General features: G+C 62.0%; 52 protein-coding genes, 4 pseudogenes and 1 riboswitch (2 of these 57 running past the window's edge). Of the genes and pseudogenes, 34 read left to right on the forward strand and 22 right to left on the reverse strand.

Annotation, left to right across the window (positions count from 1 at the left end; all coding sequences use genetic code 11):
• Together LOY22_RS03835 and LOY22_RS03840 are read left to right on the forward strand one after the other, a co-directional pair.
• Window positions 1–413, forward strand: partial view of a hypothetical protein gene (locus tag LOY22_RS03835; RefSeq protein ID WP_045196008.1) — the 3' portion only. 55 nt of this gene lie to the left of the window's left edge; only the last 413 of its 468 coding nucleotides appear in the window; its start codon lies off the left edge, out of view; the stop codon is at window positions 411–413.
• Between the two features lie 70 nt (window positions 414–483).
• Window positions 484–774 carry a PA4642 family protein gene (locus LOY22_RS03840; protein WP_045196010.1) on the forward strand — a complete coding sequence of 97 codons (291 nt, stop codon included), beginning with the start codon at window positions 484–486 and terminating at the stop codon, window positions 772–774.
• A 52-nt stretch (window positions 775–826) separates the two neighbouring features.
• Here the strand turns inward: LOY22_RS03840 and mqo are convergent, their stop codons facing one another.
• Together mqo and LOY22_RS03850 are read right to left on the reverse strand one after the other, a co-directional pair.
• The gene (gene mqo, locus LOY22_RS03845; protein ID WP_045196012.1) at window positions 827–2,332 is read right to left on the reverse strand and encodes a malate dehydrogenase (quinone); all 1,506 of its coding nucleotides are present in this window, start codon (window positions 2,330–2,332) and stop codon (window positions 827–829) included.
• Window positions 2,333–2,937: 605 nt separating this feature from the next.
• The gene (locus tag LOY22_RS03850) at window positions 2,938–3,171 is read right to left on the reverse strand and encodes a hypothetical protein (protein ID WP_045196014.1); all 234 of its coding nucleotides are present in this window, start codon (window positions 3,169–3,171) and stop codon (window positions 2,938–2,940) included.
• A 174-nt stretch (window positions 3,172–3,345) separates the two neighbouring features.
• Here LOY22_RS03850 and LOY22_RS03855 point away from each other — a divergent pair, with 174 nt between their 5' ends.
• Entirely contained in the window at window positions 3,346–3,930 is a 585-nt protein-coding gene (locus tag LOY22_RS03855; RefSeq protein WP_038997150.1) for a YajG family lipoprotein, read from the forward strand.
• 63 nt (window positions 3,931–3,993) lie between these two features.
• Here the strand turns inward: LOY22_RS03855 and LOY22_RS03860 are convergent, their stop codons facing one another.
• Window positions 3,994–4,200, reverse strand: a complete 207-nt coding sequence (locus LOY22_RS03860; protein WP_045196016.1) for a hypothetical protein — start codon at window positions 4,198–4,200, stop codon at window positions 3,994–3,996.
• Between the two features lie 168 nt (window positions 4,201–4,368).
• Between LOY22_RS03860 and LOY22_RS03865 the strand changes: the two genes are divergently transcribed.
• Window positions 4,369–4,629 carry a hypothetical protein gene (locus LOY22_RS03865; RefSeq protein WP_045196018.1) on the forward strand — a complete coding sequence of 87 codons (261 nt, stop codon included), beginning with the start codon at window positions 4,369–4,371 and terminating at the stop codon, window positions 4,627–4,629.
• Window positions 4,630–4,677: 48 nt separating this feature from the next.
• On the opposite strand, the gene LOY22_RS03870 is transcribed toward LOY22_RS03865, so the two are convergent.
• Entirely contained in the window at window positions 4,678–5,841 is a 1,164-nt protein-coding gene (locus LOY22_RS03870; protein ID WP_045196020.1) for a 1-acyl-sn-glycerol-3-phosphate acyltransferase, read from the reverse strand.
• A 124-nt stretch (window positions 5,842–5,965) separates the two neighbouring features.
• On the opposite strand from LOY22_RS03870, the gene LOY22_RS03875 reads away from it, so the two are divergent.
• The 3 genes from LOY22_RS03875 to LOY22_RS03885 are packed head-to-tail and all read left to right on the forward strand — an operon-like array spanning window position 5,966 to window position 7,044.
• Entirely contained in the window at window positions 5,966–6,148 is a 183-nt protein-coding gene (locus LOY22_RS03875; protein WP_045196022.1) for a CPXCG motif-containing cysteine-rich protein, read from the forward strand.
• Window positions 6,148–6,408, forward strand: coding sequence for a putative signal transducing protein (locus LOY22_RS03880; RefSeq protein ID WP_038997143.1), 261 nt, complete (start codon window positions 6,148–6,150; stop codon window positions 6,406–6,408). Before LOY22_RS03875 ends, LOY22_RS03880 begins: the two co-directional genes overlap by 1 nt.
• Window positions 6,409–6,420: 12 nt before the next feature.
• Window positions 6,421–7,044: an SOS response-associated peptidase gene (locus tag LOY22_RS03885; RefSeq protein ID WP_045196024.1), complete on the forward strand. Its 624-nt coding sequence runs from the start codon at window positions 6,421–6,423 to the stop codon at window positions 7,042–7,044.
• Window positions 7,045–7,101: 57 nt separating this feature from the next.
• Here the strand turns inward: LOY22_RS03885 and LOY22_RS26985 are convergent, their stop codons facing one another.
• Together LOY22_RS26985 and LOY22_RS26990 are read right to left on the reverse strand one after the other, a co-directional pair.
• Window positions 7,102–7,944 (reverse strand): methyl-accepting chemotaxis protein, encoded by an 843-nt coding sequence (locus tag LOY22_RS26985; RefSeq protein ID WP_371128693.1) that lies wholly within the window; start codon window positions 7,942–7,944, stop codon window positions 7,102–7,104.
• Window positions 7,945–7,956: 12 nt separating this feature from the next.
• Window positions 7,957–9,243 (reverse strand): annotated as a pseudogene (locus LOY22_RS26990) (HAMP domain-containing protein); the annotation flags it as partial.
• A 155-nt stretch (window positions 9,244–9,398) separates the two neighbouring features.
• Between LOY22_RS26990 and LOY22_RS03895 the strand changes: the two are divergent.
• On the forward strand, window positions 9,399–10,214 hold the full coding sequence (locus tag LOY22_RS03895) for a M48 family metallopeptidase (RefSeq protein ID WP_045196578.1): 816 nt from the start codon (window positions 9,399–9,401) through the stop codon (window positions 10,212–10,214).
• Window positions 10,215–10,277: 63 nt separating this feature from the next.
• Here the strand turns inward: LOY22_RS03895 and LOY22_RS03900 are convergent, their stop codons facing one another.
• The 5 genes from LOY22_RS03900 to LOY22_RS03920 form a co-directional block, all read right to left on the reverse strand.
• Window positions 10,278–10,865: a TMEM165/GDT1 family protein gene (locus LOY22_RS03900; protein WP_045196027.1), complete on the reverse strand. Its 588-nt coding sequence runs from the start codon at window positions 10,863–10,865 to the stop codon at window positions 10,278–10,280.
• A gap of 88 nt (window positions 10,866–10,953) precedes the next feature.
• A riboswitch (yybP-ykoY riboswitch) is annotated at window positions 10,954–11,073 on the reverse strand.
• Between the two features lie 39 nt (window positions 11,074–11,112).
• Window positions 11,113–12,111 carry a class I SAM-dependent methyltransferase gene (locus tag LOY22_RS03905; RefSeq protein ID WP_045196029.1) on the reverse strand — a complete coding sequence of 333 codons (999 nt, stop codon included), beginning with the start codon at window positions 12,109–12,111 and terminating at the stop codon, window positions 11,113–11,115.
• Window positions 12,112–12,162: 51 nt separating this feature from the next.
• On the reverse strand, window positions 12,163–13,125 hold the full coding sequence (locus LOY22_RS03910; RefSeq protein ID WP_045196031.1) for a 2-hydroxyacid dehydrogenase: 963 nt from the start codon (window positions 13,123–13,125) through the stop codon (window positions 12,163–12,165).
• A gap of 20 nt (window positions 13,126–13,145) precedes the next feature.
• Window positions 13,146–13,514, reverse strand: a complete 369-nt coding sequence (locus LOY22_RS03915; protein WP_045196033.1) for a MerR family transcriptional regulator — start codon at window positions 13,512–13,514, stop codon at window positions 13,146–13,148.
• A gap of 12 nt (window positions 13,515–13,526) precedes the next feature.
• A complete protein-coding gene (locus LOY22_RS03920) occupies window positions 13,527–14,105 on the reverse strand; it encodes an NAD(P)H-dependent oxidoreductase (protein ID WP_045196035.1) in 579 nt (192 codons plus the stop codon).
• Between the two features lie 147 nt (window positions 14,106–14,252).
• On the opposite strand from LOY22_RS03920, the gene LOY22_RS03925 reads away from it, so the two are divergent.
• From LOY22_RS03925 to LOY22_RS03955, 7 genes are all read left to right on the forward strand, one after another.
• The gene (locus tag LOY22_RS03925; RefSeq protein WP_045196037.1) at window positions 14,253–14,882 is read left to right on the forward strand and encodes a LysE family translocator; all 630 of its coding nucleotides are present in this window, start codon (window positions 14,253–14,255) and stop codon (window positions 14,880–14,882) included.
• Window positions 14,883–15,011: 129 nt separating this feature from the next.
• Window positions 15,012–16,694, forward strand: coding sequence for a fatty acid--CoA ligase (locus LOY22_RS03930; protein ID WP_045196039.1), 1,683 nt, complete (start codon window positions 15,012–15,014; stop codon window positions 16,692–16,694).
• A 334-nt stretch (window positions 16,695–17,028) separates the two neighbouring features.
• On the forward strand, window positions 17,029–18,927 hold the full coding sequence (locus tag LOY22_RS03935) for a DUF1302 domain-containing protein (protein ID WP_045196041.1): 1,899 nt from the start codon (window positions 17,029–17,031) through the stop codon (window positions 18,925–18,927).
• Window positions 18,928–18,954: 27 nt separating this feature from the next.
• Complete coding sequence (locus LOY22_RS03940) at window positions 18,955–20,319, forward strand: DUF1329 domain-containing protein (RefSeq protein WP_093388214.1); 1,365 nt, start codon at window positions 18,955–18,957, stop codon at window positions 20,317–20,319.
• Between the two features lie 205 nt (window positions 20,320–20,524).
• A complete protein-coding gene (locus tag LOY22_RS03945; RefSeq protein WP_213602428.1) occupies window positions 20,525–23,245 on the forward strand; it encodes a LuxR C-terminal-related transcriptional regulator in 2,721 nt (906 codons plus the stop codon).
• 235 nt (window positions 23,246–23,480) lie between these two features.
• Window positions 23,481–25,088 (forward strand): tetratricopeptide repeat-containing response regulator, encoded by a 1,608-nt coding sequence (locus tag LOY22_RS03950; RefSeq protein WP_093387961.1) that lies wholly within the window; start codon window positions 23,481–23,483, stop codon window positions 25,086–25,088.
• Window positions 25,085–25,777: a sensor histidine kinase KdpD gene (locus tag LOY22_RS03955; RefSeq protein ID WP_045196047.1), complete on the forward strand. Its 693-nt coding sequence runs from the start codon at window positions 25,085–25,087 to the stop codon at window positions 25,775–25,777. Before LOY22_RS03950 ends, LOY22_RS03955 begins: the two co-directional genes overlap by 4 nt.
• Window positions 25,778–25,845: 68 nt before the next feature.
• Here LOY22_RS03955 and dctM read toward each other — a convergent pair whose 3' ends face one another.
• The 3 genes from dctM to dctP all read right to left on the reverse strand — a co-directional run bounded on the left by dctM (window position 25,846) and on the right by dctP (window position 28,813).
• The gene (gene dctM, locus LOY22_RS03960) at window positions 25,846–27,126 is read right to left on the reverse strand and encodes a C4-dicarboxylate TRAP transporter large permease protein DctM (protein WP_093387964.1); all 1,281 of its coding nucleotides are present in this window, start codon (window positions 27,124–27,126) and stop codon (window positions 25,846–25,848) included.
• Entirely contained in the window at window positions 27,123–27,755 is a 633-nt protein-coding gene (locus LOY22_RS03965) for a TRAP transporter small permease (RefSeq protein ID WP_093387966.1), read from the reverse strand. Before LOY22_RS03965 ends, dctM begins: the two co-directional genes overlap by 4 nt.
• 62 nt (window positions 27,756–27,817) lie before the next feature.
• Window positions 27,818–28,813 carry a C4-dicarboxylate TRAP substrate-binding protein DctP gene (gene dctP, locus LOY22_RS03970; protein ID WP_258596416.1) on the reverse strand — a complete coding sequence of 332 codons (996 nt, stop codon included), beginning with the start codon at window positions 28,811–28,813 and terminating at the stop codon, window positions 27,818–27,820.
• Window positions 28,814–29,046: 233 nt separating this feature from the next.
• Between dctP and LOY22_RS03975 the strand changes: the two genes are divergently transcribed.
• Together LOY22_RS03975 and LOY22_RS03980 are read left to right on the forward strand one after the other, a co-directional pair.
• Complete coding sequence (locus tag LOY22_RS03975) at window positions 29,047–29,691, forward strand: MBL fold metallo-hydrolase (protein WP_093387972.1); 645 nt, start codon at window positions 29,047–29,049, stop codon at window positions 29,689–29,691.
• A gap of 95 nt (window positions 29,692–29,786) precedes the next feature.
• Window positions 29,787–30,482, forward strand: a complete 696-nt coding sequence (locus tag LOY22_RS03980) for an OmpA family protein (RefSeq protein ID WP_045196051.1) — start codon at window positions 29,787–29,789, stop codon at window positions 30,480–30,482.
• Window positions 30,483–30,538: 56 nt separating this feature from the next.
• On the opposite strand, the gene LOY22_RS03985 is transcribed toward LOY22_RS03980, so the two are convergent.
• The 4 genes from LOY22_RS03985 to LOY22_RS04000 form a co-directional block, all read right to left on the reverse strand.
• Complete coding sequence (locus LOY22_RS03985; protein WP_258596418.1) at window positions 30,539–31,123, reverse strand: hypothetical protein; 585 nt, start codon at window positions 31,121–31,123, stop codon at window positions 30,539–30,541.
• A gap of 68 nt (window positions 31,124–31,191) precedes the next feature.
• Window positions 31,192–32,094, reverse strand: a complete 903-nt coding sequence (locus LOY22_RS03990; protein ID WP_045196055.1) for an acyltransferase — start codon at window positions 32,092–32,094, stop codon at window positions 31,192–31,194.
• Window positions 32,095–32,096: 2 nt separating this feature from the next.
• Entirely contained in the window at window positions 32,097–34,193 is a 2,097-nt protein-coding gene (gene pta, locus LOY22_RS03995) for a phosphate acetyltransferase (RefSeq protein ID WP_045196057.1), read from the reverse strand.
• A gap of 31 nt (window positions 34,194–34,224) precedes the next feature.
• Window positions 34,225–34,563 (reverse strand): DUF3565 domain-containing protein, encoded by a 339-nt coding sequence (locus LOY22_RS04000; RefSeq protein ID WP_082075423.1) that lies wholly within the window; start codon window positions 34,561–34,563, stop codon window positions 34,225–34,227.
• On the opposite strand from LOY22_RS04000, the gene LOY22_RS04005 reads away from it, so the two are divergent.
• The 3 genes from LOY22_RS04005 to LOY22_RS04015 all read left to right on the forward strand — a co-directional run bounded on the left by LOY22_RS04005 (window position 34,532) and on the right by LOY22_RS04015 (window position 36,876).
• Window positions 34,532–35,017 (forward strand): peptidylprolyl isomerase, encoded by a 486-nt coding sequence (locus LOY22_RS04005; RefSeq protein ID WP_045196060.1) that lies wholly within the window; start codon window positions 34,532–34,534, stop codon window positions 35,015–35,017. The genes LOY22_RS04000 and LOY22_RS04005 overlap by 32 nt on opposite strands.
• 155 nt (window positions 35,018–35,172) lie before the next feature.
• Window positions 35,173–35,655, forward strand: coding sequence for a glutathione peroxidase (locus LOY22_RS04010; protein WP_045196062.1), 483 nt, complete (start codon window positions 35,173–35,175; stop codon window positions 35,653–35,655).
• Between the two features lie 117 nt (window positions 35,656–35,772).
• Window positions 35,773–36,876 carry an NADH:flavin oxidoreductase gene (locus tag LOY22_RS04015; RefSeq protein ID WP_258596420.1) on the forward strand — a complete coding sequence of 368 codons (1,104 nt, stop codon included), beginning with the start codon at window positions 35,773–35,775 and terminating at the stop codon, window positions 36,874–36,876.
• Here the strand turns inward: LOY22_RS04015 and LOY22_RS04020 are convergent.
• Window positions 36,845–38,062: a glycosyltransferase family 1 protein gene (locus LOY22_RS04020; RefSeq protein WP_258596422.1), complete on the reverse strand. Its 1,218-nt coding sequence runs from the start codon at window positions 38,060–38,062 to the stop codon at window positions 36,845–36,847. The two genes, LOY22_RS04015 and LOY22_RS04020, sit on opposite strands and share 32 nt — an antisense overlap.
• Window positions 38,063–38,329: 267 nt before the next feature.
• Between LOY22_RS04020 and LOY22_RS26995 the strand changes: the two are divergent.
• Window positions 38,330–38,965, forward strand: a pseudogene (locus LOY22_RS26995) (PAS domain-containing protein); the annotation flags it as partial.
• Window positions 38,966–39,196: 231 nt separating this feature from the next.
• Window positions 39,197–39,556, forward strand: a pseudogene (locus tag LOY22_RS27000) (methyl-accepting chemotaxis protein); the annotation flags it as partial.
• 39 nt (window positions 39,557–39,595) lie between these two features.
• On the opposite strand, the gene LOY22_RS04030 reads toward LOY22_RS27000, so the two are convergent.
• Entirely contained in the window at window positions 39,596–39,835 is a 240-nt protein-coding gene (locus LOY22_RS04030) for an EI24 domain-containing protein (RefSeq protein WP_408980945.1), read from the reverse strand.
• Window positions 39,836–40,172: 337 nt separating this feature from the next.
• Here LOY22_RS04030 and LOY22_RS04035 point away from each other — a divergent pair, with 337 nt between their 5' ends.
• Together LOY22_RS04035 and LOY22_RS04040 are read left to right on the forward strand one after the other, a co-directional pair.
• On the forward strand, window positions 40,173–40,544 hold the full coding sequence (locus LOY22_RS04035; RefSeq protein ID WP_258596424.1) for a hypothetical protein: 372 nt from the start codon (window positions 40,173–40,175) through the stop codon (window positions 40,542–40,544).
• Window positions 40,545–40,579: 35 nt separating this feature from the next.
• Window positions 40,580–42,529 (forward strand): hypothetical protein, encoded by a 1,950-nt coding sequence (locus tag LOY22_RS04040; RefSeq protein ID WP_258596426.1) that lies wholly within the window; start codon window positions 40,580–40,582, stop codon window positions 42,527–42,529.
• A gap of 703 nt (window positions 42,530–43,232) precedes the next feature.
• Here LOY22_RS04040 and cysZ read toward each other — a convergent pair.
• On the reverse strand, window positions 43,233–44,000 hold the full coding sequence (gene cysZ / locus LOY22_RS04045) for a sulfate transporter CysZ (protein ID WP_258596428.1): 768 nt from the start codon (window positions 43,998–44,000) through the stop codon (window positions 43,233–43,235).
• 271 nt (window positions 44,001–44,271) lie between these two features.
• Between cysZ and LOY22_RS04050 the strand changes: the two genes are divergently transcribed.
• Together LOY22_RS04050 and trxB are read left to right on the forward strand one after the other, a co-directional pair.
• Complete coding sequence (locus tag LOY22_RS04050) at window positions 44,272–44,871, forward strand: peroxiredoxin (protein ID WP_038993853.1); 600 nt, start codon at window positions 44,272–44,274, stop codon at window positions 44,869–44,871.
• A 135-nt stretch (window positions 44,872–45,006) separates the two neighbouring features.
• The gene (gene trxB, locus LOY22_RS04055) at window positions 45,007–45,969 is read left to right on the forward strand and encodes a thioredoxin-disulfide reductase (RefSeq protein ID WP_045196073.1); all 963 of its coding nucleotides are present in this window, start codon (window positions 45,007–45,009) and stop codon (window positions 45,967–45,969) included.
• A gap of 63 nt (window positions 45,970–46,032) precedes the next feature.
• Here trxB and nadC read toward each other — a convergent pair whose 3' ends face one another.
• Window positions 46,033–46,881 carry a carboxylating nicotinate-nucleotide diphosphorylase gene (nadC, locus tag LOY22_RS04060; RefSeq protein WP_045196075.1) on the reverse strand — a complete coding sequence of 283 codons (849 nt, stop codon included), beginning with the start codon at window positions 46,879–46,881 and terminating at the stop codon, window positions 46,033–46,035.
• A gap of 253 nt (window positions 46,882–47,134) precedes the next feature.
• Here nadC and LOY22_RS04065 point away from each other — a divergent pair, with 253 nt between their 5' ends.
• The 8 genes and pseudogenes from LOY22_RS04065 to LOY22_RS04095 all read left to right on the forward strand — a co-directional run.
• Window positions 47,135–49,333 (forward strand): DUF1631 domain-containing protein, encoded by a 2,199-nt coding sequence (locus LOY22_RS04065; RefSeq protein WP_213602414.1) that lies wholly within the window; start codon window positions 47,135–47,137, stop codon window positions 49,331–49,333.
• Between the two features lie 79 nt (window positions 49,334–49,412).
• Window positions 49,413–49,979 (forward strand): 1,6-anhydro-N-acetylmuramyl-L-alanine amidase AmpD, encoded by a 567-nt coding sequence (gene ampD / locus LOY22_RS04070; RefSeq protein ID WP_093387983.1) that lies wholly within the window; start codon window positions 49,413–49,415, stop codon window positions 49,977–49,979.
• On the forward strand, window positions 49,976–50,809 hold the full coding sequence (gene ampE, locus LOY22_RS04075) for a regulatory signaling modulator protein AmpE (protein ID WP_045196081.1): 834 nt from the start codon (window positions 49,976–49,978) through the stop codon (window positions 50,807–50,809). Before ampD ends, ampE begins: the two co-directional genes overlap by 4 nt.
• Window positions 50,810–51,931: 1,122 nt before the next feature.
• A pseudogene (locus LOY22_RS27005) lies at window positions 51,932–52,138 on the forward strand (HAMP domain-containing protein); the annotation flags it as partial.
• A 150-nt stretch (window positions 52,139–52,288) separates the two neighbouring features.
• Window positions 52,289–52,993 carry a methyl-accepting chemotaxis protein gene (locus LOY22_RS27010; protein ID WP_371128694.1) on the forward strand — a complete coding sequence of 235 codons (705 nt, stop codon included), beginning with the start codon at window positions 52,289–52,291 and terminating at the stop codon, window positions 52,991–52,993.
• Between the two features lie 171 nt (window positions 52,994–53,164).
• Entirely contained in the window at window positions 53,165–54,379 is a 1,215-nt protein-coding gene (gene fabV / locus LOY22_RS04085) for an enoyl-ACP reductase FabV (protein WP_123564434.1), read from the forward strand.
• A gap of 181 nt (window positions 54,380–54,560) precedes the next feature.
• Window positions 54,561–55,247, forward strand: coding sequence for a GNAT family N-acetyltransferase (locus LOY22_RS04090; RefSeq protein ID WP_045196087.1), 687 nt, complete (start codon window positions 54,561–54,563; stop codon window positions 55,245–55,247).
• 9 nt (window positions 55,248–55,256) lie between these two features.
• Window positions 55,257–55,540, forward strand: partial view of an alpha/beta fold hydrolase gene (locus tag LOY22_RS04095; protein ID WP_258596441.1) — the beginning only. It continues 661 nt past the right edge of the window; 284 of the gene's 945 nt are visible here — the first part of the coding sequence; its start codon is at window positions 55,257–55,259; its stop codon lies beyond the right edge, outside the window.

Genomic DNA, 55,540 nt, shown 5'->3' on the forward strand with positions numbered 1-55,540 from the left:
CCCTGCACAGCCAGTTCCTGCCGCCCGACGACCTCGGGCTGCGTAAGGAAGTTGCCGATTCGCAGCAGTTGCTGCAGGTCACCAGCTATTCGGTGGTAGTGGGCAACCAGCGCCAGTCCAACCAGCAACCGATTCCGGTCACCTCACCGTTGATTCTGCGCCTCAAGGGCAAGCCGCTGAGCAAGGGCGCGACCATCAGCCAGGTACTGGTCAGCTTCGATGCCGAAAGCAAAAGCCTGAAAAAGCCGGTGTTCGACGACAAAAGCAAAACCCTCACACTCAACTACCCGCTGGCCCAGTACCGGGTGATGCTCGACCTGCTGCGCAACGATACCGTCTATGTGCAGTTCCTCAGCTACCCCAACGGTCACATCTGGGCCGATCTGCATACCGGAAGCGTACGCGCGCGTTGAGTGCCGGCGTTGCCCGGGGGTAAACTGCCGGCCCGTGAAAATGTCCGTGATGGTTCAGTTGGAGTCGGCAATGCGTAAAGACAAGAAGCAAGTGATTGGTGATGAGATCAGTGATGACTACATTAAGTCGTTCCTGCAATACGAGCCGGCCGATGGCGTAACTTCGCCTTCGCATCACAAGCTGATCAAGGGCTACCGCGGCCTGCGCGTCGATGACTTCGAGCGCTATGTCGGCTTCTTCGTCGAGGCTGGTTATGACCTGGACGGCAAGGACGAGCACGGTAAGACCTTCGTCGAAGCCATCGCGGATCAGCGCAATGCGCCCGAGTACACCGAGATCATCGACAAGGCTCGCGGCTGATACCAGCGCCCATAAAAAAACGCCCCGAAGGGCGTTTTTTTATGCCGGCAGATTATGCGTAGCTCTGCGCCGGGCTGCTTTCGACCAGGCCCAGGGCCTCGTCGTTGTACGCACTGATCTTGTGGTACAGGGCAGCGTCGGTGGCCAGGACCTTTTCCCGGGCCGGGAAAATTTCCTTGAGCTTGGCCGCCCAGGCGCCCTTGGCTTGCTCGGGGAAGCAGCGCTCGATCAGATCCAGCATGATCGACACGGTTACCGAAGCACCAGGGGAAGCACCGAGCAGGGCGGCCAGGGAGCCGTCCTTGGCTGCAACCAGTTCGGTACCGAACTGCAGGATGCCGCCTTTTTTCGGGTCTTTCTTGATGATCTGCACGCGCTGGCCAGCCACTTCCAGACGCCAGTCCTCGGCCTTGGCCTCGGGGTAGAAGCGGCGCAGTGAATCCAGGCGCTGCTCCATCGACTGCATCACTTCGCTGACCAGGTACTTGGTCAGGTCCATGTTGTCGCGGGCCACGGCCAGCATCGGGCCGATGTTGCCCATGCGTACCGACAGCGGCAGGTCGAGGAACGAGCCGTGCTTGAGGAACTTGGTGGTGAAGCCTGCGTACGGGCCGAACAGCAGCGAGGTCTTGCCGTCGACCACGCGGGTATCCAGGTGCGGCACCGACATCGGTGGCGAACCTACCGCGGCCTGGCTGTAGACCTTGGCCTGGTGGCGCTTGACCACTTCCGGGTTGTCGCAACGCAGCCACTGGCCGCTGACCGGGAAGCCGCCAAAGCCCTTGCTCTCTTCGATACCCGACAGTTGCAGCAGCGGCAGGGCCGCGCCACCGGCGCCGAGGAACACGAAGCGGGCATCGACTTCACGGCTGCTGCCGCTGTTGACGTCCTTGATGCTGACGGTCCAGCCGCTGCCGTTACGGCGCAGGCCGGTGACTTTCTTGCAGTACTTGACCTGTGCTTCGGGGGCGTTGGCCAGGTGCTTGAGCAGCTTGTTGGTCAGCGCGCCGAAGTTGACGTCGGTGCCTTTCATGACGCGGGTGGCGGCGATCTGCTGGTCGGCAGGGCGACCCGGCATCATCAGCGGCATCCACTCGTTCATCACCGCCTTGTCTTCGGTGTACTCCATTTCGCTGAAGGCGTGGTGCTGCTTGAGCATCTCGAAACGCTTCTTGAGGAAGCTGATGCCCTTCTCGCCCTCGACGTAGCTCAGGTGCGGCACGGGGTTGATGAACGCCCGCGGCGAGCTGAACGCACCCTTTTTGCTCAGGTAGGCCCAGAACTGCCGGGACACCTCGAACTGGGTATTGATATGCACCGCTTTCTTGATATCGATGCTGCCGTCGGCGGCCTGTGGCGTGTAGTTCAGTTCACACAGCCCGGCATGGCCGGTCCCGGCGTTGTTCCACGGGTTGGAACTTTCCGCGGCACCCGAATCCATCAACTCGACGACTTCCAGCTTGATTGCCGGGTCGAGTTCCTTGAGCAGTACGGCCAGGGTGGCACTCATGATGCCTGCCCCTACCAGTACTACATCGACTGCTTCGTTCTGCGCCATTAACGCGTCTCCAAAATCTTCAGCACCAAATTGACAGCATAGGATCCCTGGCTTGCCAGGATCGCCATGTCCGATTATTCGCAGTTTTTGCAACTTCAGCGGACACCACCAACCGGGCTTTGCGTTGCCTATGAACGCATTTTACAGCCGGTGCGGCAATTCGACTTATGGTCAAGGTATCCGTCGTGCGTTATGGACCGGTTTCAGGCACCCATTGCAAATGAGCGCTGTTGCCAGCTGTTCAGGGCTGTTCGGGACACTTTAGGTGCTTTTGCACATGCCAGACTGTTCATTGCTCGCCACACTCTCGTGAAGTTGTGAAAACCCGTTTTTTCACGCTCTTTTGGAGACGTGAACCTCAAAATGGGCTGCGCGATGGCAGACCCGGCAGGTTCAGGCAGAGCAGATGGCCGGATGACGCAGGCACACTGGCTGGTGCAAGACCTGTGTGGAAGGCTCTCTGTGGGCGGTGCGGGGGATGCGCAATGCTGGGCATTGGCGGTACTGCGAGGCCCGATCAGGAGACGTCCTTATAATCGGGGGGAGATTATAGCGATGTCGCGGGCAGAAAAGCTCTTTATTAGCGACTTTTATTGAGGCAAAACTCAGGCGGCGAGGCTGCGTTGCAGCCAGTTTCCACTGACACGCTTTGAAACACGGGCGCTGGCGGGCAGCGGACGGTTGAGCCAGGCCAGGCGAATTTCGCTGATTTCCACCCAGCCACTGGTCGCCGGGGCCTGCGCGCACTGCTTGAAGGCCTGGCAAAGGCCGTGGGCGTCGAGGCGGGCGAAGCAGCGTTGCGGGTTGCGTTTGAACAGCAGGGCCAGGAGCGAGGACATGGCGGGTATCCCTGTGAAGAACTGAGCCTAGGATAACCGGGCAGTGATGAAACGATTGTGACAGCGAACCGGGCCCGGGGATGCCTGTCTTATTCACTAATGGCACGCCGATAGCTGGGCTGCCCCGTGCTGGTTATACTGGCGGCCTTTGCTGCCTATTCTGGAGAGATGAGCATGTTGCAACGTTTGTTGTTCGGTTTGATCGCGGTGACCAGTCTGACCCTGGCCGGTTGTGCCCACAGCCCGCAACAACTCAGCCCGCAACCGAAACTCAACGCCCAGCTGGCGCCGGTCGGTCATGGCCAGCCAGTGGTGGTCAAGGTGGTCGATGGTCGCGCTTCGCAAACCCTCGGCACCCGTGGCGGCCTGTACCCTGAAACCAGCGCCATCACCGTGACCGGCAACGACATCCTGCCAAAACTGCAGGCCCAGGCCGAAGCAGCTGTGCGCCTGCTGGGCTTTACCCCGACGCCGAACGCCTACAACGCGCCGCAGCTGACCGTGACCCTGGCCGAACTCAAGTACCAGTCGCCCAAAGAAGGCATGTACGTGACCGAAGCCACCATCGGCGCAACCTTCAAGGCTGACGTGGCCAACGCCAACCGTCGCTACAGCGGCCGCTACGGCGCGTCGCTGGACCAGCGCTTCGGCATGGCGCCGAACCAGGAAACCAACACCAAGCTGGTGGGTGATGTGCTCAGCGATGCGCTGACCCGCCTGTTCAAGGACCAGGCCATCGGCCAGATCCTCGGCGAATAAGCCTCACCAGCAAAAAGCCCGATGTCTGCATGGCAGGCATCGGGCTTTTGTGTTTTTGCAGGTTCAGGCGGCTTCGACGTAGAAGTCCAGCACGCTGATGCCGGTAGGGCCGTCGACCTCGGGCAGGTCTTCATGGGCATGCCCGCCCAGGGCGCAGTACACCAGCCATTGGCGGTCCTGGACGTTGAACGCCAGGCCGTCGATCAACGCCTGCTGCTCATCGCTCTGGGCGATCAGGTAGAGGCGGTCCTGGTTTTCGGCATGCAGCATGACAAGCTCCGGTGAGTGGCGACGGCCAACAGAGTGGCGTGTCTTGATGACGAGCGTGTGACGCCGGAATTAATCGTCATTTGTCGCAAAGCACAGGCAAGGGCACGGCGCTTGGGTAGAATGCCCGCCGTGTCGAAAGTATCGATGTACTTCTTTTGAGGTTTTGCGATGTCGTTGCAAGTGATCTGGGGGCTGTTCGCCGCCCATCCGGCCAAGCTGATCAATCTGCTGGCCCTGCTGCTGACCTGCCCGGGCGGCCTGCTGCTGCACAGTGCCCGCCGCCGCGCGGCGCAAACCCTGGCGGGCCTGGCTGGCGATGAAGCGGTGATCGATGGCATGAGCCTGCGCATCAACCGCTTCTACTACATTCTTGGCTTTGCCTTCCTGGCGCTGGCCTTGCTGTTGTCCTGGTTCAGCACCTGGGTGTGAAGCCTGCTCCCAAGTTAATTGTGGGAGCGGGCTTGACCCGCGATAAATTTACAACGCCAACCCCGCCTTGACCCGGTACTGATTGCGTACCGGCATCGCATACTGCTGCACCAGGTACGGCCGCTGTTCGGCCGGGCAGGCGTCCAGGCGGCGCTGCCATTCGGCCTGGGCGCGGGCCAGTTCATCGGCCGCAAACACCTTGGCCGCTGCTGGCACCTCCAGCGCCGGGTCGGCATCGGCCCACTGCGCATAGGCCAGGTAATGCACCGGGAACAACCGGTAGCCGGCCAGAATCTGCCGGTCAATCTCTGCTGCCAGTTGCTTGGTGTCCTCGACGAACTCCGTCACCGGCGGGGCAAAGTTGATGTGCACGCGGCCTTTGTAGCCGGTGATGCCCTGGGCGATGCTGATGTCGTCTTCACCCGGCGCCTTGCTGTAGGTGCCGGTGGTGGCGCGGATATACAGCTCGCGGGCCTTGGCCTGGTCGCAGGGGTCGTACTCGTAGCTGATCGACACCGGGCTCAGGTTCAGCGACTGGATCACGGCGCCAAACGGCTCGTCCTTGCGGCTCATGTGGAACATTTTCAGGATTGCCGAATCGGTACGGTCATCACCATCCTTGGCCCGGCCTTCGGCCTGGGCGATCCAGATCGACTGGCCGTCGTTACGGATCGAATGGTTGATGTAGGCCGACAGCAGCTGGTAAGCCGCGAGCTTTTCCCGCCGGCCGGTGATCGAGCGGTGCACGATGAAGCTCTTGTTCAGGCGCATCATGTCGCTGACGAACGGTTTTTGCAGCAGGTTGTCGCCGATGGCGATGCGCGGGGTCGGCAGGCCGGCGTGGTACACGGCATAGTTGACGAAGGCCGGGTCCATGACGATGTCGCGGTGGTTGGCCAGGAACAGGTAGGCGGTACCGGCCTTGAGCTGCTCGACGCCGGTGTAGGTCACGCCGTCGGTTGCCCGCTCGATGGTATGGTCGACGTAGTACTCGACTTTGTCCTGCAGGGTCGAAACGCAGGTGACCCCGGCAAACTCTTTGCGCAGGCGCCGGGCGATCAGCGGCTTGAGCAGCCAGCCGAAGGCCCCGGCCATGCGCGGGAAGCGGAAGTGGGTGAGGATATCGAGGAATGCCGGGTCGCTGAGCAGCCGTGCCAGAACGGCAGGGACTTCAGCGTCGTCGTACGGTCGGATGGCATCGAATTCGCCCATCATGCTCTCTTGTTGGAAACGGCTAGGGTAATAGGTAGGGCCGGGGTCTGAAAAACGGCTCAGACACACTCAGGGCCTGTAAATAGACCGGCAATTATACGCACAAGTCACTCGGGAGGCCGCGATGCTGGAGACAGCGCTTTACGATTGTCCTTATTGTGGTGAAGAAGTCGAGACGACAGTGGACCTGTCGGGCGGTGATCAGGAGTACATCGAAGACTGTCAGGTGTGCTGCAAGCCGATCCGTTTCGTGCTGCAGGTACATGGCGAGGAATGGATGCTGGACGTTTATGGTGAGAATGACTGATGCAGCGAATCTACGACCCTGAAAGCCTGCTCGAAGCACAAATGCTCATCGGCATGCTCGCCAGCGAAGGCATCACAGTGCACCTGGTCGGCCGCGACCTGATGGGCGCCATGGGCGACCTGCCGATGCACGGTTTGCTCGGTTTGGCGGTGGCCGATGAGCAGGCTGCCTGCGCACGCGAGCTGATCGCCGCGTACAATAGCGCCCAGCCACTTGCCGGCGACGAACCGGAGAACATCCCCGGAACCCTGATTTGCTAGGTTTTTGCCCTCATGTGTGGACGTTATGCGCTGTTTCGCTGGTCTCCCGCCTTTGCTGCCCTGCCGGGATTTCCCAGTGACCAGCAGGCGCAATGGAATATCTCCCCCGGCGCCTCGGTGCTGATCCAGCGCCGCCTCGAGGGTGGCCAGCTGGAGCTGGCGCGGGCACGCTGGGGGCTGACCCCGGCCTGGCTCACCGACTTGTCGCGCACCCCGGCCCACGCCCGCGCCGAAACCCTGGCCGAACAGCCGATGTTCCGTGAGGCGTTTCGCCTGCGTCGCTGTCTGCTACCGGCCAACGGCTTTTACGAATGGCGCGGTACCCAGCGCAAGCGGCCGTACTGGCTGACGCCGGGGGAGGGCTCGTCGTTGTTTTTTGCAGCGATCTGGGAGGCATATCCGGTGCAGGATCAGGTCTGGCTGAGTACCGCGGTGGTAACCCAGGCGGCGCTGAACCAGCGCCGGCCGCTGATACTCGATGAGGCCGGGCAGGCTGCCTGGCTCGATCCCGAAACCCCGCCGGCGCGCTTGTACGAGCTGCTGGCGGGCGGCCAGGCGCCGCTGCGTGAGCGGGTGCTGGCCAATATGGTCAATGATCCCAAGCTCAATGGGCCGGAGTGTCTGACCCCGGCTTAAAAGCACCGCGGGTCAAGCCTGCTCCCTCAGCTGACCCTTTGCTCCGTGGGGCTGGCTTTACACCCTGAACTGATTGATCAAGCGCCGCTGTTGCTCGGCCAGCTTGGTCAGCTCGGCGCTGGCGGTACTCGACTCATCCGCCCCGCCAGCCACCTCGTTGGCCACCTGGCCAATATTGATCACGTTACGGTTGATGTCTTCGGCCACCGCGCTCTGCTCTTCGGCAGCACTGGCAATCTGCGTGTTCATGTCGTTGATCACCGACACTGCCTGGGTAATGCTTTCCAGCGCCTGGGCAGCGCGCGCGGCTTGCTGCACGCTGTCGTCGGTCTTGCCCTGGCTGTCTTCCATGACCCGCACCACATCGCGGGTACCTTGCTGCAGTTGCTGGATCATCTGCTGGATTTCTTCGGTGGCCTGCTGGGTTTTCTGCGCCAGGTTGCGCACTTCATCAGCGACCACGGCAAAACCACGGCCCTGCTCACCGGCGCGAGCGGCCTCGATGGCAGCGTTAAGCGCCAGCAGGTTGGTCTGCTCGGCAATCGCGCGGATGGCGGTGAGGATGGCATTGATGTTTTCGCTGTCGCGCGCCAGGTTCTGCACCACACCCACTGCTCGGCCGATTTCCTCGGCCAGGGCGCTGATCGAACTGGAAGTATCGCGCACGATCGCCAGGCCCTGATGTGCGGCCTGGTCAGCATTGCTGGCGGCCTGGGCGGCATGGGTGGCGTTGCGCGCGACGTCCTGGGCGGTAGCGGTCATTTCGTGCACGGCGGTGGCCACCAGATCGATCTCGGCCATTTGTTTGTGTACACCCTGGTTGGTGCGAATGGCGATGTCGGCGGTGTGTTCGGAGGAGTCGCTGACCTTCTGCACCGAGGCCACCACCTGGCTGATCATCGCCTGCAGCTTGCTCAGGAAGGTGTTGAAGCCCTTGGCGATCGAGCCCAGTTCGTCGGCGCGGTCGCTGCTCAGGCGGCGGGTCAGGTCGCCTTCGCCCTGGGCGATGTCATCGAGCATCGCCACCATTTGCCGCAGTGGCCGGGCAATGCCGTGGGCCAGCAGCCAGATCACCAGCAGGCCAAGGGCGGCGATACCCAGGCCGACCACGGTCATGCCGGTGATGTCGGTGCGGCGCTGGTCGCTGAGGTCGCTTTGCAACTTCTGCACATCGGCCATCACCGCGCTGATCGGCAGTTCCAGCAGCAGGGTCCAGCGCGCGTCGGTATTGGCGATCTTGAACGGCAAGTACAGCTCGATGCGGCCTGCGCCCTGGTCGACTTCGTAGTGCAGGTTCTCGCCGCTCAGTTGCGCCAGGGTGGCGGCGGCATTGGCGTCGAGGACGTCGCTGGCTTTCTCGCCGAATTTGCCCGGGTCTTTGGTAAAGGCCACCAGGCGGCCGTTGCCGGACACCAGTGCCAGCTCGCCGGCACCGTCATAGAGCTGGCGATCGGCGGTATTGAGCAGTTCCTGGATGAAGTTCACCGACAGGTCGGCGCCGGCAATGCCCTGGAACGTGCCGTCGATCATGATCGGCTCGACGAACGAGGCGAGCATCACCACTTTGTCGCCTACCTTGTAAGGTGCCGGGTCGATCACGCAGGCTTTCTTTGATTCCCGCGGGCACAGGTAGTACTCACTGGCGCGCACGCCGGTGGCGAGGACGGTCTGGTCGTTGACGTCGGCCAGTTTGTCCAGGCCCAGGCTGCCGTCTTCGTTGCGGAACCACCAGGGCAGAAAGCGCCCGCTGGCGCTGTCGATACCGGTGATCGAGGTGCCGACGAAGCGCGCGTCGTCGTGGTCCAGGGCGTTGCTTTCCCAGCCCAGGTAGGTGCCGAGGATCAGCGGATTGGTCAGTGCTGTCTGCTTGAGCAGGGCGATCATTTGCTGGCGTTCGATCTTCAGCCGCGGATTGCCGCTGGCGTCCTGCATGCCGAGCATGGCGTTGCTGGTAGCCAAGCCTTTGGCAATCAGTAGCGGTGCTTCCAGGCCGCGCTGGATCTCGCTGACCTGGGTCCGCGCCAGGGCGGTCAGGCGCTGCTCGATCACCGCCTCGAACTGCTGCTGGGTGCGGCTTTGCACCAGCTCCTGGGTACGTTCGCCGGAATACACGGCGTACAGCACCAGGGCGGCGACAATGCTCAGGACAATGGCGCCGGCCAGGGCGGCGACGGAAAACTGGATCGACCGGAACTTCATGAGGGGGCTCCAAGCGCAAGGAAAGGCGTCTGCCTTACGTTATCGGCCCGGCCGGGCGAAAGCATGAGCACCGTCTGGAGAATTCTTCGTCAGGGATATGGCGGGCTCAACGGAGTCGGCCTAGGATACGCGGCATGTTCGAAGGGAGTGTTTTCATGCGTAAGTCATTTGTAATCGGTGCATTGAGCGCCAGCGTCCTGCTCGCTGGCTGCCAGGCGGTGAACACCACCAGCGGCGGCGCCGTGGGTGTCGAGCGTAAGCAATACATGTTCAGCATGCTGTCGACCGATGAGGTCAACCAGATGTATGCCCAGTCCTACCAGCAAACCCTGGGCGAGGCATCCAGCAAGGGTGTGCTCGACAAGACCAGCAACAACGCCAAGCGCGTGCAATTGATCGCTGACCGCCTGATTGCCCAGGCCCCGCAGTTCCGCCCGGACTCGGCGCAGTGGAACTGGGAAGTCAACCTGATCAAGAGCGACGAGCTCAACGCCAACTGCGGCCCGGGTGGCAAGATCTTCGTCTACAGCGGCCTGATCGAAAAACTCAAGCTGACCGACGACGAGCTCGCTGCGGTCATGGGCCATGAAATCGCCCACGCCCTGCGTGAGCATGGTCGTGAGGCGATGTCCAAGGCCTATGGCGTGCAGATGGCTCGCCAGGGCGCCGGTGCCCTGCTGGGCCTGGGCCAGGACAGCATGGCGATCGCCGACACGGTGGTGCAGTACAGCATGACCCTGCCCAACAGCCGCGCCAACGAGAACGAAGCCGACCTGATCGGCCTGGAGCTGGCCGCCCGCGCCGGCTACAACCCGAATGCGGCGATCAGCTTGTGGGACAAGATGGCCCAGGCCTCGGGTGGCTCGCAGCCGGAGTTCATGAGCACTCACCCGGCGTCGGCCAGCCGTCAGGCTTCGTTGCAGGCGGCGATTCCGAAGGTGATGCCGTTGTACGAGCAGGCCCGCAAGTAAAAATCGCAGGTCATGCCCGCTCCCACAGGCCACTGTAGGAGCGGGCTTGACCTGCGATTGTATTCAGCCGATCCAGCCACTGACCTGCATCGCCGAATACACCGCCACCGCGGCCAGGACGAAGAATGCAGCCGACGCCAGGCGGCGGATCAGGGTCAGTGGCAGTTTCTCTGCAGCAAAATTACCCGCCAATACCACCGGCACGTTGGCAATCAGCATGCCCAGGGTGGTACCGATAATGACCATGATCAGGTGCGGATACTGCGCCGCCAGCATCACCGTGGCGACCTGGGTCTTGTCGCCGATTTCCGCGATGAAGAACGCGATCAGGGTGGTCAGGAACGGGCCGAAGCGCCGTGCGGTGCTGGCTTCGTCATCGTCCATCTTGTCCGGGATCAGCGTCCACAGTGCCGTGGCGGCAAAGCTTGCGGCGAGAATCCAGTGCAGGGTGGCGGCGGAGAAGAAGGTGCTGAACCAGGCGCCGACGGCACCGGCCGCGGCATGGTTGGCCAGGGTAGCGGCAATGATACCGGCGATGATCGGCCAGGGCTTGCGAAAGCGCGCGGCAAGGATCAGCGCGAGCAATTGGGTTTTGTCGCCAATTTCGGCGAGGGCCACGATCGCGGTGGGGACGAGCAATGATTCCAGCATCAGGATTCCTACGGGGGCGGGTCGACACGGCTATGACACGTACAGCCTTCCCGCCCCGGGTAAGGTGTTCGTGTCATAGGTCTTGTCAAACCCTGGGTCCGTCTGTGCGGACCGTGGGTCGCACGCGCCATGGTCTGTGGACCAAGTATGTTGACGCGTACCGGGCGAGCTGGGGGCTCGCGGGAGACTACTCCCCTAGGACGGAGCGGATTCTGCCTAGGCAAATCCGTTTCGGCAAGCGCTCTTTTTAACCGCGTGTTGCCTGGTAGATGCGAAAGCCTTGGCCCTCGTCGCGGATCCGGCAGTTGCCCAGGGCCGCTTCGATCAGCGGCTGGTAGCGCAGGAAGCTATTTGCCACCAAGCGCATTTCGCCGCCTTTTTTCAGATGATCGGCTGATTTTCGCAGCAGGTTTTCCGAGGCCTGGTAATTGGTGTGAACACCTGTGTGGAACGGCGGGTTGCTGATGATCACGTCCAGCTCGCGCGGCGCGGCATCGATGCCGTCGCCGCAGATCACCTCGCCTTCCAGACCATTGGCGGCCAGGGTCAGGCGGCTACTGGCCACGGCAAAGGCGTCGACATCAAGCAGGGTGATGCGGTTTTGCGGATAACGGCGTTTGATCGCCGCCCCGAGAACACCCGCGCCACAGCCAAAATCCAGCACGTGGCCGGTTGGCAGCTGGTCGAGGTTTTCCAGCAGCAGGGCGCTGCCGCGATCCAGGCGCCCATGGCTGAATACGCCCGGCAGGCTGACGATCTGCAGCGGGCCATCGGCCAGCTCCAGCTGGAAATGCTCGGCCAGGCTTTCCAGCGGCCTGGCTTCAGGGGCGTGCTCGACGGTGACCTGCCACAGCTGGCAATGGCGGGCGCTGTCGAGTTTGCGCGGCTTGCCGAAGGCGTGCAGTTGTTTGGCCGCGCCTTCGATGCCGCCGCGTTTCTCGCCGACCAGGTACAGCTGGCGACCGGCCAGGCGCGAGGCCAGGGCGTTGAGCAGGTAATTGGCCAGGTCCCGGGATTTGGGCAAGAACAGCACGGCGGCGTCGAAAGCCTGGGCCGGTGCGTTTACATCGAAGTGGCTGCGCCCGGCGAAGCGTGCCTCGAGCGCCGCCTGATCGCCGGCGTGCCAGCTCCAGCCATGGGCCGCCGGCAACTTGCCGAGCAGGTCGTCGGCAGGCAAACCGGCCAGCAACAGCGAGCCCTGGAAAAGATCGGCCTGACGAAGCAACACTTCACTGCGCGGGTCCATGGACGGCGACTCCTGAAAAAAGTGGCGCAGTTTACCAGAGCCTGGCCGGGCTTAGACCTGGCGGCGCGGGCTGCCAGCAAAAAACGCCTCGGCGTTCTCGCTCAATTGCTCGACGATACGCTGGCGTGACTCGACCGCGCCCCAGGCGCTGTGCGGGGTGACGATCAGCCGCGGGATATCGGCTGCCAGCAGCGGGTTGCCGTTGACCGGTGGTTCGACACTCAGCACGTCGGTAGCCGCGCCGCCCAGGTGGCCGGCGCGCAGGGCATCGGCCAGGGCCTGCTCGTCGATCAGGCCGCCGCGGGCGGTGTTGATCACAAAGGCGCCGGGCTTGAGCAGGGCCAGTTGGCGGGCGCCGATCAGGTTGCGGGTGTGCTCGTTGAGCGGGCAGTGCAGGGTCAGCGCGTCGACCTGCGGCAGCAGCTCATCCAGCGCAATACGGTCTTCGCGGGGCGGGCGCCCGGGCAACTGGCCAAGCAGTACGCGCATGCCGAAGGCTTCGGCCAGGCGTGCTACGGCGCCACCCAGCTCGCCATGGCCGAGCAGGCCGAGGGTCTTGCCCTCCAGCTCGACGATGGGGAAGTCCAGCAGGCAGAACTGTTTGGCCTGGCCCCACTGGCCGTTGGCGACAGCCTTTTGATAGTCGCTCAGGCGCGTGGCCAGGGCCAACAGCAAAGCCAGGGTGTGCTGGGCCACCGACGGCGTGCCGTAGCCCTGGCAGTTGCTGACCACCACGCCCTGGGCGCGGGCGGCCTGCAGGTCGACATTGTTGGTGCCGGTGGCGGCCACCAGAATCAGCTTCAGCTCGGGGCAGGCGGCGAGGGTGGCGGCGTCGATCATGACCTTGTTACTGATCGCCACGCTGGCGCCCTGCAGGCGTTCGGCGACCTGCCCGGGGGCGCTGGCCGGATAGAGCTGCAGCTCATCGAAACAGGCCTTGAGGCGATCCAGCGCCAGGTCACCGAGGTCCAGGGAGCTATGGTCGAGAAACACGGCGCGACGGGAGATGGACATAGGGTGGCTCCAGTAAGGGCTCAAGCGTTGTAGGCGAAGCAATCGTAATGGCTGTGCTCAAGGCTGCTTTGCAGTTCAAGCAGGCCTTGCTGTTGCTGCTGCAGTGCCTGGATCTGCGCCTGCAGCTGGGCGCTTTTGCCGGCAATCGCCTGGCGCACCCGCTCGATCGGCAAGCCGGCCTGATCATCACTCACCAGCGCTTGCATCTCCTTGAGGCTGAAGCCGAGCTTTTGCGCGCACTTGATCAGGCTCAGCAGGGCGACGCTGTGTTGGTCATACAGGCGATAACGGCCCTGGCGCCTGGGCGCCGGCAGCAGGCCGATGCGCTCATAATGGCGAATGCTTTTGATGGTTGCCCCGGACAGCTGCGCGGCTTTGCCGATGTACATCGAACGTCCTTGTTAGTGCCGGTGAGCCAGCCTGCGCGCCTGCTGCAGCCAGGCATCGCGCTGGCCTGCGCTCGAGCTGATGATGGGGCCAAACGTTAACGTCTTTTGCGTCCTGATTCCACAGAAGCCCAGGGTCGTGCGGCGCATCTGCTGCAGCGCCGGCATGCGGTAGACCCAGCGGTAGTACCAGGGCGGGGTGTCCATGCTCACCAGCAGGTCGGCGCTGCGGCCTTTGAGCAACTGTTCGGGGAAGGGCGAGTTGTTGCGGTACTTGAAGGCAAAGCCGGGCAGCAGGATGCGATCGAGAAAGCCCTTGAGCAGCGCCGGAATCCCGCCCCACCAGACCGGGAAGACCAGCACCAGGTGCTCGGCCCAGCTGATCAGCTGCTGGGCGTGCAGCAGGTCGGGCTCCAAAGCTTGTACCTGTTGATAACCCTCGCGCAGGATCGGGTCGAAGGCCAGCTCGCCGAGCTCCAGCAGGCAGACTTCGTGGCCTTTGTCGCGGGCACTGCTGATGTAGCTGTCGCTCAGTGCTGCGCAGAAACTGTTACGCGAAGGGTGGCCGAGTATCACCAGGATTCGTTTGCTCATCGAAGGCAGTTCCAGGGGCAAAGCGCTGAGGCTAACGCCTGCCCCAAGGGGGAGAGTCAAGGCGCCAGCACCCACAGGGATTGTTTCAAAGGTCTGCGAGGGCGTAGTGTGTTGCCCCCGTTTGACCTTTTGCCGCAAGGAGCCCCCATGTACTGGGCCGAATTTCTGACTGTCGCGTTGATCCACCTGCTGGCGGTGGCCAGCCCCGGCCCGGATTTCGCCGTGGTGGTGCGCGAGAGTGTTACCCACGGCCGGCGCGCCGGTACCTGGACGGCCTTTGGCGTCGGTACCGCGATTTTCCTGCATGTCGGCTATTCGCTGCTGGGTATCGGCCTGATCGTGTCGCAGTCGATCATGCTGTTCAATGCGCTGAAATGGCTGGCTGCCGCCTACTTGCTGTACATCGGCTTCAAGGCCCTGCGCGCCCGCCCGGCCGCGCCTGGCAGCGACGCCGTGCAGGCCTCCACGGTCGAGCGCACACCGCGGGCGGCCTTTGTCGCCGGCTTCATGACCAATGGCCTGAACCCCAAGGCGACGCTGTTTTTCCTGTCGCTGTTCACCGTGGTCATCAACCCGCACACGCCGCTGGCGATCCAGGCCGGTTACGGGTTGTACCTGGCCGTGGCCACCGGCCTGTGGTTCTGCCTGGTGGCCATGCTGTTCAGCCAGCAGCGGGTGCGCGCCGGCTTTGCGCGCATGGGTCACTGGTTCGATCGCACCATGGGCGCGGTGCTGATTGCCCTGGGGGTGAAGATCGCTTTCACCGAAATGCACTGACAATGATGTTCAAACGCCACTAATCCCTGCAGCGGTCAAATCATTCCTTTGGCTGATTTGGCCGCTGTGGAGGCGTTCTAGAGTAAGGCATGTCTTGCCCAGCCTGTGCACTCTAGAAAAGGGACTCCTATGTTGCAGACTCGCGTCATTCCTCCTGCCGAGGACGCTTACCAGTTTCCGCTGTTGATCAAGCGCCTGCTGCTGTCCGGCAGCCGTTACGAGAAAACCCGCGAGATCGTCTACCGCGATCAGCTGCGCTACAGCTACCTGACCCTCAACGAGCGCATCGCGCGGCTGGCCAATGTGCTCACCGAAGCGGGGGTCAAGGCGGGTGACACCGTGGCGGTGATGGACTGGGACAGCCATCGCTACCTCGAATGCATGTTCGCCATTCCGATGATTGGCGCGGTGGTGCACACCATCAACGTGCGCCTGTCGCCGGAGCAGATCCTTTACACCATGAACCACGCCGATGACCGCTTCGTGCTGGTCAACAGCGACTTTGTCGGCCTCTACCAGGCCATCGCCGGGCAACTGACCACGGTGGAGAAAACCCTGCTGCTGACCGATGGCGAGCAGAAAACCGCCGACCTACCGAACCTGGTCGGCGAGTACGAGCAATTGCTGGCGGCGGCCAGCCCGGTCTATGACTTCCCTGATTTCGACGAGAACTCGGTTGCCACCACGTTCTACACCACCGGTACCACCGGTAACCCCAAGGGGGTGTATTTCACCCACCGGCAACTGGTGCTGCACACTCTGGCGGCCGCGACGGTCACCGGCAGTATCGACAGCGTGCGCCTGCTCGGCAGCAATGATGTGTACATGCCCATCACGCCGATGTTCCATGTCCATGCCTGGGGCATTCCCTACGTGGCGACCATGCTCGGCATCAAGCAGGTCTACCCCGGGCGCTACGAGCCGGAGATGCTTTGCGAACTGTGGCGCAACGAGAAGGTGACCTTCTCGCATTGCGTACCGACCATCTTGCAGATGCTGCTCAATGCCAAGGGTGCCCAGCAACAGGACTTCGGCGGCTGGAAAATCATCATTGGCGGCAGTGCCCTGAACCGCGCCCTGTACGAGGCGGCCAAGGCCCACGGAATTCAGCTGACCGCCGCTTACGGTATGTCCGAGACCTGCCCGCTGGTGTCCTGCGCTCACCTCAACGACGAGCTGCTGGCTGGCAGCGAAGACGAATGCATCACCTACCGGATCAAGGCCGGGGTGCCGGTGCCGTTGGTGGAAACTGCGATTGTCGATGGCAACGGCAACTTCCTGGCGGCCGATGGCGAGACCCAGGGCGAACTGGTGCTGCGCGCGCCGTGGCTGACCATGGGGTACTTCCGCGAGCCCGAGAAAGGCGCCGAACTCTGGCAGGGCGGCTGGCTGCACACCGGTGACGTCGCCACCCTCGACAGCATGGGCGTGATCGATATCCGTGACCGCATCAAGGACGTGATCAAGACCGGCGGCGAGTGGATCTCGTCACTGGAGCTCGAAGACCTGATCAGCCGCCACCCGGCGATCCGCGAAGTGGCGGTGGTCGGTGTCGCCGACCCGCAGTGGGGCGAGCGGCCGTTTGCCCTGCTGGTGATCCACGAAGGCCAGAGCATCGACGCCAAGGTCCTCAAGGAACACCTCAAGCCATTCGTGGAGCTGGGGCACATCAACAAGTGGGCGATCCCCAGCCAGATCGCCCTTGTTACTGAAATTCCCAAGACCAGTGTCGGCAAGCTCGACAAGAAGCGCATTCGCCTGGACATCAGCCAGTGGCAAGCCAGTAACAGCACCTTCCTCTCGACCCTGTAATGCCGGGCGGGTCGCGCCTGAAGCGGCGCGACCCGCACGCCAGACGCATGGGCGCCTTGTCAAATGACGAAATTAAGCCATTCTTCCCCCAGCCAGCGTAGTGGCCGGTCATGCAGACCCTGCCAGAGGGGTTGGGATGCAAATCACACTTTAGAGGGATCAAGCAGTTCAACCTGCTGGCTATAGTCGGTTCAGGGGATTTTCAGGAACGGGGGATCGCACATGCATGTGCCCAGCCACTCGTTCGAGCAAAAAGGTGCGCTCACACCGCTCGAGCGATGCGTTTCTGCAAAGGACTCACTGCCATAAAAATAAAGTACATGGAGTAGCGTCGATGACATCAGCAAATCTGTTCTGGCGCCGGGCGAAACTGCCCCTGGCCGTCAGCCTCGCTTCTACGCTCGCCGGTCCTGCATTCGGCGTCAGTTTCAACATCGGTGAAATCGAAGGCTCGTTCGACTCGTCGCTGTCGGTGGGGGCGAGCTGGTCGACAGCCAGCCCGAACAAGAACCTGATCGGCGTCAACAACGGCGGCAAGGGGTTGTCGCAGACCTCCGATGACGGCCACCTGAACTTCAAGCGCGGTGAGACCTTCTCGAAAATCTTCAAGGGTATCCACGACCTGGAACTCAAGTACGGCGATACCGGGGTATTCGTCCGTGGCAAGTACTGGTACGACTTCGAACTCAAGGATGAGCATCGCGAGTTCAAGGACATCAGCGACACCAACCGCAAAGAGGGCGCCAAGTCGTCCGGCGGGCAGATCCTCGACGCCTTCGTCTACCACAACTACTCGATCGCCGATCAGCCGGGCTCGGTGCGCCTGGGCAAGCAGGTGGTCAGCTGGGGTGAAAGTACCTTCATCGGTAACGGTATCAACTCGATCAACCCGATCGACGTGGCGGCCTTCCGCCGTCCGGGTGCCGAAATCAAGGAAGGTCTGATTCCGGTCAACATGTTCTATGTGTCCCAGAGCCTGACCGACAATCTCTCGGGCGAAGCCTTCTACCAGCTCGAATGGGACCAGACCGTCGTCGACAACTGCGGCACCTTCTTCTCCCAGCCGGACATCATTGCCGACGGCTGTACCGATAACCTGCGCGTACTCAACAGTGCCAACGCGTTGCCAGCGGCCGCCCGCGGCTTCCTCGCAAGCCAGGGTGTGGACGTCAATGGCGAAGGTGTGCGGGTCGCCCGTGGCCCTGACCGCGATGCGCGAGACAGCGGCCAGTTCGGCGTGGCCTTGCGTTACATGTACGACCCGCTGGGCACCGAGTTCGGCGCCTACTTCATGAACTACCACAGCCGTGCGCCGATCTTCAGCGCCCACGGTGCCGATCCGCGGGTCTATGCCGGCCTGGCCGGGCTGCCTGCAGCCTTGCGTCCGTTGGCACCGCTGATCGTCGCCGGCAACTCCAGCTACTTTGTCGAGTACCCGGAAGACATCCGCCTGTACGGCCTGAGCTTCTCCACCACCCTGCCTACCGGCACGGCGTGGAGCGGTGAAATCAGCTACCGGCCAAACGCCCCGGTGCAGCTCAACACCACCGATATCCTCTACGCCGGCGTGCGTCCGATTGGCGGCACCCTGGCCAATGCCTCGCTGCTCAACGGGGTGCCGGGCCAGGACCTGAACGGCTACCGGCGCAAGGAAATCACCCAGTTCCAGACCACCCTGACGCACTTCTTCGACCAGGTCATGGGCGCCAGCCGCCTGACCGTGGTGGGTGAAGTCGGCGTGACCCATGTCGGCGGCCTGGAAAGCGCCCACGATGTGCGTTACGGCCGCGACCCGGTCTACGGCCCAGGCCCGCTGCCGGCAACCCCAGGGGCAGGCAATCTCGATACCTGCTCGGCGATCATCAACACCGGCACCATCAACGGCGCAGGCCCTGGCGCTTCGGACGCCAACCGCAGCCGCAACTGCGAGAACGACGGTTACACCACCAGTACTTCCTGGGGCTACCGCGCGCGCGCCATCTGGGACTACCCGGATGTATTCGCCGGGGTCAACCTCAAGCCGAGCGTGGCCTGGTCCCATGACGTGTCTGGCTACTCGCCAGGCCCTGGCAGCAACTTCGAGGAAGGGCGCAAGGCGATCAGCCTGGGCCTGGATGCCGAGTACCAGAACACCTACACCACCAGCCTGTCGTACACCAACTTCTTCGACGGCAAGTACACCACCGTGGATGACCGCGATTTCATCGCCCTCAGCTTCGGCGTGAACTTCTAAGAATTCGGATTCAGGACGACCATGAAGATGAAAACAACCAAGACTCTGCTGCAAGCCGGTGTACTGGGCCTGTCCCTGTTGGCGACCAGTGTCATGGCGGCGGTTTCCGCCGACGAGGCGGCCAAGCTGGGCGCCAGCCTGACGCCGATGGGTGCTGAAAAGGCCGGTAACGCCGACGGCTCGATCACGGCCTGGAAGCCGCTTGCCAAAAGTGCCGGTAGCGTCGATAGCAAGGGTTTCCTTGCCGACCCTTATGGCAGCGAACAACCGAAGTTCACCATCACCGCGCAGAACGTCGACCAGTACAAGGACAAACTGTCCCCTGGCCAGGTCGCCATGTTCAAGCGCTATCCGGACACCTTCAAGATGCCGGTGTACCCGACCCACCGGGGCGCTACCGTACCGGACGCGGTGTTCGCGGCGATCAAGAAGAACGCCACCAGCACCAACCTGGTTGGCGGCGGCAACGGTCTGGAAAACTTCGACACCGCCGTGCCGTTCCCGATTCCGAAAAGCGGCGTCGAAGTGATCTGGAACCACATCACCCGCTACCGTGGCGGCAGCGTGACTCGCCTGGTGACCCAGGCCACGCCGCAGCAGAACGGCTCGTTCAGCCTGGTGTACTTCCAGGACCAGTTCGTCTTCCGCGACCGGATGAAAGATTACGATCCGGCCAACCCGGGCAACGTGCTGTTCTACTTCAAGCAGAAGGTGACGGCGCCAGCGCGCCTGGCCGGTACCGTACTGCTGGTGCACGAGACCCTCGACCAGGTCAAGGAGCCGCGCAAGGCGTGGGTCTACAACGCCGGCCAGCGCCGGGTACGGGCAGCGCCACAAGTGTCCTACGACGGCCCGGGTACCGCCGCCGACGGCCTGCGCACCTCCGACAACCTGGACATGTACAACGGCGCGCCGGACCGTTACGACTGGAAGCTGGAAGGCAAGAAAGAGCTGTTCATTGCCTCCAACAGCTACAAGCTTGACGATCCCAAGCTCAAGTACGCCGACATCATCAAGGCCGGGCACATCAACCAGGACCTCGCCCGATACGAACTGCGCCGGGTATGGCATGTGGTCGCAACCCTGAAACCGGGCCAGCGCCACATCTACGCCAAGCGTGACTTCTACATCGACGAAGACACCTGGCAAGCGGCGGTGATCGACCAGTACGACGGTCGCAACCAGCTGTGGCGCGTGTCCGAAGCCCACTCCCAGGACTACTACAACGTCCAGGTGCCGTGGTACACCCTGGAAGCCATCTACGACCTGCAGTCCGGTCGCTACCTGGCCCTGGGCATGAAGAACGAGGAAAAGCGAGCCTACGACTTCGGGTTCACTGCCTCCAAGGCTGACTTCCAGCCTGCAGCGCTTCGCCAGGAAGGTGTGCGCTAAGTTTCAAACCTCCGTGTGATCTCCCAGAACGCCCCGGCTTGCCGGGGCGTTTCTGTTTGCGCATCCGTGTCGGCTGAGCCTTGTCGTTTTTTGTTGTAGTCTTTTTTCCGCAAAGCGCGGCAATTGTCTTCAAATGTGCTGTTTAACCCGCTAGTCTGCGCTGATCCGTACTGCCGACGATTCCCTAACTAAAAACGAGCCGGCCATGACTGATCTGTCCCGTACGCAAGGGTTCGCCAGCCAGGCCATGAGCGTCCTGGAGGGCCGTTTCTTTCGCCCGCCGCTGCCCGAAGGCCATGTGCCGCGGGCGCGCTTGTGTCAGCGTTTGCAGGCGGGGCTCGGCGGGCGCTTGCTGCTGGTCAATGCACCGGCGGGTTTCGGTAAAAGTTCGTTGGCGGTGGAGTTCTGCCAGGGCCTGCCCAACCACTGGAGCAGCCTCTGGCTGGGTTTGAGCCGGCGCGACAACGACCCCGGGCGCTTCCTCGAGCGCCTGCTCGAAGGCTTGCAGCAATACTGCCCGGCCCTCGGCGGCCAGGCCCTGGGCCTGCTGAAGATGCGCCAGCGGCACCAGCCGTTTGCCTTCGAAGAGTGGCTCGACGGCCTGCTCGATGAACTGGCCCGTCACCTGCAGCCACACAACCCCTTGCTACTGGTGCTCGACGACTACCACCTGGCCCAGGGGCCGGTGCTTGACCGCTGCCTGCAGTTTTTCCTCAATCACCTGCCGCCCGGCCTGGTGTTGCTGGTCACCAGCCGCCAGCGGCCGGACTGGCACCTGGCGCGCCTGCGTCTGTCGCGCCAGTTGCTTGAACTCAACGAGCAGGACCTGCGCCTGACCACCGATGAGTCCCTCGCCGTGCTGGGCCAGCAACCGACGGTGTTGCGCGGCCAGGCGCTGGACAACCTGATCCAGCGCAGCGATGGCTGGGTCGCCGGCTTGCGTTTCTGGCTGCTGGCGGCCAACGAGGCCGGTGCCGACAGCGCCTTGCCCCAGGCCCTGCACGGTGGCGAGGGGCTGATTCGCGACTACCTGCTCGAAGAAGTCATCGAGATGCTGCCCGCCGAAGTGCAAGGCTTTCTCTACGACACCGCCTGCCAGGAGCGCTTTTGCGCCGAGCTTTGCGATGCCCTGCGCGAAAGCCACGACAGCGCCGAGATTCTCCGTTACCTGCAGGCTCACCAGGTGTTCCTGGTGCCGCTGGACGAACATGGGCGGTGGTTTCGCTATCACCATTTGTTCTCCGACCTGCTGCGTACCCGCCAGGCCAGCCTGCCGCTGTCGAGCCTGCATTTGCGTGCCTGTCGCTGGTTCCATGGCCAGGGCCTGCTCGATGAAGCCGTTGAGCAGGCCTTGCGCGCCGGCCACCTGGACGTGGCCGCCAACCTGGTGCAGAACCTCTCCGAAGAGCAACTGCTGGCCGAGCAGAACGTCGGCATGCTGCTGCGCTGGAAGATGGACCTGCCCGACAGCCTGCTGATCAGCACACCGCGGTTGATCGTGCTGTACAGCTGGGCCCTGGGCCTGGCCGGGCAGCTGGATGCCGCCGAAGAACTGGCCAGCCACCTGAGCCGTTTCTTGCCGGCGCCTTCGGCCACCGCACAGAAATCCATGCTCGCTCAGTGGCTGGCGCTCAGCGGGGTGATCGCCCGTGGTCGCGGCGACCGCCAGCGTACCCTCGAATATTGCTCCGAAGCGCTGCACAGCTTGCCGTTCAAGCGTTACGGGCAGCGCCTGGTGTGCCTCTCGACGTTGTCCAACCTGGCCATCGCCGATGCCGATTTCTGGCGTGCCCGTGGCTGGAATCGCGAAGCACTGGAGCTGGCCCAGCGGGTCGGCAACCCGTTGTTCGAAGCCCTGGCCCATTACGACCGGGCACGGGTGCTGCACGCCCGTGGCGAGGTGTTGCGCGCCCTCGATGAAGTGCGCCAGGGCCTGCAGCGCCTGCAGGGTTTGTCGGCGCAACGGTTGTACGCGGCGCGGGCACGCCTGACCCTGTACGAAGGCTACCTGCTGGCGGCCCGGCTGCAACCGGAGGCCGGCCGCAGTCGCCTGCGGGCCGGGTTGATCGAGGCGCGCGCCTGTCGCGATATCAGCGTACTGATCGGCCACTGCGTGATCGCTTCGCTCGATGGCCGTGAAGGGCGCTTTGCCGAAGCCTTTGCCGAGCTTGCTGAAGCCGAACGGCTGATGCACATCTGGGACGTGCCGCCGATTTTCTATCTGGCGATGATCACCCTGGTCAAATGCGAGCTGTGGCTGGCCCAGGGGCGCACCGACCTGGCCGAATCCTGGCTGCTGCGCCTGGGCCAGACCTACGGGGGCGAGCAGGCGGCGGCCGCCCCGGAGTTCCACCCGTTGCTGCCGCTGCATATCGAATTGCAGCAGGCCTTGCTCGAACGCACCCAGGGCCGCCTGGAACAGGCCGCAAGGCGCTTGCAGGCACTGGTGGAGCGCGGCCAGGCCAGTGGCGGGCAGATGCTTTGCGTTACTGCGCTGTGCCAGTGGACGTTGCTGCTGCTGGCCAACAACAACGAAGCCCAGGCGCGCGGCCTGCTGGCGCTGGCGCTCGATTCCGCGCGCGGCGGCGTCCTGCAGCCGTTCCAGCGGCTGTTGCAGGATCACCCGCAATGGCTGCGCGAGCAGTTGCTGCTGCAACCCCAGGGGCCTGCGCAAAGCAGCTTGCTGGCGCTGTTGCCCGCGCTTGAATCGACTGAAGCGGGCGGTAGCGGCGAGGCCTTGAGCGCCCGGGAAATGGCTGTGCTCGAACTGATCGCCCAGGGCTGCTCGAACCAGGAAATCAGCGAGCGCCTGTTCATCTCCCTGCACACGGTGAAAACCCACGCCAGCCATATCAACAGCAAGCTCGGCGTCGAGCGACGCACCCAGGCGGTGGCCCGGGCCAAGGCATTAGGCATGCTGCACTAGTTTTGACTCGGCGGTGAACATCCTCGATGATGGCGCAATGCCATTATTTGTTCCGTTGCTGGTACTTGCGTCCAGCAAATATGCGCTCTGTACGCCTCAAGCTATCGCCCTGTGTGGCCGATACTCTGCGAGTGCGGCCCGATTAAGCGCCGCAGCGAATCTACCCGCGAAGCCGAGCCTGTCCGTGAAGGTGTCTCTGCGTCTATTTTTTTATTTGCCATGACAGGTTTCGTGGATGCAGGTCTACAGCCAAAAAAGCTTTCTGATCGTCGATGATTTCTCCGATTTTCGCAGTTCGGCCCGCTCGATGCTGCGCGAGCTTGGTGTGCGTGATGTCGATACCGCCGACAGCGGCGAACAGGCGCTGCGCATGTGTGCGCAAAAACGCTATGACTTCATTCTTCAGGATTTCCACCTGGGTGATGGCAAGAAGAATGGCCAGCAGGTGCTCGAAGACCTGATCCTCGACAAGCTGATCAGCCATGAGTGCGTGTTCCTCATGGTCACCGCCGAAAGCAGCCAGGCGATTGTCCTCAGTGCCCTGGAGCATGAGCCCGACGCTTACCTGACCAAGCCGTTCAACCGCATCGGCCTGGCCCAGCGCCTGGAAAAACTGGTGCAGCGCAAGACCCTGCTCAAGCCGATCCTCCAGGCCCTGGACCGCGGCCGCCCGGCCGAGGTGCTGGCGGCCTGCGCCGAGCTGTGCAAGAAGGACCCGCGCTTCGCCCCGCTGTGCCTGCGCTACCGCGCCGATGCTCTGCGCGACCTGAACCGCTTCGATGAGCTGGAGAAATTTCTCACCACCATCATCGCCAGCCGGGCCACGCCCTGGGCCTATGCCGCCCTTGGCGGCCTGCTGTACAAGCGCAACCAGCTGGCCCAGGCCCAGGGTGTGTACGAGCAGGCGCTCAAGGCCTTCCCGATGATGCCCGGCCTGTACGACGGCCTGGCCGAAGTGCTGGTGGCCCAGGGCGAAAGCAAGCGTGCCCAGGGTGTGCTGGAAGAGGCCGTGCGCCTCTCGCCCTTGGCCGTGCGCCGGCAGATGATGCTGGGCAAGCTGGCCCTGAGCAACGATGACTACGACACTTCGTCCAAGGCCTACCGGCATGCGGTCAACCAGGGCCAGAGCTCGCGCTACAAAGACCCGGAAAGCAACCTCGGGCTGGTCCAGGCATTGATGAACAAGAACGCCGGCAACGGCCTGGATGCGCGCACCCGGGTCGAGATCAACACGGTGCTCAGCGAAGTGGCCAAGGAGAACGTCGAAGACCAGGGCCTGCAGGTGCGTGCGCGGCTGATGAAAGCCGCCAGCCTGCAGCAGGCCGGCGACGCCGAAACCGCCGCCAAGCTGACCGAGCAGGCCATGGCCCGGCTAGAGAAGATGGACCAGTTTTTCTCGGTCGAGGCGGCGCTGGTGGTGGCTACGCAATTGCAGAAACTCGGCCAGGAATCTGCCGGTACCGCGATTCTCAAGGGCTGCGTGGAAACCTACGGTGACGACCCTAAAGTCATGCAGAGCGTGGCGCAACTGACCGATGACCCGAGCGTGCTCGGCGCGGTGACCGAAGCGGTCGACCTCAACCGCCAGGGCGTGCGCAGCTACCAGGCCGGCCAGCTCAGCGAAGCCCTGGCGCAGTTCCGCCGGGCACTGACGCTGCAGCCGAAGAACATCAGTATCGCCCTCAACACCGCCCAGGCGCTGTTGCGCATCGGTGGCGAGACACCGCCGCCGGCGATCATGGACGAATGCCGCGCGTGCCTGGGCAGCGTCACCGGCATCCCGAAAAGCGATAACCGTTATGATCGCTACCGCAAACTGCACATCCGGGCTTTCGGCGCATGAACCAGGACAATCAGGGGCTGGATTTCTCGACGGTGATCGCCTCCACCGTGCACGACATGAAAAACTCCCTCGCCGCCTTGACCCAGGCCCACAGCCAGTGGCTGGCGCGCCTGCCCGAGGCCCTGCGCAGCGGCAGCGAGCAGGGGGTGATGGAGCACGAGTTCAGCCACCTCAACGGCATGCTGGTGCAGTTGCTGGGGCTGTACAAACTGGGCGTCAACCAATTGCCCATGTGCCCCGACTACCACGAGCTCGACGACTTCATCGAAGCCCAGCTGGCGGCCCAGCAGAACCTGCTGCAGCATCGCGACATCCTCGCCAGCTGGCGCATCGAAACCGCCAGCCCGCTGGGCTTTTTCGACCGTGAACTGGTCGGTTCGGTGGTCGCCAACATCCTCAACAACGCCATTCGCTACGCTGGCCACACCTTGCTGATCAGCGTCAATGACGAGGGCGAGCAACTGGTGCTGAGCATCAACGATGACGGCCCGGGCTTCCCGGCGCGCATGCTCGAGCGCCAGCAGGAATATGTGCAGGGTATCGATGGCCAGAGCGGCAGTACCGGCCTGGGTTTGTACTTTGCCGCACGGATTGCCGGCCTGCATGAGCGCAACGGGGTCAAAGGGCGGATCGAGATTGCCAACGGCGGGGTCCTGGGCGGCGGACTGTTCAGGCTTTACCTGCCTTGATCAACAGTGCCTGGGCAAACCTGAGGCAATGAGCTGCGACCGCCATTTGGCGGTCACAGCCCTGATGCTCACATACCAAGCAGATCAGGAAGCACCAGCGAGATCCAGGGCACATAGGTGACCAGAATCAGGAAGCCGACCAATAACGTCAGCCAAGGCATTGCCGCGCGCACGGTTGCCGTCAGCGGCATTCCGGTTACCGCCGAGGTGACGAACAGGTTCAGGCCGACCGGCGGGGTGATCAAGCCGATCTCCAGATTGACCACCATGATGATGCCCAGGTGAATCGGGTCGATGCCCAGTTTCATAGCGATCGGGAACAGGATCGGGGCCAGGATCAGGATGATCGCCGATGGCTCCATGAAGGCACCGGCCACCAGCAGCACGATGTTCACCACCAGCAAGAACGTCACCGGCGTCAGCCCGGCTTCGATTACCCAGGTGGTGATTTGTTGCGGTAGCTGTTCGGTGGTCAGGACGTGGGCGAAGAGCATCGCGTTGGCAATGATGAACATCAGCATGATGCTCAGTTTTGCCGACTCCAGCAGCACCTTGGGCGCTTCCTTGAACGACATGTCACGGTACACGAACAAGGCGATGAAGGCCGAGTACACCGCAGCGACCGCCGCCGCCTCAGTCGGGGTGAACATACCGCTGTAGATGCCGCCGAGGATGATCACCATCAGCAACAGACCCCAGACGGCCTTGCGGGCGGCACTGAGCCATTCCCTGAAAGTGGCACGGGGCAGGGCTGGCAGGTTCTTTTTCACCGCCACGATGTAGATGGCGATCATCAGGATCAAGCCCAGCATCAAGCCTGGTACTACGCCGGCCATGAACAGTTTGCCTACCGAGGTTTCGGTGGCGGCGGCATACACCACCATCACGATCGACGGTGGGATGAGGATACCCAGGGTGCCGGCGTTGCAGATGATGCCGGCGCCGAAGGCTTGTGGATAACCGGACCGAACCATCCCGGCAATCGCAATCGAGCCGACCGCAGCCACGGTTGCCGGGCTAGAACCTGACAGTGCGGCGAACAGTACGCAGGCCAATACGGCGGCAATCGCCAGACCTCCGCGAATGTGTCCGACACAGGTATTGGCAAAGTCAATCAGGCGCCGAGCCACGCCACCGGTGGTCATGAACGCCCCGGCCAGGAGAAAGAACGGAATTGCCAGCAAGGTGTAGTGTTCCGAGGTCTCGAACAACTTGATCGCCAGCGAGCGAACCGAGTCCTGGCTGAACAGCATGATAGTCAGCGAGCCGGAGAGCCCCAGGGAAATGGCAATGGGGACGCCGATGAACATCAGGGCGAAGAGGGTGACGAAGAGAAAGAGGATGGTCATCGCTTGTCGTCCTCATGCTCGGCCAGTTTCAGCGCATCCGCCGCTTCGTCGGCCAACCCCAAACCGGTCTGGCGGTGCTGGAGTATTCGTACCAGGATTTCGGTGAAACGGATGAACACCAGGGCAAAGCCCACCGGTACGATCAGGCCAACTTGCCACTGCATGATGCCGAAGTGACCCAGGTCCTCGGCGCCAATACCGGCATTGAACAGGGTTTGAATCCACTCGAAACTGGCGATGCTCAGCAAGCCGGCATAACCGAGGCAGCACAGACAGGCAAGCATGCCGAGTAGCCGTTGAACCGGCTTGCTAGCCAGTTTTACCAAGGCGTCGACACCAATGTGCCCGGCCACGCGAACGCCATAGGACAGGCCGAAAAAAATCAGCCAGCCGAACAGCGCCTTGGTCAGGGCATTGCTCCAGGTCATCGACTGGGCGGCGTCCATCACATGGTCGCCTATGCCGTTGAACAGGTCGGCCGCACCGGGCCAGCGCTCGGCAAGGCTGTAGAACAGGGTGTAGAGGTTGTTGAGGATGACGTAGACGAAGGTCACCAAGGTCATGGCGGCCAGGAGGAAGACGATAAAGCCCTCCTCGAAATGCTCCCAGATACGCCGTAAGGCATTCATGCGTATTCTCCGATGTGTAGCGGACACAGCTGCCGCCGTGGCGGCGGCAACTGTCTGCGGGCTTACTGCACCTGGTTGGCCGCCTCGGCTGCCTGGATCAGCTCGGCACCGATTTCACCTTCGAATTTTTTCCACACCGGCTTCATCGCCGTTCGCCATTGCTCGCGTTGCTCAGGCGTGAGCGTAATGATCTCGGTGGTCTTGGCCGCAATGATGCGTTCCTTGTCGCCCTGGTTGAGCGCCTCGGCTTCTTTGTTCACGTGCTGGGTGACTTCGCTGATGATTTTCTCAAGCTCTGGCTTCACATCGGCTGGCAGGCCGTTCCAGAACTTGGTGTTGGTGATCAGCATGTAGTCGAGCACGCCATGATTGGACTCGGTGATGTACTTTTGCACTTCGTGCATTTTCTGGCTGTAGATGTTCGAGTAGGGGTTTTCCGCACCATTGACCACACCGGTCTGCAAGCCCTGGTAGACCTCGGCAAAACTCATTTTGCGCGGGTTGGCACGCACCGCCTTGAACTGTTCTTCCAGCACTGCCGAAGCCTGCACGCGGAATTTCAGACCGCGGGCATCTGCGGGAACGTGCAAGGCCTTGTTGGCCGACAATTGCTTCATACCGTTGTGCCAATAAGCCAGGCCGGTGATGTTCTTGTCCTCCATGGACTTGAGCAGGCCCTGGCCGGCGGGGCTCATCTGAAAGCGGTCCACGGCGTGGATGTCGTTGAACAGGAAGGGCAGGTCAAACAGTTGAACCTTCTTGGTGTACTGCTCGAATTTGGCCAGCGACGGCGCAATGATCTGTACATCGCCCAGCAGCAGTGCCTCCATTTCCTTGCCATCACCGAACAGCGACGAGTTGGGGTAGACATCGACCTTGACCTTGCCTGGCAGGCGCTCTTCCACCAGCTTCTTGAACATGATTGCGCCCTGGCCCTTGGGCGTTGAGTCGGCAACAACATGGGAAAACTTGATGGTAATCGGGTCAGCGGCCTGGGCCCAGCCAGCGGCCGAAAGGGTCAGCGCACAAACCAGTACCTTGAGTGAGGGAGTGAACATCCTGATTCTTCCTTTTTTTGTTGTAATGCTGCACTTTGCGCTGACGCGCGCAGGCAGGTTGACCCCGGGAAGTCTAGGTGGCTATTCAGAGATTGCTTTGTGCAAGATCAATGTCTGGTGAACTGCAAGGCACCTGTGCGTCTGCCAGGTCGATGGCCGGGGCTGGCCAACAGGCAGAAATGAGGTTAAGAAGTGGCATCGCTTCAGTGCCCCCACTATTTTCCGGTAACCCCATGCACGTTGCTCAACCCCAGCTAATCCGCGAAACCTTCCCCGTCGGCCCGCTGCAGTGCAATTGCACGATCATCGGCGACCCGATCAGCAAAAAGGCCATCGTCGTCGACCCGGGCGGCAACCCTGAGCAGATCCTCGCCCGCCTTGATGCCCATGGCCTTAAGGTGGTGAGCATCATCCATACCCACGCGCACCTGGATCACTTCCTCGCCTCCGGGCAGTTGAAGGAGATGACCGGCGCCACCTTGCACCTGCACAAGGACGACCAGTTCCTCTGGGACAACCTGGAAATGCAATGCCAGATGTTCGGCGTGCCCTACACCCCGGTTCCGCCGCCGGACCGCTGGCTGGCCGACGACGAAGAGCTGGCCTGCGGCTGTGGCGTGGCCTTGCACACGCCGGGGCACACACCGGGCTCGATGAGCTTCTGGTTCGCCGAGGCCAAGCTGTTGATTGCAGGCGATACGCTTTTTCGTCGTGGGATTGGTCGCACCGATTTGTGGGGTGGCGATCAGGCGACTATCGTTCGTTCCATCAAGCAGCGCCTGTACAGCCTGGATGAAGAGGCTACGGTGGTCACCGGCCATGGCCCGGACACCCGCCTGGGGGATGAGATGCGCCAGAACCCGTTTGTGCGCGCCTGAGATTCCAGGGAATTTTTCTGCTTTGCTGCAATCCAAGGCTGGCATAGATCCGAATCAGATCCGCTGCACTTTCGAATTACAGTAGGAGCTTGTCCATGTTCACCATGCGTCGTTTGATTATCGTCGCTACCGCTGCCGCGCTGATGTCCGGGTGCGCCAGCCCCAACCCGTATGACAGCCAGGGTCAGGCGCAGCAGGGTTCCACAGGGATGAGCAAAACCGCCAAGTATGGCGGCCTGGGTGCGCTGGCCGGTGCCATCGCGGGCGCCGCCATCGACCATAACAACCGCGGCAAGGGTGCGCTGATCGGCGCTGCCGCCGTCGGTGCTGCCGCAGCAGGTTATGGCTACTACGCCGACAAACAGGAAGCCGAATTGCGTGCAAGCATGGCCAACACCGGTGTCGAGGTGCAGCGCCAGGGCGACCAGATCAAACTGATCATGCCGGGTAACATCACCTTTGCCACCGACTCGGCCAACATCGCGCCGAGCTTCTACTCGCCGCTGAACAACCTGGCAAACTCCTTCAAGCAGTTCAACCAGAACACCATTGAAGTGGTCGGCTACACCGACAGCACCGGCAGCCGCCAGCACAACATGGACCTGTCCCAGCGTCGTGCACAATCGGTGGTTACCTACCTGACTTCCCAGGGCGTCGATGGCAGCCGCGTCAGCGCCCGCGGCCTGGGCCCGGACCAGCCGATCGCCAGCAACGCCGACGCCAACGGCCGCGCGCAGAACCGTCGGGTAGAGGTCAACCTCAAGCCGATTCCCGGGCAGCAGTATCAGTAAGTCGCAAGATGTGAAGAAGGGGAGCCTGGCTCCCCTTTTTTGTGCCTGCGAATTTCTCAGCTTGGGCTTTTGGTGGTGACTTTCAGCACATCGGTAAACACGATGACCACAGACTGGCCGACCTTGAGATTCTTCATGCGCTCCTGAAGTTCAGGGTCTTCGACTTTCACGACCCTTTGCGGGCCTTCAGGCGGCATCAGCGTGACTTCGTGGGTTTTCAGGTCGATCTTGGTGATCTTCGAGGTGACCTTGATCTGCCGGAATGCCTCACCACCCGGGTTGGGGTTGTCCTTGGTGGCACGGATGACGCCAGCGTCCTTGCTGATGCCCGGGGCCTTGCTAAGGTCGGTTTCGAGCACGGTAGCAACCGAGCGGTTGACGGTGATGTTGACCAGGTCGCCGACCTTGAGGTTATGCAGGTCCTTGGCCTGTTCGCTCAGCTGGATCGGCACCTCGGAGTCCTTAGGGCCAGCCACTGTAACGATGCGCTTGGTCTGGTCGATGGCAAGGACTTTGGTATCCACCATATCTTGTGTAGCGACAGCGTCGATCAGGATGTCTTCTGCCTGCACCGTGAAACTGGCAGCAGACAGAAGCGAAACGACAGCAACAGCATGGGCGAAGCGGCGCAGCGGTTTCATAGGCTTACGTTCCTTGTGATTGCTAGTGAAATCATCGTAGGAAGTGAGCATAGATGCTGTCTGGCAAATTACCCGTCGGCGTTTTGTCGCAGCCGTTCCAGCAAGGCGTCCTTGTCGCTCCACAGCTGGTTGATCCATTGCTGGAAAGCCAGGCGGTAGGTTTCATCCTGGTCGTAGTTCCTGCCCAGGAACTCGGCCGGAATCGCCAGCTCCTCGAAGTGCACGACAATGTGCCTGACCCTCCCGCACAACAAGTCCCAGAACCCTGGCGCACCGTTCGGATAATGAATGGTGACGTTGACGATCGACTGCAGTTGCTCGCCCATGGCATCAAGCACAAAGGCAATGCCGCCGGCCTTGGGCTTGAGCAGGTGCTTGAACGGTGACTGCTGCTGGCGATGCTTGGCTGCGGTGAAGCGCGTGCCTTCGGCGAAGTTGAAGATCGCCGTCGGCTTGCCGCGGAATTTGGCGCAGGTGCGGCGAGTGGTTTCCAGGTCCTTGCCGGCCTTTTCCGGGTGCTTGGCCAGGTACGCCTTGGAATAGCGCTTCATGAACGGGAAGCCCAGCGCCCACCAGGCCAGGCCAATCACCGGCACCCAGATCAGCACCTGCTTGAGGAAGAACTTCAGCGGGCGGATACGCCGATTGAGCACGTATTGCAGCACCAGGATATCGACCCAGCTCTGGTGGTTACTGGTGACCAGGTAGCTGTGCTGGTAATCCAGCCCGGCCAGGCCCTCGACCTGCCAGCGGGCCTTGCCCAGCAGGTTGATCCAGGCATTGTTGTTGCTGATCCAGGCCTCGTGAATGTGGCGCATCAGTTCATCGGTGAGGCGCTGCGCCGCGGCGAACGGCAGCAACAGCTTGAACAGGCTGACGATGAACAGCGGGGTGCAGCAGACGATGGTGTTGAGCCCCAGCAGCAGCGAGGCGATAACCCCGCGCAGTGGCGCGGGTAGCAATCCGAGCATGTTCAACTATCCAGTGAGCGGTTGGCCTGAATGGCGGTCAGGGCGATGGTGTAGACGATGTCGTCGACCTGGGCGCCGCGCGGCAGGTCGTTGACCGGCTTGCGCAGGCCTTGCAGCATCGGCCCCAGGCTGACGCAATCGGCGCTGCGCTGGACGGCCTTGTGGGTGGTGTTGCCGGTGTTCAGGTCGGGGAACACGAATACCGTGGCGCGGCCAGCCACCTGGCTGTTGGGCGCCAGTTGCCGGGCGATCTCCAGGTTGGCGGCGGCATCGTATTGCAACGGGCCGTCGATCAGCAGGCCGCGCTGGGTTTCCTGGGCCAGCAGGGTGGCTTCGCGGACCTTCTCGACCTCTTCGCCAGTGGCCGAATCACCGCTGGAGTAGCTGATCATCGCCACCCGCGGGGCAATGCCGAAGGCTGCGGCGGAATCGGCGCTCTGCAGGGCGATTTCCGCCAGTTCATTGGCCGTCGGGTGCGGGTTCATCACGCAGTCGCCGTACACCAGCACCTGCTCGGGAAAAAGCATGAAGAACACCGATGACACCAGGCTGCAGCCGGGGGCGGTCTTGATCAGTTGCAGGGCCGGGCGGATGGTGTTGGCGGTGGAGTGCACCAGGCCCGAGACCAGGCCGTCGACCTCGTCCAGGGCGAGCATCATGGTGCCGATCACCACCGGGTCTTCCAGTTGTTGCTCGGCCATCGGTGCATTGAGGCTTTTGCTCTTGCGCAGGCTGACCATTGGCTCGACGTAGCGCTCGCGGATCAGGTCCGGGTCAAGAATCTCCAGGCCCTCGGGCAAGGTGATGCCCTGGGCGCGGGCCACGGCCTGGACGTCGTCGGGCTTGGCCAGTAACACGCAGCGGGCGATGCCGCGAGCCTGGCAGATGGCGGCGGCCTGCACGGTCATCGGTTCTGCGCCTTCGGGCAGGACGATGCGTTTGTTGGCCTGCTGGGCGCGCTGGATCAACTGGTAGCGAAACACCGCTGGTGACAGGCGCAGTTCGCGCGGGGTGCCGCAGCGCTGGTGCAGCCAGTCGGCGTCCAGGTAGCTGGCGACGAAATCGGTGATCAGCTCGGCGCGCTCACGGTCATCCACCGGGATTTCCTTGTTCAGGCCATTGAGCTGGTTGGCGGTGTCGTAGGAGCCGGTGCTCACCGAGAGGATCGGCAAGCCGGCCAGCAGCGCGCCCTGGCACAGTTCGAGGATGCGCGGGTCGGGCTTGCTGTCGCTGGTCAGCAGCAGGCCGGCCAGCGGTACGCCGTTGATCGCCGCCAGGCTCACGGCGAGGATGATGTCGTCGCGATCACCCGGGGTCACCACCAGGGTGCCGGGCTTGAGCAGCGGCACGGTGTTGGCCACGGTCCGGGCACAGATGATGATCTTGTTCATGCGCCGGGTTTCGTAGTCACCGGCGTTGAGCACCTGGGCACCGAGCAGCTCGGCGACGTCGCGGGTGCGCGGGTCGTTGAGGCCGGCCTGGAACGGGATGCAGCCGAGCAGGCGGAAGTCGCCGCCACGCAGCAGCGGCGAATGCTCGGTCAGGCGCGCGGCGAAGGCGTTCATGTCTTCGTCGGTGCGCACCTTGTTGAGGATCACCCCAAGCACTTTCGGGTCGCGCGGGCCGCCGAACAACTGGGCCTGCAGCTCGACGCGCCCGGACAGCTCGGTGAGCACTTCGTTTTCCGGCGCCGAGACCAGGATCACCTCGGCATCCAGGCTCTTGGCCAGGTGCAGGTTGACCCGCGCGGCGTAGCTGGCGTGGCGGGTCGGGACCATGCCTTCGACCACTACCACGTCCTTGCCGACGCAGGCCTGCTGGTACAGGGTGATGATCTCCTCGAGCAGTTCATCCAGCTGGCCATCGCCGAGCATGCGCTCGACATGGGCCAGGCTCAGCGGCTGGGGCGGCTTCAGGCCATGGGTGCGGGCAACCAGTTCGGTGGAGCGCTCCGGGCCGGTATCGCCCGGGTGCGGCTGGGCGATCGGCTTGAAGAAGCCGACCTTGAGGCCGGCGCGCTCCAGGGTGCGCACCAGGCCCAGGCTGATCGAAGTCAGGCCGACACCAAAGTCGGTCGGCGCGATAAAAAATGTCTGCATGCGAGCTTCTCGAAATGAGCTGTGCAAAGAATCAATTGCCAAGGGTAGCGCTATCGGCCCCCTGAGCGCACCAGCCACAGGCAAATGCCTGGCCGATGCGTTGCTGGCGTTGCTCGGGGTCGAGCACCCAGCTGCGTGATTGCCAGGGCGGCTGATGGCGCAGGTGCTGGGTGTGTCCGCACGACAGCTCGACCACCCAGTGGCCGTCCTCGTCCTGATGGAAACCCAGCACCTGGCTGAAGTATCCGGCAACCCGTTTGTCCGGGTTGCGTTCGCTTTCAGGCGATGCCTTGGTTACACTTGTTCGTTCTACATTCTTATGCAAAAGGTCTCGCCCCATGCTGATCGCCGCCAACAAGGCTGTCTCCATCGACTATACCCTCACCAACGACGCTGGTGAGGTCATCGACAGCTCCGCCGGCGGCGCTCCGCTGGTCTACCTGCATGGCGCAGGCAACATCATCCCGGGCCTGGAAAAAGCCCTGGAAGGCAAAACCACCGGTGACGAGCTGGACGTTGCCGTCGAGCCGGAAGACGCCTACGGCGAATACCTGGCCGAGCTGGTCAGCACCCTGAACCGCAGCATGTTCGAAGGTGTCGACGAGCTGGAAGTGGGCATGCAGTTCCACGCTTCGGCGCCGGATGGCCAGATGCAGATCGTCACCATTCGCGACCTGGACGGCGACGACGTCACCGTTGATGGCAACCACCCACTGGCTGGCCAGCGCCTGAACTTCAAGGTCAAGGTCGTCGATGTTCGTGATGCCAGCGAAGAAGAAATCGCTCATCGCCACATCCATGGCGAAGGTGGCCATCACCACTGATTTTCTGCGCTAAGCTCAGAGAGTCGCGAAGGCGCCCGGGCAAGTCCGTCGCACTCCAGCAGGGGAAGACGGCTTGGCAGGGCGCCTTTTTAATGGGCTGGTTTTATTGATTGCAGCCCGCAGCGACAACCGGGATCTGGAAAGGGGAGTACGTCATGAGTGCATTTCACGACCTGAAGTTGCAGGCACTGGATGGCCAGGAGTTGCCTCTGGCGCCGTTCAAGGGCCAGGTGGTGCTGGTGGTCAATGTCGCCTCCAAGTGTGGCCTGACCCCGCAGTACGCGGCACTGGAAAACCTCTATCAGCAGTACAAGGGCAAAGGCTTCAGCGTACTGGGCCTGCCGTGCAACCAGTTTGCCGGGCAGGAGCCGGGCACTGAAGAAGAAATCCAGAAGTTCTGCAGCCTGAATTACGGCGTGACCTTTCCGTTGGGCAGCAAGCTGGAGGTCAATGGTCATGACCGCCATCAGTTGTACCGTTTGCTGGCCGGTGAAGGTGCCGAGTTCCCTGGCGATATCACCTGGAACTTCGAGAAGTTTCTGGTTGGCAAGGACGGCCGGGTATTGGCGCGCTTCTCGCCGCGTACCGCGCCGGATGATCCGGCGGTGGTGCAGGCGATCGAGAAGGCCTTGGCCTGATCGGTTGATCGCGGGGCTAGCCCCGCGATGCTGTTTAATCACCCAGATCAATAGTACTGGGCCACCCGAACGGCTCACCCTATCCTCAGGCGCATTCCCTCTTCCCAGGAGCGCCGCATGTCCGCCACCGCACTGTTCACACCCTTCCAATTGGGCGCCCTCGAGCTGCCAAGCCGCGTGGTCATGGCACCGATGACCCGCACCTTCTGCCCTGGCGGCGTGCCCCACGCACAAGTGGTCGAGTACTACCGCCGCCGCGCCGCTGCCGGCGTTGGGCTGATCATCACCGAAGGCACCACCGTCGGTCACCAGGCTGCCAACGGCTACCCGAATGTGCCGCGTTTTTACGGCGACGACGCCCTGGCTGGCTGGAAGAATGTCGTCGATGCCGTGCACGCCGAAGGCGGGCGCATCGTGCCGCAGCTCTGGCACGTGGGCAGCGTGCGCCGCCTGGGCACCGAGCCGGACGCCAGCGTGCCGGGTTACGGCCCGAGCGAAAAGCTCAAGGATGGCCAGGTTGTGGTGCACGGCATGAGCAAGGCCGATATCCGCGAAGTGATCGAGGCGTTTGCCCAGGCCGCTCGCGATGCCCAGGCCATCGGCATGGATGGCGTCGAGATCCACGGTGCCCACGGCTACCTGATTGACCAGTTCTTCTGGGAGGCCAGCAACCAGCGCACGGATGAGTACGGCGGCGACCTGGCCGGCCGTTCGCGTTTTGCCATCGAACTGATCCAGGCGGTGCGTGCGGCGGTGGGCCCGGAATTCCCGATCATTTTCCGCTTTTCGCAGTGGAAGCAGCAGGACTACAGCGCCCGCCTGGTACAGAGCGCCGAGGCCCTCGGCGCCTTCCTGCAGCCATTGGTAGACGCCGGTGTGGATATCTTCCACTGCTCGACCCGGCGCTTCTGGGAGCCGGAGTTCGAAGGCTCGGACCTCAACCTGGCCGGCTGGACCCGCCAGCTCACCGGCAAGCCGACCATCACCGTCGGCAGCGTCGGCCTGGATGGCGAGTTCCTGCAGTTCATGGTGGCGACCGACAAGGTGGCGCAACCGGCCAGCCTAGAGAACCTGCTCAAGCGCCTGAACAACGATGAGTTCGACCTGGTGGCGGTGGGCCGGGCGCTGCTGGTCGACCCGGAGTGGGCCGCCAAGGTGCGCGATGGCCGCGAGCAAGACATCCTGCCGTTCAGCCGTGAGGCGTTGACGACCCTGGTTTGATCGCAAGTGTCGCCGGGCCTGGGCGCGCAACGCTGCCCTGGTCCTGGCGACAGGCTGCCTGCAGGTGCGCTTCGAACTGTTCGACAATCGCCGGCCAGCCTTGGCGGCTGGCGTGCTGGCGGGCATTGAGGCGCACCCGGCGCAGAGTTTCCGGCTCTTCCAGCAACCAGCAGGCGGCATCGATAAAGGCTGCTGCATCCCCCGGCATGGCCAGCGCACCGCTATGCCCGTGGCGAATGTGCTGGGCTGCCGCGGCTTGATCGTAGGCAACCACACCCAGGCCTGAGGCCAAGGCTTCTAGCACGACGTTGCCGAAGGTTTCGGTCAGGCTGGGAAACACAAAAATATCCCCTGATGCATAGTGTTCAGCCAGGCTTTCGCCGCGCTGGGCGCCGCAGAATATTGCGCCCGGCAGGCGTTGTTCGAGCACGCTGCGTTGCGGCCCGTCACCGACCACGATCAATTTGATGCGCCGTTGCGGGTACTGCTGTTGCAGGGCGTCCAGGCAAGGTTGCAGCAAACCTAGGTTCTTCTCGGCGGCCAGGCGTCCGATATGCAACAGGGCAATATCATCGGCGCCCACCCCCCATTGCTCACGCAGCGCCTGGCTGCGCCGCGCCGGGTTGAACAACTGGCTATCGACTCCCCGGGCCATCAGGCTGAGGTTGTCGAAGCCGCGCCGTTCCAGCTCCAGGCGCTGGCTTGGGCTGGGCACCAGGGTGCTGTGGGTGCGCCGGTGGAACCAGCGTAGGTAGTGGGTCAGCAGGCGCGCCAGCAGGCCCAGGCCGTATTCGCTGGAGTACTGCTGGAAATTGGTGTGAAAACCGCTGACCACGGCGATCCCCAGGCGCCGCGCCGCGCGCAGGGCGCTCAGGCCCAGCGGGCCTTCGGTGGCGATGTACAGTACGTCCGGGCGCTGCCGGCGCCAGCGGCGCAGCAGCTTGTGCATCGACACCTGGCCCCATTGCAAACCCGGGTACCCCGGCAACGGCCAGCCGCGGCACAGCAGCAGGTTGTCGTCGCTGGCCGAGGGCAGTTCGGCCGCTTGCCGCGGGCGCACCAACTCGACCCGATGGCCGCGCGATCGCAAGCCATCGCTGAGGCGGCCAAGGGTGTTGGCCACGCCGTTGATCTCGGGTGGGAAGGTTTCGCTGATCAGGGTGACATGCAGGGGCGGTGTGCTCATGAAGCCAGTTTCGACCGTGCCGATTGCCGCTCTATGACCGCAAAATGACAGATCGATGACGCCTGATTACTGGCGATTACAGGTGCGCAAATATTTCCCAGCAAGTGACTCAAGATTGCAGGTCCGCCAGCCGATGCAGAAGCATTCGAATGACTGATTTCGCTCCGGGAGAGCGTCATGTTCAACAGCAAACTCAAGCAAGAAATCCTCCGGCTGCGCGAAGAACTGCAATCAGTGGAGCAAGTAAAGTGCAGCCTCGACAGTGAGATGCTGGTGCTGCAGCTCGATCCGCAGGGGCGCATCGAATCGGTCAACAGCAATTTCGAAAAAGAGATGCTCTACAGCAGCCATCAACTGATTGGCCGCAACATCGAGGAAATCGTCCCGGCGCACGTCAAGCAACTCGACTTTTACCAGCGCATGAAGCACGCCATTGCCCGTAGCGAGCATCTCAATGGTGCTTTCCGCCTGCTGCGGGGCAATGGCGAAGAGGCCTGGCTGCGCTCGATCCTGCAGCCGGTGAAAAACAGCGAAGGGCGCATCAAGTATTTCACCCTGCACTCCAGCGACCTGACCCGCACCATTGAAACCTCCCGCGAGCACGAGAGCCTGATCAAGGCGCTGATGCGCTCCACGGCGGTGATCGAGTTCAACCTCAACGGTGAGGTGCTGGCCGCCAACGAGCGCTTCCTGCAGACCATGGGCTACAAGCTCGACCAGGTGGTGGGCAAGCATCACCGTCTGTTCTGCGAGCCGGAAGAGTACAACTCGGTGGGCTATCACGCGTTCTGGGACAAGCTGCGCCGTGGTGAGTTCGTCGCCGAACGCTTCAAGCGCATTGATGCCCATGGCCGCGTGGTGTGGCTGGAGGCGTCTTACAACCCGATCATCGATGCCCACGACGTGCTCTACAAAGTGGTCAAGTTCGCCACCGTGATCACCGATCAGGTCAACCAGGAAACGGCCGTGGCCCAGGCCGCCGACATTGCCTACACCACCTCGCTGGAAACCGACGCCTGTGCGCGCAAGGCCACCGAAGTGGTGACCCAGACCGTTGACGTCATGCGCGGCCTGGAAACTTACATGCAGGAGGCTGCCGAAGGCATCGAGGCGCTGGACAAGCAGTCGCAGGTGATCGGCTCGATCATCAAGACCATCAGCGACATTGCCGGGCAGACCAACCTGCTGGCCCTCAACGCCGCCATTGAGGCCGCACGTGCCGGTGAGCAGGGCCGCGGCTTTGCCGTGGTCGCCGACGAGGTCCGGCAACTGGCCTCGCGCACCAGCACCGCCACCGAGGAAATCGCCCGGGTGGTGCAGCAGAACGAACAACTGGCCAAGGCAGCGGTGGACATCATCGACAGCAGCAAGCGCCAGGCCGAGCAGGGCCTGTCACTGGCCGGGCAGACCGGCACGGTGATCGTCGAGATTCAGGACGGTGCACAGAAGGTGGTCAACGCGGTAGGGCAGTTTTCCAACCAGCTGTCGAGCTGATGGTAATGCCGCGTAGCCGGGCGGCTACGCGGCGCTGCTTCAGGTACGCTCGCGGACCCAGAACAGCGTGGCGCCAGCCACTGCTGCCGGCATCATCAGGATGTTGAGAAACGGCACCAGCAGCACCAGGTACACCGAGCCACCAAAACCCAGGCTCTGCCAGCGCTTTTCGCGCAGCCAGGCGAGCATGTCCTGCCAGCTCATCTTGTGGTTGTCGGCCGGGTAGTCGATGTACTGAAAAAGCGTGATGTATCCTCTGAAAGCCACGTAAACCAAAATCTTTTTCCCAAGGGAGTGAACGGGAAATGTATGTAGGCGGTCGATCGGTGTCAGTTCCAACCCATAGTGGGGGGAAGCTGCTCAGGAAATAGAGGACTCAGAAGAGCGATCGCGACATGGGTTCAAACCCGAGCAACCAAACCTTCTGGGTTGATTTCCGGCAGATGCTTGTTGACGTCCGCCCACTTGCTGGCAGTGATGACGTTCGCTACATCTCAGTGTTTGCGAAGCAGTCTCGACAATGCCGGAGGCGTGGTTAAGATGTGTGCTAAAGGAACCTTGTGGCGCTCAAGATATTCACCGAACATTTTCGCAGTTGGCTTTGAGGGGAACGGGTATGGGCGAATCTGGCGACCTGTGCGGCGAAGCAGTGGATGCTCAATGGGCGCAGGAGAGAGTACTGGCGCTCCATTTGAAGCCGCTTCTAGAACTCTACGATCTGAAATGGCGCGGCCATGGACACGTTTATGTCGATCATCAAGAACACAACGTCCTCGCCGCGAGCAAGGTTCTGGCTGACCTAGGTGTCATTTTTGGGGTGCCTTCTGCAGTCATCCGGGCGAGGCTGATCGAATTGGGGTGGCTAAGGGATGTTCGCGATACTCAGCCCAACCCGAACGAGGTCAAGCGTGCAGAGCTATTGCATAGATTTTCGAAAGGCCGAGAGGTCAATTACTCTGAATGCGACGAAGAATCTGACGAGGGCTAGTCCAACAATGCGACCCTGCTCGGTAATGAGGTTGTATGCAACCGGAACACTTTGACCTATCCACACCTCTGTTCCTTCCCATCACGGAAGAAACCTGCACAGGTTTGCTCCAAGCCTCCGAGGAGGCTCTCGACGTACTGACAGATCCGGAGCTGGCCGCACTGCTAGTCATCCAAAATCTTGTACAGGTCACGGAAAAGGATCTTGCCCCGGCAGCAGTCGAGCGAATTCTTGTGAAACTTTTGGATTGGGCGGTGGACTCACCTAGCCTGACGACAACAAAGTTGTTGTCAGAGGCAAAACGTCTGTTCGACCGTAGCAAACTCTACTTTGGCATCGAAACGATCAAGAAATCGAAGCTACGCTTCCTGCTAGCCGATGAAGTCACTGCCCAGAAATATCTAATGCCCAGCGGTAGGTGGGATGTCGAATTTAAGTATCGCCACGTCCGCAATCATCATCCCTTCCAGAGGCAGATGGTTACTCTTGGTTATGATGAGCGCTGGTTGAGCAGTGCACAGGATCATTTGGTCAGGACTTTTAGAGCCAACCTAGACGAGCACCTGCATGTACAAGGCTACGCCGGAATCGGTAAAAGCCATTTGATGGGAGCGTTGGTCGAATGCTTGCGGCCAGAGACGACGCTGGTGCTGGCACACACTGAGGAAAAGCTTGCAGTCTTACGTAAGCGAATGGAAAACAACAGCCGTGAACTGACCTGCAGCACTTTCCGCAAGTTCGCATCGGTACTGCTTCGCCGACGAAGCGCTCATCCGGAAAATGTAGGGGTAGGGCCGAGCAAGGAAGTGCTCGCCCAACAGCTGAACATTATCGGGGCGGGATCGCACGATGCACTGGCAACTATGGATATCTGCTTGAGAATGCTGGAGCTCTATTGTCGGTCACGGGATTACACCTTGTCAGCCAAGCACATGCCTGATCTACACAAGCCCCTGTCCAAAGCTGATTCTATGGTGCTGCTGGAATATTCGAGCCGGTTGTGGACTTACATTCAGGCAAACCCGGAATGGGCGCGCCGCACTGGCTTTGAAGTGTTACTGATGATCAAGTGCGCCAGTCTTGAGGGGTGCGTGGTATCGCATCGCTATTCGCATGTGCTTGTCGACGAAAGCCAGGATGTTCCAGCCTCATTGCTTCAGATTCTGGAGCGCGGGCGTCATGTGCTGGTGACCCTGGGGGACGAGTACCAACATGCAGACAACGACATCGTCGCCCGTACGCAATCTGTTCGACAGAGTACCATCGGCTTCTCCGTGCGCTCTGGGCGTAACATCGAGCGCCTGGTCAATCCGTTGATTTCCCGGCACTCAAGGAAGACCAAGGAGCCTTTCGAAGGAGCTCGCCACGCCGACGTTGGCATTGAGGAGTATCCAGAGGCATTCGTGCCGCCAGAGGAGTGCGTCGTACTCACGGCTTCCTTGTGGGACACTATGAAGTGGGCTATCCAGTTGCGCGACCTCAAGTGTTCGTTCAGTTTCTACTCTAACCAAGAGCAGAAGGGGCTTTGGCGTTTCATGACGACTGCCATCGGTTTTTTCAATCCCCGCTTTCACCAGCAGAGTGAGGAAGCAGCACATCCGTATTTCAACGAGTGGACGGATTGGCAGCAGGTGCGAGACGCTAACCAGTACGACGATTCGTTTCTATGGGTGGAGGCCGAACTGGAAAAAGGTTTCAGGGTGGCAGACGTCAATCAAATGAGCATTCTGGTGGGGCAGCCCGGCAAAAGCTGCATGTTGATGAGGGCTGAAGCGGCCGGAGGCATGGAGTTCGATTATGTGCTTCTGACACCGGGGTTGCTCACCACGTTAGTGTTCAAGGACGCCTATGAATTCGACCAGCGAATCTGCGCCGTTTACATCGCTATTTCCCGAGCCAAGCAAAGGCTTTATGTTCCTTATAAAGTACATGACTGGATTGTGCATCACGATAGTCAGAAGTTTCGCGAAGAGTTTATCCACTGATAACTTAGTTGGCTCTAATGCAATGTCGGTGCTTGATGTAATTCCCGTACCGGTTCGCTGCCAGAGCCGCTAATTTCAAAATATGGCAGGCGAGAGCATAGCGGCTAGGGTCGAATTACTTCCAATACTGGGCGAAGGTTTCTGCGTTTGTATCGAGTGGCACTGTTGGCGATCTTGCCAATAGCATGCGTGTGGAGGAGGCTGTTAGCGGCTTAGCGTTTTCATCCGAAGGCTAGATCGCAGCGATAGATTAGTCGCTTATGTCCGCAATGAACCGGTTAACAGCCTGGATGTAGTTGACAATATCGCGACGACAAACTTGCTCCGACCGACCCGACATTGAGATGGATTGGACGTATCGAGCGCCTCTCACCGCGTCAGAAAGCCATCTGTGCGTGCTGGCAGTAAAGGTTTCGTTGGCGCACTCAGTTTATTATGCTCAATGTAGAGACCTTGACGGGCATCAAGAAACAGTCGCTCTGATTCCCATACGCCAGGGCAAGCGCTGCCTTTGCTTGCTGTTGATGTCGAGTGTTTGCGAGCTACCTATCTGGGTCTTATCTATGATGTGCGACAAATCATCTGGCACCCTACGTCGGGGGTAGTAGATACCCGAGTCGGGGTGCCTGAATGGTTGAGATATCACTGCCATATGTACCAGCCGTGTGAATCAGTTAGCCGGTAAAAGGCACGGATTTCGTGGTTAACGGACGCTCGAAGGGGACTGCTTTGCGACGGATGAGTCGCCCCGCTCGCGGACCCAGAACAGCGTGGCGCCAGCCACTGCTGCCGGCATCATCAGGATGTTGAGGAACGGCACCAGCAGCACCAGGTACACCGAGCCACCAAAACCCAGGCTCTGCCAGCGCTTTTCGCGCAGCCAGGCAAGCATGTCCTGCCAGCTCATCTTGTGGTTGTCGGCCGGGTAGTCGATGTACTGGATGGCCATCATCCAGATCCCGAACAGCAGCCACAGCGGCGCGGCGATGATGTTCACCACCGGGATCAGCGAGAGGATGAACAGGCCGATCGCCCGTGGCAGGAAGTAGCCCAGCTTGCGCGCTTCGCGGCCCAGGGTACGGGGCACCATGGCGGTGAGTTCGGCCCAGCTGAAGGCCGGAAAGTCATCGGTGCCGCGCACCACCACTTCGACCTTTTCCGCCAGGAAACCATTGAACGGCGCGGCAATGATGTTGGCCAGCATGGTGAAGGTGAAGAACACCATCAGCCCCACCAGCACCACGAACAGCGGCCACAGCACGTAGTTGAGAAAGCTCAGCCAGCTCGGCAGGCTGGGCATCAGCGAGTCGACCCAGAGGCTGAACTGGTGGCCGGCCAGGTAGATCAGGCCAACGAACAGCAGCAGGTTGACTGCCAGCGGCAGCAACACGAACAGGCGCAGGCTCGGGCTCAGGACCAGTTTCAGCCCTTCACGCAGGTACTGTGGGCCAGAGAGGACAGGGGCTTGCATATAAGGGAAGGCTCCGGGTAAAGGCAAACGCGCTGACCTTACCGAGTTTGCGCGACGGGCGAAAGCGCGGCGCAGAGCGAGAAACGGGCTGTAACAAAACCTCGGCAGCATCTGCGGCCAGGGCTCATAGATAAACCGCGCGCGCCTTTGCTGATGAATAGAGCCGGCCTATAAGGTGGATTGTCTAAGGATATTTCCTTAATCTCTGCCACCTCGCTAAAGTGCGCACATCTTTTCAACGCCTTCGAATTCTGACTTTCAAGGAGTTTCCATGAGCATTCTGGTCAACAAGCAAGCCCCTGATTTCGACGCGGCGGCAGTGTTGGGCGACGGTTCGATCGTCGACAGCTTCAAGCTTTCTTCCCTGCGCGGCAAGTACGTCGTGCTGTTCTTCTGGCCGCTGGACTTCACCTTTGTCTGCCCGTCGGAAATCATTGCTCACAACAACCGCATGGACAAGTTCCGCGAGCTGGGTGTGGAAGTGGTCGGTGTTTCCATCGACTCGCAGTTCACCCACCACGCCTGGCGCAGCACGCCGGTGGAGAAGGGCGGTATCGGCGCGGTCGAGTTCACCATGGTCGCCGACGTCAAGCACGAGATCACCCGTGCCTACGGTATCGAGCACGATGACGGCGTGGCCCTGCGTGCCTCGTTCCTGATCGACCAGCAAGGCGTTGTCCAGCACCAGGTGGTCAACAACCTGCCGCTGGGCCGTGAAGTCGACGAGATGATCCGCCTGGTCGAAGCCCTGCAGTTCACCGAACAGCACGGTGAGGTCTGCCCGGCCGGCTGGCGCAAGGGCCAGAAAGGCATGAAGGCCGACGCCAAGGGCGTTGCCGACTACCTGGCCGAAAACGCTGCCAGCCTGTAAGGCTGTGGCTTAACGCTTTTCAGGACCTGCGACCCAAAGCCTTCCCCAAGTGCTTCGCAGGTTCTTTTTTATTCCAGCCGGCGATCCCGGCAAAACGATGCTGGCCAGCAAGTGCCAGCTCGACAGGAGTGTGACATGTCTGAAGTACGCCATTCGCGAGTGATCATCCTCGGTTCCGGCCCTGCCGGTTACAGCGCCGCCGTCTATGCCGCGCGCGCCAACCTCAAGCCGCTGCTGATCACCGGCATGCAAGCTGGCGGCCAGCTGACCACCACCACCGAAGTCGACAACTGGCCGGGCGACGCCCACGGCCTGACCGGCCCGGCGCTGATGCAACGCATGCAGGAACACGCCGAGCGTTTCGAAACCGAAGTGGTGTTCGACCACATCAACGCCGTTGACCTGGCCAGCAAGCCGTACACCCTCAAGGGCGACAGCGCCACCTACACCTGCGACGCACTGATCATCGCCACCGGCGCCAGCGCTCGCTACCTGGGCCTGCCATCGGAAGAAGCGTTCATGGGCAAAGGCGTTTCCGCCTGCGCGACCTGCGACGGTTTCTTCTACCGCAACAAGCCGGTCGCCGTGGTCGGTGGTGGCAACACCGCCGTCGAGGAAGCCCTGTACCTGGCCAACATCGCCAGCAAGGTCACCCTGGTTCACCGCCGCGAGACCTTCCGTGCCGAGAAGATCCTCATCGACAAGCTCAACGCCCGCGTGGCCGAAGGCAAGATCGAGCTGAAACTCAATGCCACCCTGGACGAAGTGCTGGGCGACGACATGGGCGTCACCGGTGCGCGCCTGAAGAACAACGACGGCAGCTTCGACGAAATCAAGGTCGACGGCGTGTTCATCGCCATTGGTCACACCCCGAACACCTCGCTGTTCGAAGGCCAATTGACCTTGAAAGACGGCTACCTGGTAGTCAACGGTGGCCGTGACGGCAACGCCACCGCGACCAACGTTGAAGGTGTGTTCGCTGCCGGTGACGTGGCTGACCACGTGTACCGCCAGGCCATCACCTCGGCCGGTGCCGGCTGCATGGCCGCGCTGGATGTCGAGCGTTACCTGGATGGGCTGCAGAACGCAGCGCTCTGACAGGTTTGATGGTGAACAAAAAAACCGGCCTGATGGCCGGTTTTTTTGTCTCTGCATTCTGCCTCAGAGGCTCAGGCGCATGGACAGGTCCACCGCCTTCACATCCTTGGTCATCGCTCCGATGGAGATGTAGTCGACACCCGTTTCAGCGATCACCCGCAAGGTGCTTTCCGTCACCCCGCCGCTGGCTTCCAGCTTGGCCTTGCCGGCATTCAGGCGCACCGCTTCGCGCATGTCGTCCAGGCTCAGTTCATCGAGCATGATGATGTCGGCGCCCGCTTCCAGCGCTTCTTTGAGCTCATCCAGGCTTTCGACCTCGATTTCTACCGGCTTGCCCGGGGCAATGCGGTGCGCGGCGCTGATCGCCTGGGCGATGCCACCGCTGGCGGCGATGTGGTTTTCCTTGATCAGGAAGGCGTCGTAGAGGCCGATGCGGTGGTTATGGCAGCCGCCGCAGGTGACCGCGTACTTTTGCGCCAGGCGCAGGCCGGGCAGGGTCTTGCGAGTGTCGAGCAGTTTGACCTGGGTGTCGGCGACCTTGTCGGCGAGGAACTGCGCGTGGCTGGCAACGCCTGAGAGCATCTGCAGGAAGTTCAGCGCCGAGCGCTCGCCACTGAGCAAGGATCGGGCCGGGCCTTCAAGGTGGAACAGTACCTGGTTGGCGCTGGCGCGCTCGCCATCAGCGACCTGCCAGTGCACCGCAACCCGTGGGTCGAGTTGGCGGAACACCGCGTCGACCCAGGCCGTGCCGGCAATCACGCAGTCATCGCGGGTAATGATGGTGGCCTTGGCCAGGCGCTCGGCCGGGATCAACTGGGCGGTGATGTCGCCACTGCCGATGTCTTCAAGCAACGCACGGCGCACGTTGGCTTCGATTTCGGCGGTCAGGTCGGCGAGGCGTAAATTCGGCATGGCGGGCTCCACAAGCTAAGTGCTGGCGATTATAGGGCAGGGCAGCCCGCGCTTGCAGCAAACACTGTAGTGGCGGCCAAAGCTTGACCTTTGGTCAGGCCAACTGAGCTTTTTGTCCGGGCACCGGTCTATCAGCAGCGGCATGTGCGCACTGGCGAGCAGGAGGTTTTTACTCGATAATGCGCCTTGTATTTGGCGTCATAGCTTTGACGACCGCTAAAAAGCTCAAAATCGAACCTGCAAGGAGACCAGGATGCACAACGACGGGAAGGTGGTGCCGATCAAGGCCATCACCGATCAGGCGCACACAGCGCCCCTCGCTCGTCTGCCGGTGGTGCTTCTGCAGGTACGTGACAAGGCCGCGCTGCAACTGCGCCAGGGCCTGCAGGCGTTGTTCGACAACGCCGACGACACCCTGTTCGAGATGGCCGACAAGGCCGCGAGCAACGTTGAACAGAACATCCTTTTCGAAGCCATGCGCGACCTGCGCCTCAAGCGCAAGAACATCGAGCGCGGTTACCTCGACCATTTCTATGAAGCGTTCGTGCAGATCGGCCAGCCCGAGGCCCTGCCGGCCCTGCACAGCCATGGCTACGACCGCCTGGCGCTGGTGGCCAATGACGAGCTGGAACGTACCGTGGCCCTGGATGCCATGGTCGCGCGGGTGCTGGCCCGCGACGGTATCGCCCTCAACCAGTTGACCTTGCGCTTCAGCGCCCTGGTCGGCCAGGCCCTGGACGATCCGCGCAACCCGCTGGGCCCGGCGATGCTGTGCGATTATTTTTTGCGCGCCGGGCGCAGCCTGGGCGTGGGCATCAAGGTCAAGCTGATCATCCTCAAATTGTTTGAGCGCTATGTGCTGCACGACGCCGACCAGTTGTACGGCGAGGCCAACCAGTTGCTGATTGCCACCGGCGTGTTGCCCGAACTCAAGGCCGTGCCGCGACGCCGCGCCCAGGACCGCCCGCCGGCTGAGCGCGAGGCTGCGGCCAGCACAACCGACCAGCAATCGCCCAGTGATCCGCTGGATGCCAACGGCCAGGCGGTATTTGCCTCGTTGCAGGCGCTGCTGTCGCCGGTGCGCGGGCGAGTTGCCCCGCGCCTGGAGGCCTGTGAGCAGGTCCAGGCGATCAGCACCCGTGACCTGTTGCGCCTGCTTTCGCACCTGCAGCATTACGTGCCGCCGACAGCGCAGACCGATGACTTCGACCTGCACCAGCAGCTTGAACAGTTGCTGACCCGGGTCAGCGTAAAGAGCGGCACCTACCGCAAGATCGAGGTGGTCGACGAAGATGTCATCAACCTGATCGCCATGCTCTTCGAGTTCATCCTCGCCGATCGCAACCTGCCGCGTTCACTGCGCGCCCTGATCGGCCGCATGCAAATCCCGATGCTCAAGGTCGCGGTCCTCGACAAGAGTTTTTTCAGCCGCAGCAGCCATCCGGCCCGGCGCCTGCTCAACGAAATCGCCACGGCGGCCATGGGCTGGGGCGCCAGCGATGATTGCCAGCGCGACAGCCTGTACCTGCGGGTAGAAAAAATCGTCCAGCGCCTGCTCAGCGACTTTGTCGACGACCCGGCGATATTTTCCGAACTGCTCGCCGAATTTCTCGCCTTCAGCAGTGATGAGCGACGTCGCAATGAGCTGCTCGAACAACGCACCCGCGACGCTGAAGAAGGCCGCGCACGTACCGCCCTGGCCCGTCAGCGGGTGCAGCAGGAGCTCAACCGACGCCTGCTTGGCCGCTCGCTGCCGCGGGTGGTGGTGCGCTTGCTTGAAGAGGCCTGGAGCCAGGTGCTGTTGCTGGCCTGCCTCAAGCATGGCGACACCTCCAGCCAGTGGCTCGAAGCCCTGGAGACCATGGATGAGCTGATCTGGAGCGTGCAACCGCACACTGAAGACGTAGCGCGCCTGCGCCTGCTGGAGCTGGTGCCGGGCCTGCTCAAGGCCTTGCGCGATGGCCTGGCCAGCGCCGCGTTCGATCCGTTTGCCACCAGCGAATTCTTTGCCCAGCTTGAAATTCTCCATGTGCAGATGTTCGATACGCCGGTGGTCGGTGGGCGGGTGGTGCCCAACGACGTCAGCGAGCGGGTGCTGGTGCTTGATGAAATCGTCCTGCGCGCGCCTGAGGCCGGCGAGCCGCAAGCAGCCCAGGTACGCCTGGCCGATGACGACCCGGCATTGCTGCAGGTCGAGCGCCTGCGCATCGGTGCCTGGGTCGAGCTGCTCGATGAAGACGAGGTGCAGCGCTGCAAGCTGATTGCCCAGATCGACAGCACCGACCGTTTCATCTTCGTCAACCGCACCGGTCTCAAGGTCCGCGAATGGTCGCGCATGGCCCTGGCCGTGGCCTTGCGCCGCGGGCATGTGCGCCAGCTGGACGACACCCTGCTGTTCGACCGGGCCCTGGACTCTGTGCTCAGCCAGTTACGCCAGGCGCAGGCACGCTAGTTTCCTGCGCGTTTTAACGATGCATCCCGCGTCACCACGGGGCATACTGAGCCAGTGCCCCCGTGTCTCAGGATTTTCTATGCAACTGGACCGCGCTACTGGCTGGTTCGCCGGCGTTTGCCACTGTCCCTCGCCCAACTGCAATGCCCGCGCCGAGGGCGAAGTCATCTCCCTGCTGGTTATCCACAACATCAGCCTGCCGCCAGCACAGTTCGGTACCGGCAAGGTCCAGGAATTTTTCCAGAACCGCCTGGATGCCAGCGAACACCCGTATTTCGAAGGTATCCAGCACCTGCGCGTGTCGGCGCACTTTCTCATCGAACGTGACGGCAAGGTCACTCAGTTTGTCTCTTGTCTGGACCGCGCCTGGCATGCCGGAGTGTCCTGTTTCGACGGGCGTGAGGCATGCAACGACTTTTCCATCGGTATCGAGCTTGAAGGCACTGATGAATTGCCTTTCACCGATGCCCAGTATCAGGCGCTACAAACATTGACCCGGCAGATCCAGGCTGCCTGGCCAGCCATTGGCACTGAACGGATTCAGGGCCACAGCGACATTGCCCCGGGACGCAAGACCGACCCTGGTGATGCATTTGACTGGCCGCGCTACCGCGCCGGCCTCAAGGACAAGGAGGAACACCCATGAGTTTTCTGGTGCTGTTGCTGGTGCTGTGGTTCGAGAAGTTCTCGGCCCTGCGCCAGCGCCTGCAACGCGACGGTTTTTTCGTCACCGAGCTTGCGCGCCTGGAGCGTGACGGCAGACGCCACCCCTGGTGGGTGTTGGGCATCCTGGTGTTGCTGCCGGTGGGCCTGCTGGCCTTGCTGCTGCACGTGCTGGAGCCGGTGGCCTACGGTTTGCTGGCCTTGCCGGTGCACCTGCTGGTGCTGATCTACAGCCTCGGTCGTGGCGACATCAAGGCCGCGCAAGGACCGTTTCGCGATGCCTGGCGCCGTGGTGACGAGCAAGCGGCAGTGCATGTCGCCGAGCGCGACCTGGGCCTTACCGCCGACGATGCCCAGGCATTGCTGGAGCGGGTGCAGGGCAACCTGTTGTGGCAGGCCTACCAGAGCTTTTTCGCGGTGATTTTCTGGTACTTCCTGCTCGGCCCGGCGGCTGCCCTGGCCTATCGGCTATTGGCGCTGACCGCCGAACATGGGCGCACCCCTGCGTTGCGCGAGCATGCCTTGCAACTGCGCCACGCCTTTGACTGGGCGCCGGTGCGCGTGCTGGGCGTGAGTTTTGCCCTGGTTGGCAACTTCGTCGCGGTCAGCCGGGTGATGCTGCACGAACTGCTCAACTGGCACATCAGTGCCGCCGGCTTGATCAGCACAGTTGGCCGTGTAGCCGGTGATTTGCCGGCCAGCACGTCGGCAGGCCCCGATGGTCTGCTCGGGCTGGATAACCTGTGGGAGTTGCTGCTGCGCTCGGCAGTGCTCTGGTACGCCTGTTTCGCCCTGTGGACCGTGCTTGGCTAAGAGTCCTGACGGAGCGGCCGTTGGTCGCTCCGCAGCCGGTTAACCTTAAGTTACAAACCCCCGATCCGATATGCGCTATACAGGTGCTGCTGAATACACTCAGTGGCCTTGTGCCACTGTGCGCAGAACAATAAGAATCGGAGGGCGCCACCTGTGAACAGCCTGTTGTATCCGGCCATCGCGTTGATGAACCGACTGAGCTTCGGGATGAAGTTCAGCCTGATCAGTATTCTGTTTTTCCTGCCCATGCTGGTGACCAACTATTACCTGGTCCGCGATTCCTATGCGCAGTTCCACGCCACCCGCACCGAGCTGCAGAGCCTGGAGTTGCTGGCCAGCAGCCTGGCCCTGCGCGGCAAGGTGGAAGCCCTCGGCAACCTGGTGCAGATCAATGCCGTGCTCGGCCAATCGGGCAAGGCCGCGGATCTCGAGACGCAGATAGCCGGCGTCGAGCAACAGGTGCAGCGGCGCCTGTCCGCCTTGGCGGCAATGAGCGGCGATGAAGCACAGGTCAAGGCTTTTGATGACAAGCGCAGCGAGATGCTCGAGACCCTCAAGGCGGCCCAGGGCGAGTCTTCGCTGTCCAGCAAGGTGGCGTTTTTCGACAAGCTGCTGGGCCAGGCCCAGGTGCTCAGCAAAGTGGTTGCCAGCCAGTCCGGGCTCAGCCAGGACAGTGACTCGGCGATTCGCCAGCTCAGTGAACTGATGACCACGGTCACTGCGCAGGTGACCCAGACCCTCGGCGAGGGACGGGCGATCGGCTCGTATTCGCTGGGCCAGGGCTTTGTCAATTCGGCGTCCAGCGCACGCTTCGATGACCTGCTGCAGAAACTGGAAAAACTCGGCGCCGACTACGCCATCCGCCTGGATGAAGCGCTGGCTACCGAGCCCGGCGCGCAAGCGCGGCTGGGCAGCCTGGCCAGCAGCAGCCAGGCGTCGCTCAAGCAGGCCAGTGAACTGATCGAGGAGCAGGTCGTGGTCGCCGACACCCTCGACGCGCCCTGGCCGGGGTTCTACAAGCAGTTCAGCGGTTTGATCGAGCAGACCTACACGCTCAACAGCGCCGTCGGCGAGTTCCTCGGCCACCAGCTCGAGCAACGCCTGGCGGAACACCGCTCGCACATGATCCTGCAGGTCTGCGCGCTGGCCGCGGTGTTCCTGCTGATTGTCTACCTCTACAGCGGCTTCTACGCCTCGACCCGCAACACCCTCAAAAGCCTCGGCGCGGTGATGGACAAGGTCGCTGCCGGTGACATGACGGTGAACTTCCAGGCCAGCAGCCGCGATGAACTGGGCGAGTTGGGCCAGGTATTCAACGGCACCGTGCGGCGCATTCATGACCTGATCGAACAGGTCGGCCACACCGTCGCCGAGGTCGAGCGCCAGGCCGAGCAGGTGCACGCGGTGTCGGCGCGCAGCAACCAGGCGGTCAGCGGCCAGCGTGGGCAGATCGAACAGGTGGCCACGGCCATGAACCAGATGTCGGCCACCGCCCAGGAGGTAGCGCGCAGCGCCGCGGCGGCAGTCAGCAGCGCCCACGGCGTCAACCGCGAAACTGTCAGCGGCCGCGGCCTGGTGCAAACTCAGCAGGGCAATATCGCCCGCCTGGCCGGCGAAATCGACCAGTCGGTGGCGGTGATCAACCAGCTGGCCAGCGACAGCAAGGCTATCAGCCGGGTGCTGGAGGTGATCAAGAGCATCGCCGAGCAGACCAACCTGCTGGCCCTCAACGCTGCTATCGAAGCGGCCCGGGCGGGTGAGCAGGGTCGTGGCTTTGCCGTGGTCGCCGATGAAGTGCGGACCCTGGCCAAGCGCACCCAGCACTCCACCGAGGAGATCGAGCAGATGATCTCGCGCCTGCAAGGCGGGGTAGGGGCTGCCGTCAAGGCCATGGACAGCAGCCATCAGATGGCCTCGGGCACCGTCGGCGAGTCGCAACAGGTGCAGCAGGCGCTGGAGAACATCCTTGGCGCCATCGGCAGTATCGTCGACCAGAACCAGCAGATCGCCGCCGCAGTGGAGCAGCAGACGGCGGTGGCCCATGACATCGACCAGAACATCGTCGAGATCAACCGGGCGGCGGAAAACACCACCCAGGGCGCGCACCAGACCGAGGACGCCAGCCGCCAGCTGTCGACCCAGGTGCTGGAACTCAAGCGTCTGATCGGTGCGTTCCGGGTCTGAGATCAGCGGTTGCTGAAGTTTTCCGCGCTGTGACAAAGTAGCGCCCTGCAGGATTCCAGGGAGCCGGATGTGTCGGCAACGCTGCGGGTGTAGTCTCACCCTCACAGCAAACGGAACCTCGAGTCCACGCGATTCGGCTCCCTCAGCAAATTCACTGACGAGGTACAGACATTGGCCATCATCCATCCCAAAGTCCGCGGTTTTATCTGCACCACTACGCACCCGACCGGTTGCGAGCTGAACGTACGTGATCAGATCGAAGCCACCCGCAAGCTGGGCGTGCGCGAGGATGGTCCGAAAAAAGTACTGGTGATCGGTGCATCCAGCGGCTACGGCCTGGCAGCGCGCATCACCGCAGCGTTCGGTTTCAAGGCCGACACCCTGGGCGTGTTCTTCGAAAAACCGGGCACTGAAACCAAGGCCGGCACCGCGGGCTGGTACAACGCTGCCGCCTTCGACAAGTTCGCCAAGGCCGAAGGCCTGTACAGCAAGTCGATCAATGGCGATGCCTTCTCTGACGAAGCGCGGGCCAAGGTCATCGAGCTGATCAAGAACGAAATGGGCGGCCAGGTCGACCTGGTGATCTACTCGCTGGCCTCGCCAGTGCGCAAACTGCCTGCCTCGGCCGGTGAGCGCGCCGGCGAGCTGGTTCGCTCGGCGCTCAAGCCAATCGGCCAGCCGTACAAGTCGACCGCCATCGACACCAACAAGGACACCATCATCGAGGCGTCCATCGAGCCGGCTACCGAACAGGAAATTGCCGACACCGTCACCGTCATGGGCGGCCAGGACTGGGAGCTGTGGATCGACGCCCTGAACGCCGCCGGTGTTCTGGCGCCGCAAGCGCGCACCGTGGCCTTCAGCTACATCGGCACCGAGATCACCTGGCCGATCTACTGGCACGGTGCCCTGGGCAAGGCCAAGCAGGACCTGGACGAAACTGCCCTGCGCCTGAGCAAAAAGGTCGGTGGCAGCGCCAACGTGGCGGTGCTCAAGTCGGTGGTTACCCAGGCCAGCTCGGCCATTCCGGTAATGCCGCTGTACCTGTCGATGGTCTTCAAGATCATGCAGGAAAAGGGCGTTCACGAAGGGACCCAGGATCAACTGGATCGCATGTTCCGTGACCGTATGTACCGTGCGGACGGTGCTGCGCCGCAGCTGGACGAGAAAGGCCGCCTGCGCCTGGACGACTGGGAACTGCGTGACGACGTACAGGATGCCTGCAAGGCCCTGTGGCCGCAGGTGACCACCGAGAACCTGTTCGAAATGACCGACTACGCCGGTTACAAGAAGCAGTTCCTCAACCTGTTCGGTTTCGAGCGTCAGGATGTTGACTATGACGCCGATGTGGCGACCGACGTACGGTTCGACTGCGTCGAGCTGTAATTAGGCGTTGCTAACTCTTTGTTGTCGCACCTGTTTTTCCTCAGGTGCGGCAACAGTTTCAAACTCGAAACACAATTTGAAACAAGTATGTCAGTGGCCTTTTGCTACCCCCTCCTCGGCACTGATCTATACCACTCATTCAAATGCCCTTTAAACCGTCAAGGTTTCGACAGGAGGCACCATGAGTGGACTGCAAAAACTAAAAGAGCGGATCAGGCAAAAGGGTCTGCAAAAGGTCCTCAAAACCCTGTGTGAGCGCTACATCTTCTTCCATTGGGAGTTGCTGTGGATGGAGCGCGACCTGATCAGCCCGGTACCGCCGCACAACCTGCGTGAGCATCCTGCGGTGCGCCTGGTGCAAATCACCACGGACAACGCCGATGCCTTCGCCCGCTATTTTGGCGACCGCGTGCAGACCATGCGCGAACTGGCCGCCGAAGGTCACACCGGGCACATGTACCTGGACGAGCAGGGCGACGCCGTGGCGTTTATTTTTGCCAGCATGCGCGACTATCACGACCGTCATTACTACGGCTGCACCTTCCCGGTGAAGCCCGGCGAGTTCTTTGAGTTCGGCGGCGAGATGACCCGTGCCTTCTTTGGCACCCGGCTGTCGGTGGATGCCCAGGTCAATTTGTGGGAAGCCATGCGGGAAAAGGGCTGCCACAAGGTGGTGGACGTCTGCGAAACCCACAACATTCCGGCGCTCAAGCTGCATCTGCGCATGGGCTATCACGAGCAGGGGCGGGTGATGCACGTGTATGGCCTGTTCGGACGCTGGCGCCTGTTCCGTGAAACCCGCTACGATGGCTCGCGACTGAGCGGTTTGCGCAAGGTCCCTGCACCGCGGGTAGCGGCTTCGGCATGACAGAGGTCGATGAGCAGTCTCGAAGCATTCCCGGCTTTGCCCGTTGCCAGCAACTGCGGCGAGGCCTTTCGTGAGATCACCGCCGATGGCTATGCCCTCGGCGGTTTCTGTTGGCGCCAGCAGGTGCCGGACGCCACGCGCCCGCTGGTGATCATCAATGCCGCCACGTCGGTGCGCTGCAGCTACTATGCCCGTTTTGCCCAGTACCTGTTCGGCCATGGCCTGGATGTCATCACCTATGACTATCGTGGCATCGGTGAGTCGCGTCCGGCGTCCATGCGCCATTTCCAGGC

The organism is Pseudomonas sp. B21-035 (assembly GCF_024748945.1).
Taxonomy (GTDB): Bacteria; Pseudomonadota; Gammaproteobacteria; order Pseudomonadales; family Pseudomonadaceae; genus Aquipseudomonas.

Coding starts and splice junctions, on each gene's coding strand:
- dctP (WP_258596416.1), bottom strand. CDS start 28,813: ATGTTCACTCCCTCACTCAAGGTACTGGTTTGTGCGCTGACCCTTTCG.
- pta (WP_045196057.1), bottom strand. CDS start 34,193: ATGCAGACATTTTTTATCGCGCCGACCGACTTTGGTGTCGGCCTGACT.
- LOY22_RS03905 (WP_045196029.1), bottom strand. CDS start 12,111: ATGGACCCGCGCAGTGAAGTGTTGCTTCGTCAGGCCGATCTTTTCCAG.
- LOY22_RS03935 (WP_045196041.1), top strand. CDS start 17,029: ATGACATCAGCAAATCTGTTCTGGCGCCGGGCGAAACTGCCCCTGGCC.
- LOY22_RS03885 (WP_045196024.1), top strand. CDS start 6,421: ATGTGTGGACGTTATGCGCTGTTTCGCTGGTCTCCCGCCTTTGCTGCC.
- ampD (WP_093387983.1), top strand. CDS start 49,413: ATGCAACTGGACCGCGCTACTGGCTGGTTCGCCGGCGTTTGCCACTGT.
- LOY22_RS03880 (WP_038997143.1), top strand. CDS start 6,148: ATGCAGCGAATCTACGACCCTGAAAGCCTGCTCGAAGCACAAATGCTC.
- LOY22_RS03855 (WP_038997150.1), top strand. CDS start 3,346: ATGTTGCAACGTTTGTTGTTCGGTTTGATCGCGGTGACCAGTCTGACC.
- LOY22_RS03925 (WP_045196037.1), top strand. CDS start 14,253: ATGTACTGGGCCGAATTTCTGACTGTCGCGTTGATCCACCTGCTGGCG.
- LOY22_RS04090 (WP_045196087.1), top strand. CDS start 54,561: ATGAGTGGACTGCAAAAACTAAAAGAGCGGATCAGGCAAAAGGGTCTG.
- LOY22_RS03920 (WP_045196035.1), bottom strand. CDS start 14,105: ATGAGCAAACGAATCCTGGTGATACTCGGCCACCCTTCGCGTAACAGT.
- LOY22_RS04000 (WP_082075423.1), bottom strand. CDS start 34,563: ATGGAGACAGCCTTGTTGGCGGCGATCAGCATGGGGCGAGACCTTTTG.
- LOY22_RS04035 (WP_258596424.1), top strand. CDS start 40,173: ATGGGCGAATCTGGCGACCTGTGCGGCGAAGCAGTGGATGCTCAATGG.
- nadC (WP_045196075.1), bottom strand. CDS start 46,881: ATGCCGAATTTACGCCTCGCCGACCTGACCGCCGAAATCGAAGCCAAC.
- LOY22_RS03985 (WP_258596418.1), bottom strand. CDS start 31,123: ATGAAACCGCTGCGCCGCTTCGCCCATGCTGTTGCTGTCGTTTCGCTT.
- LOY22_RS04050 (WP_038993853.1), top strand. CDS start 44,272: ATGAGCATTCTGGTCAACAAGCAAGCCCCTGATTTCGACGCGGCGGCA.
- LOY22_RS04040 (WP_258596426.1), top strand. CDS start 40,580: ATGCAACCGGAACACTTTGACCTATCCACACCTCTGTTCCTTCCCATC.
- LOY22_RS03980 (WP_045196051.1), top strand. CDS start 29,787: ATGTTCACCATGCGTCGTTTGATTATCGTCGCTACCGCTGCCGCGCTG.
- mqo (WP_045196012.1), bottom strand. CDS start 2,332: ATGGCGCAGAACGAAGCAGTCGATGTAGTACTGGTAGGGGCAGGCATC.
- LOY22_RS04020 (WP_258596422.1), bottom strand. CDS start 38,062: ATGAGCACACCGCCCCTGCATGTCACCCTGATCAGCGAAACCTTCCCA.
- LOY22_RS03950 (WP_093387961.1), top strand. CDS start 23,481: ATGCAGGTCTACAGCCAAAAAAGCTTTCTGATCGTCGATGATTTCTCC.
- LOY22_RS03875 (WP_045196022.1), top strand. CDS start 5,966: ATGCTGGAGACAGCGCTTTACGATTGTCCTTATTGTGGTGAAGAAGTC.
- LOY22_RS03940 (WP_093388214.1), top strand. CDS start 18,955: ATGAAAACAACCAAGACTCTGCTGCAAGCCGGTGTACTGGGCCTGTCC.
- LOY22_RS03955 (WP_045196047.1), top strand. CDS start 25,085: ATGAACCAGGACAATCAGGGGCTGGATTTCTCGACGGTGATCGCCTCC.
- LOY22_RS03860 (WP_045196016.1), bottom strand. CDS start 4,200: ATGCTGCATGCCGAAAACCAGGACCGCCTCTACCTGATCGCCCAGAGC.
- LOY22_RS03850 (WP_045196014.1), bottom strand. CDS start 3,171: ATGTCCTCGCTCCTGGCCCTGCTGTTCAAACGCAACCCGCAACGCTGC.
- LOY22_RS04015 (WP_258596420.1), top strand. CDS start 35,773: ATGTCCGCCACCGCACTGTTCACACCCTTCCAATTGGGCGCCCTCGAG.
- LOY22_RS04005 (WP_045196060.1), top strand. CDS start 34,532: ATGCTGATCGCCGCCAACAAGGCTGTCTCCATCGACTATACCCTCACC.
- LOY22_RS27010 (WP_371128694.1), top strand. CDS start 52,289: ATGTCGGCCACCGCCCAGGAGGTAGCGCGCAGCGCCGCGGCGGCAGTC.
- LOY22_RS26985 (WP_371128693.1), bottom strand. CDS start 7,944: ATGATCAGCCAGGTGGTGGCCTCGGTGCAGAAGGTCAGCGACTCCTCC.
- LOY22_RS03965 (WP_093387966.1), bottom strand. CDS start 27,755: ATGAATGCCTTACGGCGTATCTGGGAGCATTTCGAGGAGGGCTTTATC.
- LOY22_RS03930 (WP_045196039.1), top strand. CDS start 15,012: ATGTTGCAGACTCGCGTCATTCCTCCTGCCGAGGACGCTTACCAGTTT.
- dctM (WP_093387964.1), bottom strand. CDS start 27,126: ATGACCATCCTCTTTCTCTTCGTCACCCTCTTCGCCCTGATGTTCATC.
- LOY22_RS03975 (WP_093387972.1), top strand. CDS start 29,047: ATGCACGTTGCTCAACCCCAGCTAATCCGCGAAACCTTCCCCGTCGGC.
- LOY22_RS03990 (WP_045196055.1), bottom strand. CDS start 32,094: ATGCTCGGATTGCTACCCGCGCCACTGCGCGGGGTTATCGCCTCGCTG.
- cysZ (WP_258596428.1), bottom strand. CDS start 44,000: ATGCAAGCCCCTGTCCTCTCTGGCCCACAGTACCTGCGTGAAGGGCTG.
- LOY22_RS04010 (WP_045196062.1), top strand. CDS start 35,173: ATGAGTGCATTTCACGACCTGAAGTTGCAGGCACTGGATGGCCAGGAG.
- trxB (WP_045196073.1), top strand. CDS start 45,007: ATGTCTGAAGTACGCCATTCGCGAGTGATCATCCTCGGTTCCGGCCCT.
- LOY22_RS03915 (WP_045196033.1), bottom strand. CDS start 13,514: ATGTACATCGGCAAAGCCGCGCAGCTGTCCGGGGCAACCATCAAAAGC.
- LOY22_RS03870 (WP_045196020.1), bottom strand. CDS start 5,841: ATGGGCGAATTCGATGCCATCCGACCGTACGACGACGCTGAAGTCCCT.
- LOY22_RS03945 (WP_213602428.1), top strand. CDS start 20,525: ATGACTGATCTGTCCCGTACGCAAGGGTTCGCCAGCCAGGCCATGAGC.
- LOY22_RS03865 (WP_045196018.1), top strand. CDS start 4,369: ATGTCGTTGCAAGTGATCTGGGGGCTGTTCGCCGCCCATCCGGCCAAG.
- LOY22_RS03840 (WP_045196010.1), top strand. CDS start 484: ATGCGTAAAGACAAGAAGCAAGTGATTGGTGATGAGATCAGTGATGAC.
- LOY22_RS03895 (WP_045196578.1), top strand. CDS start 9,399: ATGCGTAAGTCATTTGTAATCGGTGCATTGAGCGCCAGCGTCCTGCTC.
- LOY22_RS03910 (WP_045196031.1), bottom strand. CDS start 13,125: ATGTCCATCTCCCGTCGCGCCGTGTTTCTCGACCATAGCTCCCTGGAC.
- ampE (WP_045196081.1), top strand. CDS start 49,976: ATGAGTTTTCTGGTGCTGTTGCTGGTGCTGTGGTTCGAGAAGTTCTCG.
- LOY22_RS03900 (WP_045196027.1), bottom strand. CDS start 10,865: ATGCTGGAATCATTGCTCGTCCCCACCGCGATCGTGGCCCTCGCCGAA.
- LOY22_RS04065 (WP_213602414.1), top strand. CDS start 47,135: ATGCACAACGACGGGAAGGTGGTGCCGATCAAGGCCATCACCGATCAG.